The 43,581-nt window shown below is 38.7% G+C and carries 37 protein-coding genes and 1 tRNA gene (1 of these 38 cut by a window edge); 15 read left to right on the plus strand and 23 right to left on the minus strand.

Translation table 11 applies throughout. From position 1 onward, the window contains the following. From ABIB30_RS14825 to recA, 3 genes are all read left to right on the plus strand, one after another. Positions 1-90: the 3' end of a hypothetical protein gene (locus ABIB30_RS14825; RefSeq protein ID WP_183868473.1), read on the plus strand. Its footprint begins 108 nt before the window's first position; 90 of the gene's 198 nt are visible here — the last part of the coding sequence; its start codon lies off the left edge, out of view; its stop codon occupies positions 88-90. A gap of 59 nt (positions 91-149) precedes the next feature. Then, a complete protein-coding gene (gene nth, locus ABIB30_RS14830; RefSeq protein WP_354303278.1) occupies positions 150-818 on the plus strand; it encodes an endonuclease III in 669 nt (222 codons plus the stop codon). Between the two features lie 124 nt (positions 819-942). After that, positions 943-1,956, plus strand: a complete 1,014-nt coding sequence (gene recA, locus ABIB30_RS14835) for a recombinase RecA (protein ID WP_183868471.1) — start codon at positions 943-945, stop codon at positions 1,954-1,956. Positions 1,957-2,063: 107 nt separating this feature from the next. On the opposite strand, the gene ABIB30_RS14840 is transcribed toward recA, so the two are convergent. After that, positions 2,064-2,243, minus strand: coding sequence for a hypothetical protein (locus tag ABIB30_RS14840; protein WP_183885638.1), 180 nt, complete (start codon positions 2,241-2,243; stop codon positions 2,064-2,066). A 57-nt stretch (positions 2,244-2,300) separates the two neighbouring features. Next, on the minus strand, positions 2,301-3,302 hold the full coding sequence (tsaD, locus tag ABIB30_RS14845) for a tRNA (adenosine(37)-N6)-threonylcarbamoyltransferase complex transferase subunit TsaD (RefSeq protein WP_354303280.1): 1,002 nt from the start codon (positions 3,300-3,302) through the stop codon (positions 2,301-2,303). A 128-nt stretch (positions 3,303-3,430) separates the two neighbouring features. Between tsaD and ABIB30_RS14850 the strand changes: the two genes are divergently transcribed. Continuing rightward, on the plus strand, positions 3,431-7,822 hold the full coding sequence (locus ABIB30_RS14850) for a translocation/assembly module TamB domain-containing protein (RefSeq protein ID WP_354303282.1): 4,392 nt from the start codon (positions 3,431-3,433) through the stop codon (positions 7,820-7,822). Here ABIB30_RS14850 and ABIB30_RS14855 read toward each other — a convergent pair. From ABIB30_RS14855 to ABIB30_RS14865, 3 genes are all read right to left on the minus strand, one after another. Beyond that, a complete protein-coding gene (locus tag ABIB30_RS14855; RefSeq protein WP_354303284.1) occupies positions 7,806-9,017 on the minus strand; it encodes a bifunctional 3,4-dihydroxy-2-butanone-4-phosphate synthase/GTP cyclohydrolase II in 1,212 nt (403 codons plus the stop codon). The two genes, ABIB30_RS14850 and ABIB30_RS14855, sit on opposite strands and share 17 nt — an antisense overlap. A 147-nt stretch (positions 9,018-9,164) precedes the next feature. Then, entirely contained in the window at positions 9,165-10,601 is a 1,437-nt protein-coding gene (locus tag ABIB30_RS14860) for an LptF/LptG family permease (protein WP_354303286.1), read from the minus strand. A gap of 50 nt (positions 10,602-10,651) precedes the next feature. Next, entirely contained in the window at positions 10,652-11,032 is a 381-nt protein-coding gene (locus ABIB30_RS14865; protein ID WP_041882351.1) for an START-like domain-containing protein, read from the minus strand. Positions 11,033-11,136: 104 nt separating this feature from the next. Here ABIB30_RS14865 and ABIB30_RS14870 point away from each other — a divergent pair. Continuing rightward, positions 11,137-11,210, plus strand: a tRNA-Met gene (locus ABIB30_RS14870). A 203-nt stretch (positions 11,211-11,413) separates the two neighbouring features. On the opposite strand, the gene ABIB30_RS14875 is transcribed toward ABIB30_RS14870, so the two are convergent. The 9 genes from ABIB30_RS14875 to ABIB30_RS14915 form a co-directional block, all read right to left on the minus strand. Then, positions 11,414-13,471: a glycoside hydrolase domain-containing protein gene (locus ABIB30_RS14875; protein WP_354303288.1), complete on the minus strand. Its 2,058-nt coding sequence runs from the start codon at positions 13,469-13,471 to the stop codon at positions 11,414-11,416. A gap of 82 nt (positions 13,472-13,553) precedes the next feature. Then, positions 13,554-15,077 (minus strand): RagB/SusD family nutrient uptake outer membrane protein, encoded by a 1,524-nt coding sequence (locus tag ABIB30_RS14880; RefSeq protein ID WP_354303290.1) that lies wholly within the window; start codon positions 15,075-15,077, stop codon positions 13,554-13,556. A gap of 25 nt (positions 15,078-15,102) precedes the next feature. After that, positions 15,103-18,666, minus strand: coding sequence for a SusC/RagA family TonB-linked outer membrane protein (locus ABIB30_RS14885; RefSeq protein WP_354303292.1), 3,564 nt, complete (start codon positions 18,664-18,666; stop codon positions 15,103-15,105). A gap of 119 nt (positions 18,667-18,785) precedes the next feature. Then, a complete protein-coding gene (locus ABIB30_RS14890) occupies positions 18,786-19,754 on the minus strand; it encodes a FecR family protein (RefSeq protein WP_354303294.1) in 969 nt (322 codons plus the stop codon). Between the two features lie 131 nt (positions 19,755-19,885). Continuing rightward, positions 19,886-20,425 (minus strand): RNA polymerase sigma factor, encoded by a 540-nt coding sequence (locus ABIB30_RS14895; protein WP_354303296.1) that lies wholly within the window; start codon positions 20,423-20,425, stop codon positions 19,886-19,888. Between the two features lie 142 nt (positions 20,426-20,567). Continuing rightward, positions 20,568-21,413, minus strand: a complete 846-nt coding sequence (locus ABIB30_RS14900; protein ID WP_354303298.1) for a metallophosphoesterase family protein — start codon at positions 21,411-21,413, stop codon at positions 20,568-20,570. 53 nt (positions 21,414-21,466) lie between these two features. After that, positions 21,467-24,694, minus strand: a complete 3,228-nt coding sequence (locus ABIB30_RS14905; RefSeq protein WP_354303299.1) for a TonB-dependent receptor — start codon at positions 24,692-24,694, stop codon at positions 21,467-21,469. A gap of 95 nt (positions 24,695-24,789) precedes the next feature. Further along, entirely contained in the window at positions 24,790-25,794 is a 1,005-nt protein-coding gene (locus ABIB30_RS14910; RefSeq protein WP_354303301.1) for a FecR family protein, read from the minus strand. Positions 25,795-25,836: 42 nt separating this feature from the next. Further along, entirely contained in the window at positions 25,837-26,421 is a 585-nt protein-coding gene (locus tag ABIB30_RS14915) for a sigma-70 family RNA polymerase sigma factor (protein ID WP_354303303.1), read from the minus strand. A 188-nt stretch (positions 26,422-26,609) separates the two neighbouring features. On the opposite strand from ABIB30_RS14915, the gene ABIB30_RS14920 reads away from it, so the two are divergent. Genes ABIB30_RS14920 through ABIB30_RS14930 form a run of 3 tightly spaced genes read left to right on the plus strand, consistent with a single transcriptional unit; the run spans position 26,610 to position 28,775 of the window. After that, a complete protein-coding gene (locus ABIB30_RS14920; protein WP_354303305.1) occupies positions 26,610-27,173 on the plus strand; it encodes a methylated-DNA--[protein]-cysteine S-methyltransferase in 564 nt (187 codons plus the stop codon). Between the two features lie 4 nt (positions 27,174-27,177). Then, complete coding sequence (locus ABIB30_RS14925) at positions 27,178-27,819, plus strand: hypothetical protein (protein ID WP_354303307.1); 642 nt, start codon at positions 27,178-27,180, stop codon at positions 27,817-27,819. An 11-nt stretch (positions 27,820-27,830) separates the two neighbouring features. Next, on the plus strand, positions 27,831-28,775 hold the full coding sequence (locus ABIB30_RS14930) for an alpha/beta hydrolase (protein WP_354303309.1): 945 nt from the start codon (positions 27,831-27,833) through the stop codon (positions 28,773-28,775). Positions 28,776-28,929: 154 nt separating this feature from the next. Here the strand turns inward: ABIB30_RS14930 and ABIB30_RS14935 are convergent, their stop codons facing one another. From ABIB30_RS14935 to ABIB30_RS14950, 4 genes are all read right to left on the minus strand, one after another. After that, on the minus strand, positions 28,930-29,646 hold the full coding sequence (locus ABIB30_RS14935; protein ID WP_354303311.1) for a thioesterase II family protein: 717 nt from the start codon (positions 29,644-29,646) through the stop codon (positions 28,930-28,932). A 197-nt stretch (positions 29,647-29,843) separates the two neighbouring features. Then, entirely contained in the window at positions 29,844-30,005 is a 162-nt protein-coding gene (locus ABIB30_RS14940) for a transcription termination/antitermination NusG family protein (protein WP_354303312.1), read from the minus strand. A 71-nt stretch (positions 30,006-30,076) separates the two neighbouring features. Next, complete coding sequence (locus tag ABIB30_RS14945) at positions 30,077-31,672, minus strand: thioredoxin domain-containing protein (RefSeq protein WP_354303314.1); 1,596 nt, start codon at positions 31,670-31,672, stop codon at positions 30,077-30,079. A 117-nt stretch (positions 31,673-31,789) separates the two neighbouring features. Next, positions 31,790-32,872 (minus strand): calcium:cation antiporter, encoded by a 1,083-nt coding sequence (locus ABIB30_RS14950; RefSeq protein ID WP_354303316.1) that lies wholly within the window; start codon positions 32,870-32,872, stop codon positions 31,790-31,792. 164 nt (positions 32,873-33,036) lie between these two features. Here ABIB30_RS14950 and ABIB30_RS14955 point away from each other — a divergent pair, with 164 nt between their 5' ends. The 4 genes from ABIB30_RS14955 to ABIB30_RS14970 all read left to right on the plus strand — a co-directional run bounded on the left by ABIB30_RS14955 (position 33,037) and on the right by ABIB30_RS14970 (position 36,565). After that, the gene (locus ABIB30_RS14955) at positions 33,037-33,930 is read left to right on the plus strand and encodes an alkaline phosphatase family protein (protein ID WP_354303318.1); all 894 of its coding nucleotides are present in this window, start codon (positions 33,037-33,039) and stop codon (positions 33,928-33,930) included. Between the two features lie 94 nt (positions 33,931-34,024). Further along, positions 34,025-34,705: an HAD hydrolase-like protein gene (locus ABIB30_RS14960; protein WP_354303320.1), complete on the plus strand. Its 681-nt coding sequence runs from the start codon at positions 34,025-34,027 to the stop codon at positions 34,703-34,705. Positions 34,706-34,719: 14 nt separating this feature from the next. Further along, entirely contained in the window at positions 34,720-35,883 is a 1,164-nt protein-coding gene (locus ABIB30_RS14965; RefSeq protein WP_354303322.1) for a TIGR03364 family FAD-dependent oxidoreductase, read from the plus strand. 88 nt (positions 35,884-35,971) lie between these two features. Beyond that, complete coding sequence (locus ABIB30_RS14970) at positions 35,972-36,565, plus strand: helix-turn-helix domain-containing protein (RefSeq protein WP_354303324.1); 594 nt, start codon at positions 35,972-35,974, stop codon at positions 36,563-36,565. 39 nt (positions 36,566-36,604) lie between these two features. Here the strand turns inward: ABIB30_RS14970 and ABIB30_RS14975 are convergent, their stop codons facing one another. The 4 genes from ABIB30_RS14975 to ABIB30_RS14990 form a co-directional block, all read right to left on the minus strand. Continuing rightward, positions 36,605-37,495, minus strand: a complete 891-nt coding sequence (locus tag ABIB30_RS14975; RefSeq protein ID WP_354303325.1) for an MBL fold metallo-hydrolase — start codon at positions 37,493-37,495, stop codon at positions 36,605-36,607. A 25-nt stretch (positions 37,496-37,520) separates the two neighbouring features. After that, positions 37,521-38,180, minus strand: a complete 660-nt coding sequence (locus ABIB30_RS14980; protein WP_354303327.1) for a DsbA family protein — start codon at positions 38,178-38,180, stop codon at positions 37,521-37,523. A gap of 1 nt (position 38,181) precedes the next feature. Then, complete coding sequence (locus ABIB30_RS14985; RefSeq protein WP_354303329.1) at positions 38,182-38,637, minus strand: MoaF-related domain-containing protein; 456 nt, start codon at positions 38,635-38,637, stop codon at positions 38,182-38,184. A 91-nt stretch (positions 38,638-38,728) separates the two neighbouring features. Beyond that, positions 38,729-39,310, minus strand: coding sequence for a Crp/Fnr family transcriptional regulator (locus ABIB30_RS14990; protein ID WP_354303331.1), 582 nt, complete (start codon positions 39,308-39,310; stop codon positions 38,729-38,731). 172 nt (positions 39,311-39,482) lie between these two features. Here ABIB30_RS14990 and ABIB30_RS14995 point away from each other — a divergent pair, with 172 nt between their 5' ends. The 3 genes from ABIB30_RS14995 (at position 39,483) to ABIB30_RS15005 (ending at position 42,535) form a co-directional block, all read left to right on the plus strand. After that, positions 39,483-40,664 carry a glycosyltransferase family 87 protein gene (locus ABIB30_RS14995; protein ID WP_354303333.1) on the plus strand — a complete coding sequence of 394 codons (1,182 nt, stop codon included), beginning with the start codon at positions 39,483-39,485 and terminating at the stop codon, positions 40,662-40,664. 136 nt (positions 40,665-40,800) lie between these two features. After that, positions 40,801-41,772 carry a glycosyltransferase family 2 protein gene (locus ABIB30_RS15000; protein WP_354303335.1) on the plus strand — a complete coding sequence of 324 codons (972 nt, stop codon included), beginning with the start codon at positions 40,801-40,803 and terminating at the stop codon, positions 41,770-41,772. After that, positions 41,753-42,535, plus strand: a complete 783-nt coding sequence (locus ABIB30_RS15005) for a polysaccharide deacetylase family protein (protein ID WP_354303336.1) — start codon at positions 41,753-41,755, stop codon at positions 42,533-42,535. Before ABIB30_RS15000 ends, ABIB30_RS15005 begins: the two co-directional genes overlap by 20 nt. A 52-nt stretch (positions 42,536-42,587) precedes the next feature. On the opposite strand, the gene ABIB30_RS15010 is transcribed toward ABIB30_RS15005, so the two are convergent. Beyond that, a complete protein-coding gene (locus ABIB30_RS15010) occupies positions 42,588-43,061 on the minus strand; it encodes a GtrA family protein (protein ID WP_354303338.1) in 474 nt (157 codons plus the stop codon). Between the last annotated feature and the right edge of the window lie 520 nt (positions 43,062-43,581).

The raw sequence follows: 43,581 nt of genomic DNA on the forward strand, positions 1-43,581 counted from the left end.
GAAAGCATTAAATCACAGATGGACCTGTTGAATAAAAACCCTGATGAGGAAACTATTTCCAAAATCCTGGCTTATTCCAAGTCTCTGTAATCAATCTAAAAGACAAAGCTGCCAGTGGGCAGCTTTTTTTGTTTTATCTTTGTCCCACTATGCTTAAAAAAGAAAGGTATAAACAATTTGTAGCCTATTTTTCTGCTAAACAGCCCGATGCTGAAACAGAACTTCATTACAATAACCCTTTTCAGCTGCTGGTCGCAGTAATTTTATCTGCACAATGCACCGATAAAAGAATCAACCAGGTTACTCCCGCTCTATTTCAACGCTTCCCGAATGCGAAAGCACTTGCAGAAGTTACCCCCGATATCGTTTTCGATTATATCAGGAGTGTAAGTTATCCGAACAACAAGGCGAAACACCTGGTAGGTATGGCTAACATTTTGTTAAACGAGTTCAACAATGTAGTCCCCTCAGATATCTATCAATTGCAGAAAATGCCCGGAGTGGGGAGGAAAACTGCCAATGTGATTGCCTCAGTAATTTACAACGCACCTGCAATGGCAGTAGACACGCATGTATTCCGTGTAGCGAACCGTATCGGATTAACCACAGGAAAAACACCACTGGCAGTAGAAAAAGATCTGGTCAAGTATTTACCAGAAGAAACTATCCATGTGGCCCATCACTGGCTGATCCTTCATGGAAGGTACGTATGTGTTGCACGCTCCCCAAAATGCAATATTTGTGAAATCACTTCGATCTGCAAATACTATGAGAAATTAAACAAACCCGCTAAAGCTATTAGCCAGGAAGCGCATTAAATTCAACATTTTTAGAAATTTTATTATTTATTGAAAATAATTACTTATTTTTGCTAAATAAATTAGCATAATTACTACTGTATATAGTTTTAAATATTTTATATTTACGACCTAATTAAATAAGATGATCCCAAACCCAGATAAATTAAAAGCATTACAACTTACATTAGATAAGTTAGAAAAATCTTACGGTAAAGGTGCCGTGATGAAATTAGGTGATACACCTACTGAATCTATTGAGTCTATCTCAACCGGCTCCATTACTTTAGATATCGCTTTAGGTATTGGTGGTGTACCAAAAGGACGTGTGATCGAGATTTACGGTCCTGAATCTTCTGGTAAAACTACTTTGGCAACCCATATCATTGCTGAAGCACAGAAAAAAGGTGGTGTAGCCGCATTTATTGATGCAGAACACGCTTTCGATAAATTCTATGCAAAGAAATTAGGTGTAGATGTAGACAACCTGTTAATTGCACAACCAGATAATGGTGAGCAGGCTTTAGAGATCGCTGACAACCTGATCAGATCAGGAGCTATTGATGTAATCGTGATTGACTCGGTTGCAGCTTTAGTACCAAAAGCAGAGATTGAAGGTGAAATGGGTGACTCTAAAATGGGTCTTCAGGCACGTTTAATGTCTCAGGCCTTAAGAAAACTAACAGGAACAATCGCTAAAACAGGATGCTGCTGTATCTTCATCAACCAGTTACGTGAAAAAATTGGTGTGATGTTCGGTAACCCGGAAACAACAACAGGTGGTAATGCCTTGAAATTCTACGCTTCTGTACGTCTTGATATCAGAAGAACTTCTCAGATTAAAGATGCTGATGAAGTTTCAGGTAACAGAGTAAAAGTAAAAATCGTTAAAAACAAAGTAGCGCCTCCATTCCGAATTGCAGAATTCGATATCATGTTTGGTCAGGGGATCTCTAAAGTTGGTGAGATCATTGACTTAGGTGTAGACTTCAATATTGTTAAAAAAGCAGGTTCATGGTTCTCTTACGGTGAAACTAAATTAGGACAAGGAAGAGATGCCGTTAAACAATTATTATTAGACAACCCAGAATTAGCTGACGAAATCGAAAGAAAAATCAGAGAAGAAGTAACTGGTGAGAAATTAGAAGAATTGTTGTAAGCTCAACATGACTAAATAAAAAAGGGTGTGCCCCTGGTCTGCCTCAGAAAGTGTCTAACTTTTTGGGTAGTCCAGGGGTACACCCTTTTTTTGTGGAATCAAAAAACTTACGGGTTCATAAACTTCATATCTACATTAACTGCAACATAAGCAGCGATAAATATAGCGGCAACCAGTACCACAAGACCGATATAATTCTTATTCTTATCCTGTTTGATCATCCAGATCAGAAGCAAAATAAAAGGAATCAGCATCATGCCGAAAAATAAAAAACTCATTGAATTCATAACAAAAATTTTAGTACGACTAATATTAAATATAATACCGCTCCCCAGGGTAGCAGCTTAAAACTCCATTCTTGATGCAGGGGCAATATCCTGACCAACAAACTCTTGATTTATAAACTTATAATGGCCGGCAATAGCAATCATTGCCGCATTATCAGTACAAAACTGAAAAGCAGGGATAAAGACCTTCCAGCCCAGCTCTTCAGACTTCTCTTCCAGCGCTTTGCGTAACCCCGTATTTGCAGAAACACCACCAGCAATTGCAATCTCTTTAATATTATATTGCTTTGCCGCCTTCTTTACTTTATTTAGTAAAATATGTACAATACTATGTTGTACAGAAGCGCAAATATCATTCAGATTCTCCTGGATAAAATCAGGATTTATCTTTTCCTGCGCTCTGATAAAATATAATATCGCGGTCTTTAAACCACTGAAACTATAATTCAAATCTTTGATCTGAGGCTCTGGAAATTTATAAGCCAGCGGATTACCCTTTGCTGCATGCAAATCAATCAGTGGCCCACCAGGATAAGGAAGATTCAGAATCTTGGCAGTCTTATCAAACGCTTCTCCCGCAGCATCATCCAGTGATTCTCCTACTATTTCCATATCAAAATAGTCTTTCACTAAAACAATTTGTGTATGCCCACCAGATACAGTTAAACATAAAAATGGGAATGACGGCTTCGGATCGTCAATAAAATGCGCAAGAATATGTGCGTGCATATGATTCACAGCGATAAGTGGCAAGTCTAAAGCAAGCGCAAAAGACTTCGCAAAGGACACCCCTACCAATAAAGACCCCAATAATCCCGGCCCCCTGGTAAAAGCTATGGCATTTATATCCTTTTTGCTAACTTTAGCATCGATTAATGCCTGCTGAATTACTGGTACAATGTTCTGTTGGTGAACTCTTGAAGCTAATTCAGGAACTACACCACCATAATTTTCATGAATAGTTTGGTTTGCAATAACATTGGCAGTAATTTTGCCGTTATTACAAATAGCAACAGAAGTTTCATCACAAGAGGATTCGATAGCAAGTATTACTGACACGTTGATTATTATTAAGCTACAAAACTATCAAAAAACTATTAAAAATACTTCTTTGGTTTATTGCATCGATTCTGCTGCTGCTCGCGATTATCTTATTTTCGCTTCAGTTTCGGCCTGTGCAGACATTTGTGGCAAAAAAAGCAGCAGATTACCTCTCTAAAGAATTAAACACGACGATTTCTTTACACAGCATTTACGTTAAACCCTTCAAATATTTGGTGATTGAAGACCTTTTGGTCCTTGATCAGCAAAAAGATACGCTGCTAAGTACTCCTAAATTCATTGTAGACCTCAACATGCTGTCCTTCGACAAGCGGATCATTGACGTCAATACAGTACAATTGAACAACGGCTCTTTCTTCCTGAAAAAATATAAAGGAAAAGATAAGGGAACAAATCTTGACTTTATCATTGATTATTTTGATTCAGGTCCCTCAACCACTGTTAAAAAGAAAAAGCAGCCGTACAAAATTACATTCAACAGAGTGATTCTGAATAACCTGCAATTAAAATATAAAAACCTGAATGTCGATACCGTAATGAACGGGGTAAACTTTGAGGATGTAGAACTGACCAGCCTGAATGGTATTTTCGAAAAGCTGAATACAACCGACCACCTGATGCAGGCGGATATAAAAAATCTGACCTTTAAAGAAAAAAGTGGTTTTTACCTGAAGAACCTATCCGCATTTACTACGGTAGATACAAACCGTATTGAACTTAAAAAGTTAACCCTGGTGACCAATAAAAGTCATTTGTCGGACTACTTCGAAATGAGGTTCCATGATTACGAAGACTTTAATGACTATGTCAATAAAGTGAGGATGAAAGCCCGTTTCAAAAACAGTCACCTGGAATCAAAAGATGTGGCCTACTTCACTTCAGAAGTTGCCAGGATGAATCTGAACATTGACATCGATGGACAAATTACCGGTCTGGTGAATAACCTGAAGGCCAAAAAACTCTCCGTAAAATCTGGTAAAGCAACCTATATCAAAGGCGACTTCAACCTAAAAGGCCTGCCTGAACTCGATGAAACTTTTATGGAAATGAAAGTTGAAATGGCTTCCACTAATAAAAAGGATTTAGATGAACTGCTGACTAATATAACAGGGAACCGCAAAACAGTTATTCCTGTAATTGTTCAGAAATTTGGCGATATCTATTTCAATGGGAATTTCACGGGCTTTCAAAATGACTTTATTGCTTTTGGTGAGTTCAAAACTAAATTAGGAAGAATTGTTTCCGATGTTAACATGAAAATCAGTAAGAAAGGCATTCCTTCTTATTCTGGAAATGTAAAAACATACGACTTCAATTTGGGAAATCTGATTGACGAAGAGAGTCTTGGAAAGATAACCGCTTCTGTTTATGTAAAAGGTAAAGGTACTGAATTGAACAGCCTGACTGAACAGATCAATGGCGATGTAAAATATATCGACTTCAATAATTACCGTTATACAAATGTTAAGGTTGATGGAGTTTTTGACAAAAAATACTTCGACGGAAAACTGAGCATTGATGATAAAAACATAAAACTTGACTTTGATGGTGGAGTAAACTTGAACCCTAAGCTTCCTGTATTTGACTTTAAAGCATCTATCAAAAATGCCAAGCTTCGTAACCTCCATTTGTTTAAAGACTCTTTGATGGTAGATGCGAACTTCCGCACTAACTTCTCAGGGACTAACCTCAACAATATCCAGGGAGATTTACTGATAGAGAAAATAAGACTTAACAATGTAAAAGGAATCTACAATATTGATTCCGTTCAATTGCAAGCGAAAGGAATTGGAGCAGATAGAACACTAAGAGTCAATTCAGACGTATTAGAAGCTAGTATTCAAGGCCAGTATGACCTGAACACCCTGCCTTCTTATTACAAGTCACTCGCAAAAACTTATATCCCATCTCTTAAGGCAGACATTGTAAATTTCAAAAACCAGATCTTTAAGTTCCAGCTTAAAATCAAACGTTTTGAACCTGTTGCTGAATTAATTGCTCCCGGGCTGGAAATAGAAGATCAGGCAGAATTAATCGGAAACTTTGATTCTGAGAAGAAAATAGCCACGCTGAATGGGTTCATCAAAAAACTGAAATACAAAGGCGTGATCGCGAATAATATTATTCTGGATGAAAACACGACTAAAGATCAGCTGCAGGCCATTATCACTTCCGACCGCGTAGACCTGAACGATAGTTTATATATCAAGAACGTCAACATTTCAAATGTACTTCGTAATGATAGCCTCGCGCTTAACGTTAAACTATCCAATGCGGATGATGCGAATCAGCTGGATTTAAACGGCCTGGTAGAGTTCGGGAAAGATACAACTCGTATTAGTGTGCTTCCCTCTTTACTTAAAATTAACAGCCAGGACTGGGCGATACAGGATAAAGTGCGGATCGGATTCAAAAATGGCAAAACAGAGATTAGTAATTTTGATCTGCGAAACGGTAATCAACTGTTAACTGTCGATGGGATTTTATCCGAAGATGTGAACGATGTCCTTAAAGTAGGTTTCAAAGACTTCAGTTTGAAAACGCTGAACCCTTTCCTTAAAACAGTCGGCATACAATTATCAGGTAACGTGAACGGTAAAACGAAACTTTATGGACTCCTGAAATCGCCAAAGATCAATGACGATATTAAAATTGATTCCCTGCACTTCAATGATACTTATATAGGTGCTTTGACAGATACTTCTTCGTATAATCAGGAGAATAGCATTGCCAATATATTTACACGCATCAACAGGGATGGAAAAGAAACGCTTAAAGTGAACGGTCATCTCGATATGAAGGAGAAAAACATAGACCTGACCGTGAAAATGGATGAAAGTGAGCTAACCGTATTGTCACCATTTGTAAGCGATCTTGTTTCTAACCTTAAAGGACACATCTCTACCGACCTGACTATCAGAGGAGCATTTAATGCGCCGCAGATTGATGGAGATATTACGCTCGATAAAGCAGAACTAACCGTAAACTACTTAAAAACTGCCTATACCATATCACATAAAGTCAGTGTAGACAAAAGTGTGATCGACATTGATGATCTTGAATTAACAGACGCCGGCGGTAATATTGCGACCGCTCACGGTTCGGTAGATATGAACAATATCAATACACCAACGCTGGATATTAACATTAAAGCCAAAAACTTCATGGCTTTAAATACGACCATCAAAGATAACGAACTCTATTTCGGACAAGCTTTTGCTACAGGTACCTTCATCTTCAAAGGCCCGACAAACAAATTATTCATTGGAATTGATGCCAAAACAGAAAAAGGAACAGTATTCAATCTTCCATTAAATAGTTCAGAAACCGTTTCCAGTAAAGACTTCATTACCTTTTTAAGCAGGGATACCACTGCAAACGTTAAGAAAGCAATAAGTTTTGACGGGATCACGATGAGCTTTAAACTACAGGTTGACCCTAACAGTACAGCGAACCTGTTTACCAACCTGGGGAACTTAAGTGGAAAAGGAAATGCCGATCTTAACCTGGAAATCAATAGTCTAGGAGACTTTGAGATGTCAGGAGATTATATTATTGAATCGGGTAGTTTTGATTTTACCGCTCAGGAGATCATTAATAAGAAATTCAACATCAGGCAAGGAGGCACAATCAGGTGGACTGGAAATCCGACACAAGCTCAAATACAGCTTAAGGCCATCTATGAGCTTAGAGCAGGTCTTTCTGATCTGTATGCTGCTGCCAACAGAGATAATAGCAGTAACTCTCTGTTAAGGGTGCCTGTAGAAGTAGAAATGGGATTAAGTGGTCTGTTATTGAAACCAGATATCAAGCTGGATATTTTCTTCCCTTCTAACCCATCAATCAAAGAAGAACTCCAAGCTTACTTTAGTGATCCGAATAACCTGAATCTTCAGGCATTCAGTTTAATTATCAGAAGAAGTTTTGCGCCTGGAGGAGGTAAAGAAGACTTAGGTAAACAAGTAACCTCAGGCGTGGCCAGTACCGCAACAGAACTGCTCTTTAACCAGTTTAACAATGTATTATCTTCACTTAATCTTGATTTCGTGGATATCAATATCCGTTCACTGAGTGAAGCCAGTGCATCGTTTAAATTTTTCAATAACCGGGTCATTGTCAATGCAGGTGTCATAGACAATAGAAGTACGAGTGACCTCTCGCCTATCGGATTTTCAAGAAACAGTGTGGGTAGTGAGGTTGAAGTCCTGGCACTCATCCGCAAGGATGGTACGCTGATCGGTAAGCTGGCCAACAAGCCACCTACACAACAAAGTATTTTCGTCAATACTGGAATAAATCAGAACGTGAATGTAACTTCATTCGGACTGATTTATTCACAGCAATTTGATAATTTCAGAGAGTTTGTTCAAAAAGTTACGGGAAAATACCGTAAGAACTTAAAGAACAAACAAGACGACACGCATCAGCATAAAAAACAATCAGTTAATAAAGATGCGGTCACCGAAGAACAAAAGAGGTTGTTAAAAGAAGCGGTTTTGTCTACCCCTTCATTATAGTATGCCCCATTTTATCTCTTTTGGTTTTAAGGTAAGTCTCGTTATGTAAATTGCTCACAATTTCAATCGGAATATTTTCTACGACCTCTAAACCATAACCAATCAGTCCAGCTCTTTTAGTAGGATTATTAGACATCAGACGCATTTTACGAACACCCTGCGCTCTTAAAATCTGTGCGCCTACACCATAATCACGTTCGTCGCCTTTAAAGCCTAATTTAATATTCGCTTCTACAGTATCAAAACCAGCATCCTGAAGATTATAAGACAACAATTTATTGACCAGACCAATGCCACGGCCTTCCTGGTTCATATAAACTACAATTCCTTTACCTTCTTTTTCGATCATCTGTAATGCCTTATGCAGCTGAGGGCCGCAATCGCATCTGCAGGAGCCAAAAATATCACCAGTAACACAAGAACTGTGCACTCTGACTAATATAGCTTCATCTGCTGTCCACTCGCCTTTACTTAGAGCCAGATGTGTAGCATTGTTTTCCAGTTGTGTGTAAGCAGTCATCTTGAAATCTCCCCATTCTGTAGGCAGATTAATCGTAACCTCTTCTTTAATCAGGCTATCGTTTTTCAGGCGATAAGCAATCAAATCTTTAATAGAGATTATTTTCAAATTGTGCTGTGCTGCTATTTTGATCAGATCAGGCAATCTTGCCATCTCCCCGTCTTCTTTCATAATCTCTACCAAAACTCCGGCAGGTACCATTCCAGCTAATCTCGCTAAATCTACAGCTGCTTCGGTATGGCCTGCACGTCTCAGTACGCCACCATCTTTAGCCCGTAAAGGGAATATATGTCCGGGCCTGCCCAGCTCATCAGGATTCGTATCAGGATTAATTAATGCCTGGATTGTCTTAGAACGATCAGACGCAGAAATACCAGTGGTACAACCATGTCCTATCAGATCTACAGAAACCGTGAAATTAGTTTCATAAGCTGCAGTGTTTTTACCGACCATCAGCTCCAGGTTTAATTCATCACATCTTTCTTCAGTAATTGCGGCACAGATCAGGCCTCTTCCGTGCGTTGCCATGAAGTTAATAACTTCAGGTGTTGCATTACCAGCAGCAGTAAGGAAGTCGCCTTCATTTTCACGATCCTCATCGTCTACAACAATAACAACTTTACCGGCTTTTATATCTGCAACAGCATCTTCTATTGCGTTCAGTTTAATTTCCATTTTATGATCAGACCTTCAACAAAGGATATATAATTAAATCCAATTTAAGATTCATAAACAAAGTTACAACCTTACACGGATAATATATATTTAAAATATCATCGTTAAGTAAGACTCTGATTAAAGACTTATGAATTCTATAAACTGTTATTTACCGGAACTCTTGTTCTTCTTAAAAAGCCTCATGAACAGCGTCTTATAGTAAGTAAGATCAAAGAGTGCAGAATCGACTGTTGCTTTATAAGTTAAAAATGCCCCAACGGGTGATAAGACAATAATTGCCATCCAAATACCAACCACGGGATGTATATTACCCTGATTGGCAGACTTTTCTGCTACCGTAGAAATGATATGGTAAAAAAGAAAGAAGATAATGGCCATGACTACAGGTAAACCCAGACCGCCTTTGCGGATAATGGCCCCTAACGGAGCACCAATAAAGAATAACATCAAACAGGAAACCGCCAATGTAAATTTCCGCTGGTACTCTATTCTGATTCTGATCAGGTTTGCCACTTTATCGTCATGATCAGGAATCTTGCCTTCTACAGTCTGTTTAATTGAATTAGCCTGATCTAATGCGGCCTGAACGGTATTCATCCTTTTAGCCTCGGGAAATCCGGTCAGGATATCTGCATTAATTTTTGCCGGCGCAACTTTAGCCTTGGTATAACCTTTAGTATAATTGTTCTGTTTATAATAGTTGCCAATATTAACCCTTGCATACCGGTTTACACTGTCCAGTTCTTTGGTCAGGGAATCTGATTTATGTGTCAGCCCCTTGAGATTGAGCATCTGGTTATTTGACCTGAAACTATTCTCGTCTGTCCTGTTCATTTTAAAACTGGAAAGATCAAACTTCTGTTCCGTTTGCCCAAAGCGCATCCTGGTTAATTGCTGCCTGGGATCATAACCTTTATTCTGTCCGCTGGATTCTTCGTACCTGACCCCGTCATTCAGCTTTAAAATCAGGTATTGTTTATCTTTAGTCGTATTCATTGTGCCATCCTTAGCCACAATGATTTTTGCTACGCCCTGATTTCCGGTATGGTCATAAATCATGATACCTTTTAAAGAAGTACCATCTGCTCCCTTTTCATCTACGCGAATTGAATAGCCAGGAATACTATTATTGAATACCCCTTCTTTAATCAGAAAAGACAATTTCTTATTCCTGACATCCCATAGCAGGGAGCCAAACTTAAGATTAGCCTTTGGGAGCATATATTCAGAAAACAGGAAAGAAGAAAAAGCTATACCAATGATCAGTACCAATAATGGCCGCATAGCCTTTTGTAAGGAGATCCCTGCCGACTTAATTGCTACAAGCTCATAGTTCTCCCCTAGTGTCCCGAAAGTCATAATAGAGGACAGTAATATCGCTAATGGCAAAGCCATCGACACATTTGCAGCAGAAGCATAAAACATAAGCTCCACAATGGTATACCATTCAAATCCCTTTCCGATCAGATCATCAACATATTTGAACAGGAAAAACATCAGCAAAATAAACATCACTATAAAAAAAGTGACGATAAATGGTCTTATGAATGCTTTAAGAAGTAGTATATGTATCTTTTTCAATGTTACAAATGTAGGCAATGCAACTCAAATACTATACACCAATAATAATACTACGCTCCGATTACACTGTGGAGGTAAGTAATCTGGTTATCCCAAATCTGTGTTCTTTCTTTAAGTGTTTCTTCAGTTGCAAAATCAGTAATAGACAAGGCAACATCATTCGTTAATTCATCCTGTACAATTTCCATCTCAAAATAACAGTGAGGTTCATCATCGATCCATTTGAACTTAACCATTTTATTCTCTTTAAAACTTAACATTTTTGCTTTCTGTACTTCATCATCCCAGGTGAAGGTATAAACCTGATCACGGAAAACTACATCATCAGCAAACCATTGAGACAAGCCATTTGGCTCACTTATGAAGCTAAACAAAATACGCGGAGACGACTTCAACTCATATTCCAGGGTAAATTTTTTCTTTTCTGACATCTTAAATCGCTTATATCTTGTTATTTGTAAATTATTTTTATTTTTTTTCCTAAAGAAAAGTATTTTATTCTATATTTGCAACTCTTAAAAAATAAGAAGCCCACGGCGGGGTAGCTCAGATGGTTAGAGCGCAGGATTCATAACCCTGAGGTCGGCAGTTCGATCCTGCTCCCCGCTACTTGTAAATCAACCCTTTAGTCTAAAAAACTAGAGGGTTTTTTATGTCTTAAGGTATTCAAACACACCTTTTCCGTGCGCCATTTACCACCATGTGCCTATTTCAAATATAGTATAATAACTCAGAAACAAGCAGAATAAACATATTTTGAGCAGGAAAACGGGACTTACAATAAGAATACATCCCGAAATTCCTGATCTGTTTTACTTATTTAAATCTGAAATCCATCTATTCTTCATACCAAATGATTCAGCAGGCTGATCAGTCGCAGTAATCACTAAAGTCCCTCCCTTCATGATTTCCTCCTGAGTGATCCAGTTTCTGTCCAGTATTTTGCCGTTCAGCGTTACCTTTTCCACATATTTTCGGTTTTCCACATAGTTATCCACACTAATGTTAAGAACTTTTCCATCGGGCCATTTAAAGGAAACCGTTTTAAACAAAGGAACATTTAAATAGTAAACAGGTGACCCCACACAGGCAGGAGAAAATCCGCAAGCTGCAAATACGTACCAGCCAGACATCGCTCCTGCATCATCATCCATTGTACGGATATAAGCATCAGGCTGGTTCTTATAAATCCTGTCAATAAAAGGATCGATCCCCCTGCTGTTATCATTAAAATAGTACTGAATAACAGTATCTACGGCCAGATGGTGCACCAAAGCCTGCGATTTCCACGGTTCAGAAGAAGCATTGTACATAAACGGGGCCTGAATATCGGGTTCATTCGCATGATTATACTGATCATTATCAAAAAAACGATCTAGTTGTTTAATATAAGTTGCATCTCCACCCATCAATTCAATCAATCCTTTCAAATCAAAAGGAGCAAACCAGCGGTATTGCAAAATCGTTCCCTGGTATAATCCTCTCGCAGACACCCGGTCAACATCCCTTTTAGTCACATCTTCAAAATCCTTCTTCCAGTATTTCTTATATTCAGCAGCTTGATCAAGATACTTTTTACTCAATTCGTCTTTTTTCAACACTTTCAGGATCTGTGACAAGGCCCAGGCATCATAACTTGATTCCAGTGCTTTATCAGGATGACTGTAATCCAGCCGGTCCACATCTTTAACCAACGAATCGCAAATCCCTGCAAAATCAACTTTATACCCTTTGCGGTAAGCATCCAGTAAAACCACAATAGCGTGTTCAGTTCTTACCGTGTTGGAAGGTTCATGCTGCGTTGAATAATCCTTTTTACCAAAAGCATAAAGGTTCGAGATCGAATTAACCATTCCGCTATATTTTTCAGGTACTACAATAGACAATAATGGCAATTGTGTACGGTAATTATCCCAGATTGCCCAGCCGTTATACATCGTTTCTTTGGAATGCTGTAAACTACCATCAGTAGCACGGTAGCTACCATCTTTCTCAGAGATTACATAGGGTGACTGCATCGTGCGGTATAACAAAGAATAGAACAGCCTGGCTCTTTGCTGATCTCCTTCAACCTGAATACGTCCCAATACGTCATTCCAGCCTTGAGCTCCTAAAGATTTCATCCGGGCAAAGGACAACTCATTCAGTCCTGCCTTTGCATGTGCGACATCCACAGCAGAAAAAGAAACCCTGATTTCTGCGCTGCTTTCAGCCGCATTCAGTACAGCAGTTAATTTATGATTTGCGCTATCTGTCCATTTCACAGGCTTATCAATAGTAATCACATAATAGATCTTATACGTTCCTGCATTACAAGTAGTCCTTGCTTCTACATAACCACTGATATTTTGTCCGTTAACTTCATGCTGCTCACTAACAAAATGGTTAGCCAGCGTATGGCTCAGATCAAAATAAAAGCCCTTTGCTCCTTCCGGGAAATCATAATGTTCTAGTCCTTGCTTTTCCACAACTGCAAAGGCTGCTTTAATTCCATTAGAAAAACCAACTGTGTAATTACCTGGCGCAGCAGATTCAGACGTCTTCATCAGCGTAGAGGCTAAAGGCTGATCTCCCAGGTAAGGTTTGATTAAAATATTTCCACCACTTCCTTCACAACCTACACCTTCAAAACGATTATGCGTAAAACCAAGAAATTTCTTAGCCTTGTGCTCATATCCACCATGTAACTTAGGATAGGTTTGCGGCCCGATACTTAACATACTAAATGGATAACTGGCAGCCGGTGACAGTTGACCATGATCTCCCGATGAACCTAAAAATGTATTGACCAATGCAGCCGGATCTTTCACAGTATTGGTTTGAGCTTTTAAACAAAAAGGAAAAAGCAGCAGCATAAAAAAGCACTTCATGACAGGTAAAATTAAAAGGTGGATTAAAAAAAAAGCCAACCCTCTATTTGAAATAAAGGGTTGGCTTGAAAAAGTAGTCAGATTAATATCCAGGATTCTGGTACATTTTCTGAGGATCAAGCTTGTACTCATCAAACGGAATCGGGAAAAATCTATCCTTCGTACCAAAATTAGCCAGCTTTGCATTTCCAAAAGCAGCTTGTGATTTTGCCTGGAAAAAAGCAACCAGTTCAGGAGTAGTAAAGAACCTGATCAGATCAAACCAGCGCTGATGCTCAAAAGCAAGTTCCACTCTGCGCTCATGTAAAATCGCAAGTTTCAGCGTAGGATATTTAGCCGAATAATTTGGATCCATAGTAGCAACAGCATATAAAGGCACACCTGCCCTTGCACGTACCATATCAAGATATTGGATAGCTGCACCAGTATTACCCAGATCCATGTTCACTTCGGCAAGCATCAGGATGATGTCTGCATAACGCATCAGCGGTGTATCATTTCCTCCATAGCCATTTATACCAGCCGCAGCACTGGCATCACGATATTTGGTTACAAACCAATCCTGTACCTGTGGATTTGCAGCATATTTGACAGAGAAGGCTTTCCTTGGATCATTCGCTTCATAATCATTGATCAAATCTGGTGTAACATTTCCTCCAACACCCAGGCCAGTTTTAAGAGAATTGATCGTTTCTCCTAAAGGCTGGTTATTAGCCGCAATGCTCGAGCTGTAAGTAATATCACCTTGTTTATTTACAATGGACAAGATCATTTCAGGATTAGTCATCTTTTTAGCTACATCAAACACATCTGCATAAGGAATATCCTTCAGGCTACTGAACGGACGCATCGCATAAGCAGCAGTCAGATAGGTATTGGCATTGGTCAGGTTCTCTGCTTTATTGTTATCCAGTGTAGCGGCCATAGTTAAATATACTTGTCCCAGCAATCCATTGATCGCTGCTTTAGATACGCGGCCCACATTAGCACCCGTTTGCAAATTAGGCAGGTTACTGGCCAGTGCATCCTTCAGATCGGCTACGATCTGTGTATATACAGCCGCCTGTGGCTGACGGTAAGTATTTGCCGTGATTTCAGTAGTCGTCGTTAAAGTTTTAGTAACTAAAGGAACATCACCCCACTTTCTCACTAAATGGAAGTACATTAATGCCCTGATGAATTTAGCCTCCGCCAAATACTGTGTTTTAGCATCACTGTTAGCAAAAGTTACTTTATCAATATTAGTTGTAATACTATTACACTGAGCTACTGTTGCATATAAACTTGACCAGTGAGATTTTAAATAAGTATTACTTGGTAAAATACTAAAATTACCAAACTGGAAAGGCTCCCCTGAATTGGACTGTGAATCATTCGTACCGGTATCATCAGAACGCTCATCTGTAAATAAACCACTGGTCTCGCCGATATTATTACCACTTCTTAATGAAGTATAGGCACCGTTTACAGCCAATAAAACGCTATTTTCAGACTTAAAGAAATTGTCTACTGTTGTCGCATTGGGATTGTTCTGTTCCACAAAGCTCTTTTTACAAGAAGTGAGTACTGCTAACCCCAGGAAAAATATGACCGTATATCTTTTCATTACTATATTTTTATATTAATTATACTTAGAATGTTAATTTGATACCTAAATTATATGCTCTGGCTATCGGATAATTTCCATAATCTACACCAGGGGCTAAGTTTGCACCATTGGTACCAATGTTATAATCTACATCAGGGTTATATCCTTTATACTTGGTTAATGTAAACGCGTTATCTACACTGGCAAAAACCCTGATATTTTCAACTTTCAGACGTTTACTCAATAGCTTAGGAACGTTATAGCCTATCGTCGCATTGGTCATTCTCAGGTAAGATCCATCCTGTAAATAGAATGAAGACAAACGTGTGCTGTTACTTTGTGTTCCTGCACGGGACGGACGATAATTTAAACCACTTCCTGGCTGATCCGGAGATACATATCTGTCTGCAACCTGCGCATACTGATTACCTGAACCCTCAAAATTGTACAGGTAATAATCCTGCCCGTCTAATATTTTGTTCCCATAAGAACCATTAAATGAAGCGCGGAAGTCAAAAGCTTTATAAGTAGCAGTTAAAGCGAATCCATAAGTAAATTTAGCATAAGGGCTACCGATAACCGTCTTGTCATTATCGTTGATCACCCCATCATGATTCACATCTTCAAAATAAAGGTCACCGATTTTAGCAGGGTTAGAAGAAGAAGCCGAAGGCGCAACTTTACCTATATTTTCTGCAGTTATTCTTCCCAATGCTTTAAAACCGTAGAACATACCTACTGGTTGTCCCATCTCTGTGATATGGGTTTTATAAGAACGTTCTGCTCCGGCAGTAATAATTGTACTTGCTCCACCAAGATCCAGTACTTTATTTCTGTTTAAGGAGATATTTCCACTCACACCAAAAGTAAAGTCCTTATTCTGGATGATCCGTCCATCTATCTGGAAGTCGAATCCTTTATTCTGAACTTTGCTGTCTTTTAAATTCGTAAGAATCGATGTCGCACCTGAGACCGCTGAAATTGGTTGATTGAACAATAAATTATAAGACCTGCTCAGGTAATAATTCACAATAAAAGACAAACGGTTTTTAAGAATCGTCACATCTGTACCCACATTATATTGCGAAGTAGATTCCCAGCCAAGATTCTGATCCTTAACATTTCCTACTAAAACAGCCGAAGAAATAGCCCCAGCTCCGAATACAGCTCCAGTGGGAGAATTTACAGTTTGTACCGCATTATAATTACCGATGTTATTGTTTCCACTCAGTCCCCAGCTCGCTCTCATTTTAACAGAAGACTGCTCTCCTAAAAAGTCATGGTACCAGTCTTCTTGCGACAGGCTCCATCCAGCAGATACCGAAGGGAATGTTCCCCATTTATTTAAAGGGCCGAACCTTGATGAACCATCCGTACGGATCGATCCTGTCAGGAAATACTTTCCATTATAATTGTAACTCAAACGACCGAAATAAGACAAAAGCGTATTGGTAGATTTACCAGTTAAAGGATCAAGCGTAAATAAACTTGGATCCGCTCCCTTATCGGTAATTTCACCTATAGCATCGCTCGTAAAACCTTTGGCATTCAGCCTGATCAGATCAGTGTTAGTTTGCTGTGCAGAATAACCACCTAATAAATTGAAGTTGTGTTTACCGATTTTCTTGTCGTAGTTTAAGGTAAACTCTGCCAATTTATCTACCTGTGTAAGCGTTTGGGCAATCGCATTTGCAGCTGCAATAGACGATGGAGAATAAGGTGGATTTCCGCCTCCGTTACTCAAACTGGTAGGCAGGTAATAATCGTATTTTTCATTGTAAGACTGTGTACCCAGGTTCGCTTTGAAAGCAAGTCCGTCAAGAATCTGATAAGTCGCGTTTGCGTTGATCGTAGTTCTGTAACCTAACCTGTTACTTTTAGTTTCTTCAACTGACGCCAGTGGATTTTCTATTCCCTGGAAACCATACTGGTTGGCCAGTGCATTCATTCCATATTTTACAGGAGCACCATTTGCATCTCTTGCAGGCAAGTAGGGAATATAAAGCAATGCAGCCATCATTGGACTAAAACGCCCTTCTCCTACTTCTTTACTCGTAGTCTGCGTATAAGCTATATTAGCGCCAACTTTCAATCTTTTACTCACATCTGCTTCGATATTAGACCGGAAGTTCAGCGTTTTCATAGAAGTATTGTCTACAATACCATCCTGATCCTGATAACCACCACTCATAAAATACCTGATATTTGTGCTACCTCCCGAGAAGGCAAGATTATGACGCTGAAAGAATGCATTCTTATATAATTCGTCTTGCCAGTCCGTATTGTATTTAGGCGCAATCTTTTGCTGGGTAGCGAAATTATAGATGTCCTCAGGGATACTCACAGAAGAGCCGTTACCTACATTAGCAGTCCTGGTGGCATTATTATCAGAATACATGGCATCGTTCCAGGTTTTACCTGCATTTACCCAAAGATCTTTGTAAGAGTTATTACGTGCATTGATCACCAGGTCTTCAAACTGATCTGCATTTAACAGTTTTATCTTTTTACCTAATTGAGTAACACCGGCTTGTACATCATACTCAAATCTACCCTTGCCATCTTTACCTTTTTTGGTGGTGATCATCACGACACCACCCGAAGCCCTTGATCCGTAGATCGCTGCCGATGCCGCATCTTTCAAGATGTCGATCGTTTCGATATCTTCAGGATTGACGAAAACATTATTTCCTGCTGGATATCCATCAATCACATATAAAGGATCTGAACTTGCATTCAGTGATCCGATACCACGAACACGGATTTTTGTACCGGCATAAGGTGCGCCACTTGTCTGTGAAACCTGTACACCAGCCACTTTACCTACCAATGCCTGCCCTATAGTTGGTGCTGATAAATTTAATTCTGATGCTTTTACACTGCTGATTGCACCTGTAACATCAGATTTACGTATTTTCTGATAGCCAATGGCCACAACTTCCTGCAATGAATTGCTTGATTCTTTCAGTTTGATATTCACTACGGTCTGGTTAGTGATCAGTACTTCTTGTTTGTCATAACCGATATAGTTAAAGCTCAACTTTGATCCTGAAGCTACATTCATGAAATACCTTCCGTCAGCATCTGTACCTGTTTTTTTACCCGAAACCAGGTCCATGACAGTTACGCCCGGCAAAGGAAGGCCGCTCATATCAGTAACTACACCTCTTACCTCCACCTGCACTGCCGATACAACAGGCTTAACAGGTACCGCAGCAATTACCTCTTCCTGTTTCTCTACCTTGATCAGGACATGGTTATTATCTACCTGCGTTACACTGCCTTTATAGTCTTTCAAGAGCTCCTTTAATATAAAATAAACCGATTTAGCATTTACAGTTAAAGAAACCCTTTTTTTAGTATCGATCACATTATCATAGCCGATCAGGAAGTTCGATTTATGCTCAATGATCTTGAACACTTCTTTCAAAGTGAGATTATTAGCAGTAAATGAAATATGAGTATTATTCATTGTTTGTGCATCGGCTGCAAGCGCAGGGAGACTAAACTGGATGAAAAACGTAATGGCCAACATTAATTTCACCATTCCGGAATTCACACCTGATTTAGCGGATTTTAAGAATGGGATAAGATAAAATTTTTGCATTTTTGAGTTAAATAAATAATTTGAACGATTATTGAATTTTTGTGCCTTTCAGGCAAAACATCAATGGGGTCTGGTTGCACAGTCCCCATTTTTTAAACTGCTCTCTTTTTACATTTTTCTTAAGATTTCTTAGGGTTAATAATGACTATCCTTCCATTCATACTATAGGTCATACCAGTTAAGTTTGATAAAACATTAAGGACATTATCTGCCCGTTCATTGTAAAAGCTAAGTGTGTATCTTTTTATATCATGATGTGCTGTCAGCGTAACATCCAGGTTATACCAGCGGCTCAGTGAGCGGGCTATTTCCTCATACGAAGCATTCTCGAAGATCAAATGATTTGTGCGCCATGAACTGACAGAGTCCGAATTTACAGCAGTGACCCGGTGGCTGTCTTTCACCCTATTGTAAACCAGGGCCTGGTTATGTGTTAAAGCTTTAGCATATAATGCTGGTTTTGAAGATGTTCCTTTGCCTTCTACTTTCACTTTTCCAGTAGTTACACTAATCTTCATCTGCTCATCTTCAGGATAGGCCCTGATATCGAAAGACGTTCCAAGAACAGTAGTCTGTAATTTCCCTGAATGGATAACAAATGGTTTGCTTGCATCATGATGTACCTGGAAAAAGGCCTCCCCTGTTAACTTCACCTCTCTGTTCTTCTCTCCGAACCGCGAAGAAATAAAAATGCTGGAGCCTGAATTTAAGAAGACGGTAGTTCCGTCTTTCAGTGTGATCTCTTTTTTCACTCCCCGGACTGAACTGATTTCAGTAAAAGTTTCTGGCTTTATAGCTTTTTTCGCAAACCTGTTCCTCATGAAAAGACCTGAAACCAGCAGCGTAAAAAATACCGCAGCGATCTGTAACCAACGGAAATTCATTTTACGTACTGGTACCTCTTCTTTTAAAAAAGAGTTTATTCTTGAATCAAGATCTTCAAAAACTGATATTTCTTCCTCACGGCTCAGTTTGCTACCTTGCTGCTTGCCATGACTCTCAAACCAGGTTTCTACCAGACTGCGCTCTTCGGCTGTAACTGTACCTTCCTGGTACCGCTTAAATAATACTTGTATCTTTTCGTCCAAAACTGTGCTTTAATAGAGCTCGCGCTCAAGCACAGAATGTCCTTTAAGAAATTGTTAACTTTACATTAGGTTTTTACCCGGCCTGAATAAGGCCCGGGACAGCAAGATCTTGCGGTGTCGAATAGATTTAATTATTTGATAAAAAACAAGAACAGCATAAAGATCTCAGGATGATTCTCTCTTAAAGTTATTCTCAACCGCTTTAGTGCTTCAGAAATATTATTACGGACAGTTTTCTCCGAAATATTCAGGATATCCGCAATTTCCCTGTTCTTTTTTCCCTCATTCTTACTGAGCTGATAGCACTGGCGTGTAGTTTCAGGAAGTTTTTCTACAATTACATTGATCTGCTGATGCAATTCCCTTGCCATCGTATTTTCCTCCGCAGAGTAATCAAGCGTATTCAAGCTTTCCAATAAAAGACCTTCATTCTTTAGCTGGATATTCTTTCTTCTGAACGCAGAGATGACCTGATTTCTTGCAACAACATACAAGTAAGGCTGAATATCACGGATATCTGCTAGCGTATCCCTTTTAAGCCAAAGTTCCAGAAAGATCTCCTGTACCACATCTTTCGCATCTTCCAGATCAGGAAGCCGCAGGTTTACGATAGCAAAAACACTTTTCTTATGCTGTTGATAAAATTCTTGAAATAAGTATTTATCCATCATGATTATTCTTCAAGCCCACATCTGCGTCAAAAGTAGACTTATCGTATATGCACGAGATTAAACTACTGTTAAGAATAGGTTAACCGGATGAAGTACAGCAATTTACTTAACCAAGACTTATTCGCTACTTAACTTCACCGCCTTAAAATTTGGTTTCGTTTAAAGTGGGGGTTTTACTTGCATTGACCTGATAGGTTGTAATCTTCCCGTCTTCATTGACCTCTACAATCCTATAGCCCCTGTAACTTGTCCCCCAGCTGCCACCAATATGTGCATCAAAAAAATGAGGTAATTTTCCAGTATAAAAAACGCCGTCCAAACTATGGTCATGGCCATGGAAAACAGCTTTTACATTTTCGTAACTATGCAATAAATCAACAGTTTCGGTACAAGTCACAAAAGGATTTTGAGGGACCCAGATGTGCGGTGGAATGTGCAGGATCACAAAAACCGTTTGCAGCGTTTTGAATTTGTCCAGTTCTGTTTGCAAGAAAGCATTATCCGGACAGCGGTAAGTCCCCTTTGTATCAGAGGTATTGGCCAATATAAAACCTATACCATTTTTTTGCATGGAGAAATTGTCTTCATATCCAAAAACAGATTTCCATAAAGCAGTATCCGCATGGTCATGGTTACCAGGTACCGCATAAAATGGAACGGGTAACTGATCATAGTACTTGTTCTTTACCTCAATCAGCAGATCCGGACGATCATGAACCAGATCTCCATTGATAATTACAAAATCCAGTGGCGTTTTATGGTGCGCATCCGTCAGCCAGCCAATCATATGCTGGTGATCTTCCTGATAAGGTGTGCCTGGCTGACCATAATGTCCATCAGATGCAATAGCAAACCGCAATTTGGGTCTTTGAATTGAATCTGGCAGGGCATTTTGTTCAACACCCGCAAAGACTTCGATAACTGATGCCAGCTGGGCAATGATTAATCCTGCTACGCTGCTTTTAATAAATGATCTTCTGTTTGCCATATTGATGTGGTTTATAAAAGGGCTGCAACTATCGGCAGCCCTCGTCTTATTATTTAAAAACTATATCTGACGCCAACCTGGCCTCTCCATCTTGATTCAAAAGGAGCATTCACAAATGAACTGCTAACCGGAGTATAGCTATAGGCAGGTCTTGATCTTCCATCAGCTGTTGCAGGATTTTCAAAACCTCTGAAGGTTAAAATTGCCCCGCTCAACGTGGCTGGTAACTGTGCTGTTGTGATAGAAGGCAGTTTGACCAGCCCCCAATTTTTATTGATCAGGTTTCCTATGTTAAAAATATCAAGAGTAATTTGTAAACTATGCCTGGTTTTTCCGGCAGTGATAGAAAAATCCTGGGCAAGGTGCATGTCAAAGATATGCGACCATGGAGTTCTCGCTCCATTTCTTTCCGCATATTGTCCCCTGTGCTTCTTTAGGTAAGGATCTTGTTCTATAAAGGCATTTAGCTGTTCATAAATCTGGGCAGGAGTACGCGTATCCTGTGCATTTGTTGGCAATAAAACAATGTCATTAGCCGATTTCGGTATGTACATCGCGTCATTTTGTGTCTGCCCGTCATTGTTGATATCAGAATTTAAGCGGTAAGTATAAGGAAGTCCGGACTGGCCATTGTAAACCAAACCAATTGTGGTCGCCATTCCTTTTAAATACGTTATACGGTAAGAAACAGTACCAATGATCCGGTGATCCAGATTCCAGTCAGAAAACGTTAACCCAGGATTATTCGGATTATTGACAATGGTATTGTTTCGGAAATTGGTTGAAGCAATAGTGGAGTTCATACTCGATATATCTTTTGAGTGCGCATAGGTATAAGCAATTGATCCTGATACACCACTAGCTACATTTCGCTGTAATTGTGCTGTCAAACTATACTGATACCCTTTATTTGTATTGGTTAGCAAAAATACATTGGTGTATTGTGGAAATCTTAACCTGCTGTTTCCCGAAGGATACAGATCGCGGCCATCACCATCTAGTTTTGCTGTCGGTTCCACCAGGTTTAAATCCTTAATATATGGAGCATTCAGCTCTTTTCCATAAATCCCCTCTAGTGTGGCTACAAATCCTAAAGGAAGTTTTTGGTCAATCGCAAGATTGGAACGCCAAACCTGTGGCATTTTAAAGTTTTTGTCTGTCAGATCAATTTCTGAAGTGGCTACTGTTGGTGTCTTCGGTTGATTATTCACATCTCCCGAAAAGCGAATTGGCGCAGTAGCAGTTCCTGTTGCATTGATCCTGCCAAGATCCACACCCGAATTATTATAGGCGTTTCCTAACCAAACATAAGGAAGTCTGCCTGTAAAAATCCCGCTTCCTCCCCTCAAAATAGTTTGCCCATCATTGTTAATATCCCAATTGAACCCGATTCTTGGAGAATATAATAGCTGCGATTTAGGCTTACTGTCAGTTTGTAGTCCCATAGCTGCAAAGGATTCAGCAAACGCAGTATTTTGTAATGGCTTATCTAAAAACACAGGAACATCAACTCTTAAACCACCGGTCACCTTTAATCCCTCTTTAACGGTGAATTCATCTTGCGCATAAAAGCCCAGCTGCATAGCTCTGAATACAGAGGTCGGAATAGCCACAGCAGGGATTTTTGAATAAGTGAGCTGATAAACAGAAGGCGCCTGGTTGGTTAAAAAAGAAGAAAGGCTGCTGTAGGTGTAATTCCCCCAGATATTCTGGATAAAGAGATTGTTAAAACGGAAAAACTCATTTTGAGTTCCAAAGGTGAAATGGTGATTATTGTGAATAATATCCAGGTTATCTGTTAGCTGAAATAAATTTTGCGTCTGTTTAGCCGATGGAGAATAACCCTCTGTCCCCGCAGTGATACTGCCTGCGGCTCCCAGCTGAATCAACACCTGTGGAAAAGGACTTCCTGGAATCTCTCTGTTATCCCTTACATTAGAATAACCGACAATCAGATTGTTTACGATTTCGTTGGAGAAATAAGTGTTTAGCTCGGCAACCGTGATGTTAGTCGTACTGGTCTGGATATATTTATTGTTCTCAAACCGGAGTGCGTTGATACCATTTCCAATATCATCGCGTCTTCCATGTACATAATTATGCCTTAAGGTCAGCCTGTTTTTAGAATTGATCATATAGTCTAAACGGGCAAATATCTTTTCACTATTCGTCTGTTTGCTAATGTCATCAAACTTGCCCGGGTCATAATTATAAGCACTCTTCAGATAATCTGATATTTGTTGTGCCGTTGCTGCCGGAATCAGTGATTCATCAGTTGCACCGGTTCCTCTGTTCGCTTTATAAAGAAGCGGTTCATTTCTTCTGCTGATTTCTGCATTGGTAAAGAAGAAAAGTTTGTCTTTGATAATTGGCCCGCCCAAACGAAAACCATATTGAGCGTCGCTAAACTTATTAAACTTTGTTCTGCTGGCATCAGGACTTTTTCCTACCAGATTTTCATTTTTGCCATAGGTATAAAAAGATCCGCTGAATGTATTGCTGCCCCGCTTGGTTACTGCATTAATTCCGGCACCTGTAAAACTGCCTTGCTTCACATCAAATGGTGCTAAAACAACCTGTATTTCATCAATGGCGTCTAAACTGATAGGTTGGGTACCTGCTTGTCCACCAGGTGCACCTGTGGTCGTACCACCACCTACGCCATATCCCATAATGTCGTTATTTTGAGATCCATCTATCTGAATATTATTATAACGGTTATTTCTGCCACCGAAAGATAAACCAGAAGACTGAGGGGTGAAACGGGTAAAGTCTGATAAAGATCTGTTTAACGAAGGATATCTTTCCATATCGGTCCGGCTGATATTATTTGAAGCACCCGTTTTGACCAGGTTTCTTGAAGAGCCTGTTCTGGAGGTTTTAATCTCCACCGTATTCAGGCCGGTATTTTCTGAGGCAAGAAATACCTTTAGTGAATATACCTGACCTAAGGCAAGCAATACATTTTGCTCTGTATATTTATGTGTACCAATATGTGTGATCTCTATAGTATAAGGGCCACCGACAGGAAGATTTTGTAAGACAAATGCACCTTTTTCGTTGGCCTTCGCTATAAACTTCATATTTGAAGGCACATAAGTTACACTAATGCTTGCCCCTGGCAGCAAGTGATCTGCATTGTCATATACATACCCCCTGATTCCGGAGGATGTTGAGCCCTGCGCATGCGAGACCAAATGGCAAAAAAAAGCCAGGCAAAAAATCAGCATGGATATACGTATTCGCAATCCGAAATTGAAAAATGTAATTGTTTTTTTCATATTTTTATTTTTTTAAACATTTTGGCCATTCAGACCTTTCTTGATGGTAATCCCCAGGAGTGTTCCACCATTCCTGGGGTTTTTATTGATTAGATTTATTGGGGTTTGATGTGAATACTGACAGCATCGATCTCATAAGTTACGGGTACTTGATTTTTAATCTCTTCCATAACCGTTGCTATCGATTTGCCCCTGGTGTTTAGGCTTAGTTTCAATGCGGGGTTAATACCTGTTTCGAACGTTATCTTAACCTGGTACTGCTTTTCAAGTTCACTGATCACACTTGTAATTGAGGTCTCATTAAAAGAAAGTGCAGTTGCAGGCTGTTCTGCTTTCAGTGGGTGCAGCGTATGTTTTTCAGGCCTGATTTTACTTAAGCGTCCGGATATTTGGTTATAGATTGCTGATTCGCCCGGCAACAGAAATATTGCTGGTTCTGTTAGATGTTGTACGCCGACCTTTCCTGTTTTTACTTTTACTGTTGTTTTTTTGGTGTCAGTTGAAGCATTTATCCAAAAGGAAGTGCCCAGTACAGTTGTTTTTACGTAGCCAGAACGCACGACAAATGATCTGGCCGTTTCATGTTTTACATCAAAAAAAGCTTTACCGATCAGGTTCAATTCTCTTTTTGTTGCCGCAAATCTTTCCGGGTAAGACAGCACCGCACCTGCTGAGAGTGTAACCTTACTGGAATCTTCAAGCAGGATGATTTTTGCATAAATGCCCGGATTAGTTACCCGTAACATCCTGACTGGCATTCTGCTTGCGCTACGCACAGCAGGCTGATCATTGTTTTTCCAGTTCATACTCCCCAGATAAATTGCAAAAGGGATCAATACTGCAGCAACTCTTCCGAGCCATAATCTTACTGTTTTCCTGGAGGTATCCTGCTCGATTTTATTCCGGAGCAGGTCAAAACCTTCCGAAGGTGTTTTCAAAGCTGCAGGGGGCAAACTTTGGATATGTTCGTTCAAAAAAGACTGTTGCTCGTTCGGGCTTAGGGAAGAAAGCCATTGCATCAGTGCTTCATATTCTGGCTCCGACAATTTATTGTCAGCAAACCGACTTAAAAATTCTTTGCTAAATTCTTGTTCTTTCATGGGATATGTGGTCTATACGAACAGACCATACGCCAACCCTACCTACAGGTTAAAAAATGTTGTAAAAAAAATAAAGCAGGAAATCTGGTGATTTTTCAAGAAGACGCGTAAATGGGAAAGGGTTTTACTAATATGTTTTTCCACAGCTTTTACAGAGATGTTGAGCTGTAAAGAAATATCCTTATTGCTTAAGTGTTCCTTTCTGCTGAGGTTAAACACTTCAAGATTCCGGCTCGGCAAATGATCCAATACAGTTCCGAGTACTCTCTGGTAATCTGTAAAGATAATTTCATCAAAAGTGCTGAAAGATCTGTCTTTACTCAATTCCAGGAAATTCAATTTAGCCTCATGGTTTTTAAATTTCCGGATTTCATCAAGTGCTTTATGCTTTGCTATGGTAAATAGCAGGTTTTTAAGATTTTGGTCTGGATTGATCCGCTTACGCATTTCCCAGAGCTTTAAAAATGTATCTTGTGTAATTTCGTCTGCATCCGCAGTTAATCTGCAATAAGGATTTAAAAAGGACTTTACACCTTGGAAGTAGAGGTTGTAGAAATACTCAAGCCCATACATATCGCTCCTGATTAAAGCATTGATCGCCTCTGTATCACAAGTAAACCTCTGCATATTTATTCGAATTGATTTTCGGACTAAAATTAGCCCCTCCACATAAAACTGATGTTTACCCGGTGTTACCAAATTGTTGGTTTGCAAATAAGTTATTTAAATAATCATAAGAGCTTCTCTTATTTTGAGCAAGAAATGGGTTCCTATTGAGGAATACATTCCGTAATTTCGGATCTGATGTTTATCTTATGAAAACACAACAAGACCTATCAAACAAAACCAGTATAATCACTACTCAAGAAATCTCCACACCACTAGGCCCAATGCTGGCAGGAGCTACTGCAGAAGGCGTTTGCATACTGGAATTTATTAACCGTATCAGATTAGAAAAAGAGATCCTTGATTTACAGAAACTGCTCAATGCAGTGATGCAACCTGGACAAAATCCACACTTGGATCAATTAGAGAACGAACTGGCCGAATATTTTGAAGGAAAGAGGAAAGCATTTTCAGTTCCCCTGCATGCACCGGGCAATGAATTTGCACAAACGGTATGGAAAACATTGCGGGAAATCCCGTACGGACAAACTTGTTCTTATAAACAGCAAGCCGATAGAATGAACAATCCAAAAGCCATTCGTGCAATTGCCTCTACAAACGGCAGGAACCGTTTAGCTATTATCATTCCTTGTCACCGCGTAATTGGCAGTGATGGAAGCATGACCGGATATGCCGCCGGAGTAGAAAAGAAAAAATGGTTGCTTAAATTCGAAAGAGATAATTCTGAAAAACCAGCAGGTACCTTATTTTAACAAGATGCAGACTTACAAAAACTTTAGAACAGGTCAGTGGGTAAAATCATATGGCAAAGGCATCCATAGAATAGAAAAATTCATTCCAGTTGAATATGAAGAGTATCACTTTTTTATAATGGGAGATTGGGAAACAGGGGCAATTAAAGAAAGTCAGATCGGAAGTTTGCAAGAAGAACCGCTTGTTGAATTAAAACGTCTTTTCAATTCAAAATTTAAGAAGCAAATAGGTGCAGATTATTGCTCAGGTCATTATTTAAAAGATTTAACTGCAGAAGAAGAAGCAAATGTAGAAGAGCAAATAAAATCCAATCCAAAATACACCATTGATCTGGACAAATATGTGCTTCCAAAGTTCGAAACCCGCTACGGATTAAATTTTTCACTAACAGACGACACCATTCAACTGGTTAAAGAACTGGCACAATTTATCAGACAGGATGATGGCAGGACTTTCACAGAAATCTTTGAATGGCTGGGTCATAAAAACTATAAGCAATTACTTTACAAACAAAACTCACCAAGCGATAGAAAAGGGTATTATCTGCAATTCATTAACTGGAATTACCAGGTCAGAAACAATCGGTTATTGTTGACAGATCTACTTGCTTTTACGCCAGATTTCGCAAAAATAGACACCATTTAATATAACGTACTATGAGAAAAATGATATTGATTGCAGGATTTCTGATCGCAGGAATTACTGTATCCGCCCAGCGCAAACATTCTTCCGGCAATACTATTTTTCAAATACAGCCTGATTTAAAACAAATTCCTCTTTGGGAAAGTACGATGCCTGATGGACCAGGTCCGCAGGGTGCTGAAAAAATAACAGCTAAGGGATCTGTAACCAATGTATCAAATCCGCGGTTAATCATTCATAAACCAGTTAAGCCTAATGGAACAGCGATTCTGATTATTAGTGGCGGCGGTTATGCGCATATTGAGCTAGGAAAAGAAAGTACACCCGTAGCCAGCTGGCTTCAGTCGCAAGGTATAACTGTCTTTGAACTAATCTACAGATTACCACAAGAAGGTTGGAAAACAACACATGTACCTTTTCAGGATGCACAACGTGCAATGAAACTTATCCGTAGCCTGGCTGTTCCCTATAAAATAGATCCTGCTAAAATTGGTATATTGGGTTTCTCCGCAGGCGGACACCTGGCAGGAATGACAGCAGCCCAGCCTGATAAAAAGCACTATAAACCTATTGATGCTATAGATGCTTTATCTGCAAAACCCAATTTTGCAGGGTTGATTTATCCGGTGATTACAATGCTGCCTCCTTTCAATAAGACGCATGCTAAAAAGAGTATTCTTGGAGAAAATCCGACAGTCGCACAGGAAGAAGCTTATTCAGTAGAATTGCAGGTCAGCGGTAATATGCCAGCTACTTTTCTGGCACAAGCCATTGATGATCCTATATCTCCAATCAACAATTCTTATTTAATGAATAGTGCCTTAGAAAAAGCCGGCGTGCCAGTTGAAATGCACATTTTTCAAACAGGAGGACATGGCTGGGGAATGGGCAAAAAGAACTCACCCGTTTCAGTATGGCCTGATCTTTTCCAAACCTGGTTAAAAGCTAAAGGATTTTAATTTAATTATAGCTGAGAAATTTCAAAAAAAATGGGATCTAAGTTTTAAACTTAAATCCCATTTATGCATTTTTTTATACATTGCTCCATACAGCAAATCCCTGTTACTATTCTAATTATTCATAGTACATTTTATTATTCATAGTACATTTTAATTATTCATAGACCCTATCCAGTAAGACATTGTTAATTATTTTGGTAATCTGTTTTGTTTCATCATGCAAAAAGAAATGTCCGCCATTGAAATAATGGATATTACAAAGTTTATTAGTGTGTTTCTTCCAGCTATCACACTGCTCAGGTGTTAAATCTTCATCTTTTCCCAAAAAAACTGTAAGATTTTGATCAAATGGTTTAAGGTCTGCGTGAACATCATCTGATTCAGATAATTTGAAATCATTTTTTAATAAAGGCAGGAACAAGTTCATTAATTCAGGATGTTCAAAAAATTCCGGGGGGGTCCCGCCCAGCTTAACTATTGCCTCTTTAAATTCTTCCTCATTCATTAAATGATATTTCTTTTTATCATCTCTTTTGATGCCCGGCGCTCCGCGCCCCGAAAGAAATATATGCACCGGTTCTATATAACCGGCATCTCTGATTCTTTGAACAAGCTTATAAGATAACATAGCACCCATGCTATGTCCAAATATTGCATAAGGAGTCTGATGAATATCTTTGCTGATGAATTTAAAAATATCTTCCACAGCTTCAGATATATTCTGATACAATCCTTCCTGCATTCTGCTTCCCCGGCTAGCAAGCTCAATCGCATTCAGCTCAATAGATGGACTTAGATGACCCTTCCATTTATTATAAATTGTAGCTGATCCTCCAGCATAAGGGATACAGAAAAGTTTTATCTTCTTCATTTTTTTAAGGTTAAAATTAAATTTACTACAATGATTCTTCTATTTATTTAACAATAAGTCCCTCTTCGATCTGATCAAAAAATCGAAAATAAACTGTTCTTATTTTCTCCCACGAAAAATCCTCATTCATGGCCCCTTTAGCAAGCTGGCTCCATTCCTCAGGCTGCAATTTACAGAGCTGCACCAGTTGTTTAAAGTCATGGTTTATTGATGATCTTTTTCCTGTCATTCCATTGCCTGACATCCTTAATAGCCGGAAAGAAAAATTCAATTCCCTTTTGCGATAAATAATCAGATATTTTATTTTCTAGCTGTGGCCGCGTATAAATTACATACCAGCGCCGATGAAATATACCCATGAGATCTCAGTAAGTGAAAAATTAACTATCAGCATTTGCTCTTTCTCCTGCTTTGACGAAGTATAATAGCCTTAATTAATCAAATACTTAACATCTTCTAAAGTATAAGGCTCTGGTAACCTATAACCATTAACGAAAATGGTTGGTGTGAAAGTAATATCTACCATATTGCACCAATCCCGCTGCTTTTTACTTACTTCACGCATTTCACTATTAAAACTTACAGGATATTTTAAGGCCCAGTTATCGTAATTTCGATTATTTTCAGCATACCATTCGTTCAGCGCATCTTTCACTATTGCTTTATTATCCAATAATTGTAAGGCCGTCATATGTCTTGCAATTTTAGTCCGCATGTCATTATCCTCATTCACAGTAGAGAAAACTACTTTTAACTGCACATCGTTACGTCGCTCTATCCAATCTTCCATTACCTGGTGCGCTTTAGCACAAGGTTCACAATATGGATTACTAACAATAGTGATTACATTATCCGCCTCAGGATTACCTAATAATACTGGCATCAATTCATCTGTTACGGCATAACGAGGCTGGCTGGTTAGTACCTGGTTAAATAATTCAATATTGTATTTAAATTTCTTCAACTGCTCCTGCAAAGGGATCAGCTGTGCAGCATTGGAAAAGAATGGCTTGAGAAACCCCCAGACAACAATTGGAAATAAAAAGGCCAGTGGTAATAAATAAAACAAGGAAGAGGAAATATTGGAAAGGTTGTAAACTGTACTAATACCGCCCCCACTCAAAAAAATTAATATAAAGAATTCTAACCAGAGCACAGCCTGAACCAGGCAACAAAGAATACACCAGTTCTGCTTGCGGTATTGATAGGATAGTGAATAAATAGTGTAAGGCATTGCAAATAAGTTAAGCCAAGCCAATATGCCGATGGTCTGCGGACTCAGTAATAACAACAGTAATGAGCCTCCAAAGTAGAAGAACCCTACTTCGCTCCAGCTTAACCAAGAAGTTAAATTTGCCGCATCAGTTTTGAGAATTGCGTTGCATCCATCCTTGCCGCCCAGTTTACAAAGATTTTGTATAAAGGGATTATTTGAATTAATACTTTGAACCAGTAAGAGTATACTTACCCCCAACCCGGTCAATTTCACCAGGCTTAAAAGAAAATGAAATAGATTAAAGGACTTTTGAAAAAAAACAAGATATATACTTCCTAATAAAACTACTAATGAAGCCGGCAATAATAAATCTTTAATAAAAGAGCTTAGCCGGTTTTGCTGATAATTTTTTTCTCCGCTTTTTATCGTAGTTTCTGCAGTTAAAGTAATACCACTCCAGCGGTCCAAAAATATCTTTTCGTCCATTGTTCCTTTATAGTTGTCTTCATCAGAAAACAGGACCGTCTGATTGATGAGCTGATGCACCAGTACAAAATATCCACCCTTTTCTGGAAAATGTGCAATAAATGGAAAGCGCATACCAGCCGCATTAAATTCCCCCTTATCCATCCGGTAAGCTTCATTTTCAATTCCCCAGTCCGTTAAACAATCACTGATAGCTAAAAGACTTGGGTATTCCGGATGATCAATAACACATTGATTGCTGGTTTCACGTGTTACTTTGGCATCAATGCTTTTGATCAATAAATGCAGAACAGCTTGTGGATTTGTTTGTTGGCTACCGGACATGCTCATAAATATTTAGGCATTAAAATTAATCAATATTAATTATTAATATATAAAAATATTCAGAATAGTAAAAACAAAGCAGGTTTCCTGAAGAAACCTGCTTATGATCAACTCAAATTAAGGAGCAATGATGGTGAAAAGGTATACCGCAAAAATGACCAGCAGTACTATACCCTGTAAGATATTTGTCCGGCCGGTAGCCAGCGAAAGCATAATTGTAAACTGAGCGAGCAACAATAATACGGTTGCTTTCATATCAATTCCTAAAGTAATACTCATACCGGTTACAATAGAAACAATTGCAACCGCAGGAATCGTTAAGCCGATACTCGCAAGCGCAGAGCCCAGTGCCAGATTAAGACTGGTCTGTAAACGGTTCTTTTTGGCAGCGCGATAAGCAGCAAGTCCTTCGGGCAATAAAACTACAGCTGCGATAATTACACCAACTAAAGATTTTGGTGCACCCATATTTACGACAGTGTTTTCAATATCCGGCGCTAAGGCTTTTGCCAGTAATACAACAATCCCCAAGCACAGTACCAATAAAAAAGCACTCATTAATGCCACTTTTTTTGTAGGTGGTTCAGCATGTGCATCCTCATTTCCATCAGCTTCGGGAGGCAAAAAATAATCACGGTGCCTAACCGCCTGAACCATGACAAAAGATCCATACAAAACCAAACAAATTACGGCTACAAAAATCAGCTGAACCTGGGTATATTGTGGCCCGGCTTTACTTGTGGTGTAATTTGGAAGAATTAAAGTAAGTACCATGATCGCTGTAAGCGTAACCAGCGCAGCACTAACTCCTGGCAAACTGAATACTTGCTCTTTAAATTTAGCGCCACCGACAAGCAGGCTTAACCCAACAATTCCAGTTAAAATAATCATAACGGCCGCAAGTACTGTGTCTCTGGCAAGTTCAGCTACGTCAGGCCCTCCGGTCAACATCAAAGAAACAATTAATGCAACTTCTATAATGGTAATCGCTAATGCGAGTAATAAAGTACCAAATGGTTCACCGACCCGGTGCGCTACAACTTCAGCATGGTGTACAGCAGCAAGTACTCCACCAATTAGTACAGCTGCAAGAAAAAAGGTATAAAGTATACCAAGATCCAGAGAAATCCCGAAATAAGCCAGCCAGGCTATAACAGGTGTTACTATTGTCCATAATGGCAGTGGTAATTTTTGTTTCATAAAGATTCTTGTTGATTAGGTAATAGTGAAAAGTAGTATTAAGCAATTATGGTGCTAAAGAAACAAAATGACGATTGTTTACATATACTTAACAAAAGTTAACATCATTATTTATAAACTAAGTTTAGTTTTGCTATACTTACATATAAACCAAAACTCATTGTATGAAAAAACTTTTATTCTTGCTTACGGTATTGTGTATAAGTTTTCAACTTAAAGCACAACCGAAAAACATTAAACACATTATTTTGATTGGCTGTGACGGATTTGGAGCTTACGCTATACCCGATGCGAAAATGCCAAACCTGAAACAGTTAATGAATACCGGATCCTGGTCTTTAAAGGCCCGCACAGTGTTACCCTCATCAAGTGCAGTAAACTGGGCCTCCATGCTCATGGGAGCCGGTCCCACCGAACATGGCTATACCGAATGGGATAGCGCGGTTCCTGAAATACCTTCTGTTGTCAAATCACCTTACGGCTTATTTCCCGGAATCTTTACTTTAATTAAGCAGCAGAAACCCAAAGCAAAAACTGCCGTTATTTACAGCTGGCAAGGTATAGGTCCATTGATTGAAAAAGATGCCATTAGCTTTGTTGTTCCAGGGCCGGATGGGGATAATGATAATTTCTGTGCAGATACTACGGCTGCACTTATTATCAAAGAAAAGCCCTTATTAACTTTCGTGCATTTTTCAGAGCCTGACAATACAGGACACAAAATTGGTCACCGAACTCCGGCTTACTATGCAGAATTAGAAAACCTGGACAAAAGAATAGGAAAAATTGTTGACGCTGTAAAAAAAGCAGGTATTGCCAATGAAACTATTATTATCCTGTCGGCCGATCATGGCGGTACTGGTAAAGGACATGGTGGTAAATCACTGGACGAAGTACAAATTCCGTGGATTGCCAACGGTACAGGTGTATTAAAAGGACATGAAATTAAAGATGTAATTATTACTTACGATACCGCTTCTACCATTGCGTGGTTGTTAGGCTTAAAAGAGCCACAGAGCTGGCGTGGAAAACCTGTTACCGAAGCTTTCAATAAATAAGAATTACTGAAAACTTAACAATTAAATAACATCACATTGTTTACTTATATTAAACAATAGCCCTATAATTGTAAACAATAAAAAATTATAAGTAATGTCAATAAAATTAGTAGTGTTTGATATGGCGGGTACAACCGTAAGCGATGAAAATTACGTAGCCCTATCATTTCAGCAGGCGATGAAAAAGCAGGGATATAACGTGGAATTGAAAGATGTAAATCCACTGATGGGTTATGAAAAGCCTCTTGCTATTCAAATGATGCTGGACAAATATGAAACTGATACTCAAAAAATCAATGCAGATTTAATAGCCCGGATACATACTGATTTTGTAAATATAATGCTGGAATTTTACACCCATTCTCATGAAATCAAACCACTTCCAAATGTTGAAAGCACTTTTGAACAGCTTAGAAATATGGGTATTAAAATTGGCCTGGATACAGGTTTTTCCAGGAACATTGCAGAACTAATTATCAGCCGTCTGAACTGGGAAATTCAGATAGACATTATGGTTGCCAGTGACGATGTGAAAAATGGCCGTCCATATCCGGACATGATCCATAAAATGAAAGCTGACCTGGACCTGCTTCCAACAGATGATGTAGTTAAAATCGGAGATACAGAAGTCGATATAAATGAAGGTATCAACGCAAATTGTAAATACGTAGTCGGAATTACTACCGGCGCTTTTACAAGAGCAGAACTTGAACCACATCACCCAACACATATCATTGATGATATTTCAGAGTTGCTTGCAATTATCAAAGCATAAAATACAGGAATAAAATGAATAATGTTCCATATGATTTAATCGTTATTGGCGGAGGTATCCTAGGTACATTCCATGCCTACCATGCCTTAAAAAAAGGAAAAAAAGTACTCCAACTGGAAAAAGATAATTTTCCGGTTGGTGCTACTGTTAGAAACTTTGGCCAGGTAATTCCTTCTGGAATGACAGGTGAATGGTTCAATTACGGACTACGGTCTGTAGAAATTTATCAGGAAATACAGCGTGAATTTGATATCTCCGTTAGGAAAAACGGCAGCGTATATATCGCATCTGATCCTGATGAACAAACCCTGATCCACGAATTAAAAACCTATTACGATACCTTAGGTTATTCACATTCCTTATTGAATAAACACCAAATACTGAAGAAATACCCATCTATTCAAGAATCTTACGCCAAAGAAGCATTATTTTTCGATCAGGAAATCAGTGTCGAACCAAATTTGATGATCCACCGTCTTCATGAATATATGCAGACAAAATTTGAGCACTTTACGCTTTTATATGATTCTCCCGTTGTAGATTGTTACTCAGCATCGAATGACGTAGAAGTACGTTTAACCAATGGAGACAAATTCAAAGCCACAAAAGCCATATTATGCAATGGCTATGAGTTCAAGCTATTATTCAAAGAATTATTCAAAGCGAGCGGACAGGTGATCAGTAAACTTCAAATGATGCGTACTACGCCAGTAAAAAACATTGGGCTTACTGGGAATATACTCACCGGTTTAACAATTCGCAGGTACGAAAGCTTTGAAGAATACTGTCCCTCTTTTAAAACAATCCCACTGCCCGCGCATTATGAAGAGCTAAAGGCCTACGGTATTCACCTGCTGTTCAAAACAGCACCAGACGGCAGTGTCATCATCGGCGACTCCCATGAATATGCTTCAGCTACCAATTTTGACAACCTTGGTTTTAACCTGAATTTATATATTAATGAGTTGATGCTTGAAGAAGCCAGCAGGATTGTAAATTTTGATGTACGGAATATCGCGACTACCTGGGCTGGATTTTACCCTCAGCATCCCGATAAACATATTTTAGAATATGATATTGATAACCGTATCCATATCCGTACTTGTATTGGGGGCAAAGGAATGACCGCAAGTGCCGGATATGCAGAAGCAAGTATAAAACAACTTTACAATATTTAGCTCTCCCATTCGTCATTTAATACAGTTTTAACGATTATTAACTATTAAACTCTGCCGAATTTCTTAAGTTTGAGCAATTGCCCCCTTTATGGAAGAGAATATTATACTTAAGATAAGTACCAGGATAAAAGAAATAAGAAGAGAGCGGAATACAACGGTACAGGAACTTGCTGATCTAGCAGGTGTAAGCAAAGGCCTGATTTCACAGATTGAAAATAACCGTACAGTGCCATCTTTAATGGTATTGATAGATATTATAAGCGCTTTAGATGTTGATTTAAATCAGTTTTTCAAAGATATATCAGCTAGCAGCCAACTTAGTCCCGTCCTCATTAAAAGAAAAAATGAATACGAGCCGTTCGAAAAAGAGCAGGCTCTGGGGTTTTTATATCAGCGCATTTTTACAAAGACCTTTAAAAACTCAACCGTTGATATCGTGTTGCTTGAACTTGAACCCAATGCAACCAGGCCAATGGTGGTTACCGAAGCATTTGAATACAAATATATCTTATCGGGAAAAGTAGATTATATTTTTGAAGATCAAACTTACAGCCTTTCTGATGGCGACTCGATGTTATTTGACGGACGTTTACCACATACGCCTAAAAACACTTCCGATCAGAAAGCCACTATGCTGATTCTATACTTCTTTGAGCAAAATGGAAACAGCTCAACAAAATAAAAGGGCGGGTGCAGTGCACCTACCCCTATAAATAAATACTTAGTGCCACTGCATTTCGCCAGTATTTACTTTCGCACTTAACTCCAATGCCATTAAGAACTTAGCATTGGGATAACGTTTTTTCAAGGCAGCAATTAAACCTGCTGAAGTTTTATCTTTCTTCAATTCCTGTTCATAAACTTCAAGATACTGTTTCGTATAATTTACAGAAGCTAAGTTCATCGCTGCACCGGCAGCAGCATGCGCCGGAACAACGACTTCAGGTTTTAAATCAATGATTTTATTCAAAACAGCAATCCACTCCACCCTTTTCGCTGCAGTGGCATCATCAGCAAGCCAAAGATGGAAGTTATCTCCAAAAACATTAATTCCTCCTATTACTGCTCTGATTGATGGAATCCAGACAAAAGATTTTTCCGGCGAAGCTTCAGTACTTAATATTTCTAATTTCTGACCTTCCAACTCCAGGCTTTTGCCTTTCAGTACTTGTGGTAACACTACATTTTTTGGTGCTGCATCTTTTAACTGCCGTCCCCAGACATCTAATTTCCCCTGCGCTGTTTCTTTGATATGTTCTACTGTTTGCGCAGTAGCATATACAATGACTTCAGGATAGTATTTTTTGATCACTTCAAGACCAAAATAGAAGTCAGGATCACCATGACTAATATAAATAGCTTTTAAGTTTTTGCCAGTTTTTTTTAACTCAGCAACAAGCCGCTCTGCTTCTGGTAAAGTGAATTGCGCATCCACCAGGATCGCATCAATTTTACCACTAACAATTACAGAAGCAACACCCATACTCGTTTCTGGTGCATTATAAACCGTTAGTTTTAACGGACTTGTTTCTATATTTTTTATACTTTGTGCTTCTGTTTTCGAAACGATGAAAGTAAGCACCAATGCTGAAATTAAGAGATTTGTTGTCATCTATTTATTTATTGTTTTTTTTCTGTTAGATGGAGCCTTTGATAAAATCAGTATTCGTTTCTTCTATCAAACGATCAATATTCTCAGTAATTTCTGCTAAAGAGGAATAGCCCTGTTCCAATAAAGTCAACTGCCCCTGCGCTTCAAACAATAAAGTAGGATAGGAAGATGCATATTGAATCGCATCGCTAAAAGCTTCCTGAGTAGCCCGTTTCATAGCATCACTATGGAAATGTAGTAGAAACTCAGTCTGATCTATGCTAAGCCCCTGGCAAATTTCCAAATAAGTTTGATCCATATTCAGATCTTTACCATCTCTATACCTGGCCTGCTGTAAAGCAACCATAAAGGGAACAGTCCTTACATTCCAGAATTTTTGAACTGTAGCTATAGCCCTCGAAGGTATTTCACTATCAAGTTTAACTTCCTGCTGATGAATAAATTGAAAATACGCTTCACCAAATACAGTACCAGTTAGCGTTGCAATCCGCTCATCATGCTTTTGAAAATAGCTTGCCCTTTTTGGAGACTGAACCCTCGAATTTGGTCCCGCCCACATCCCACCCGGGACAATTACAAAATCCAGTACATCCCTATAAGCCTCAAAAAGTGCTAACGTATGCTTACTATTACCGTAACACCAGCCACAAAGCGGGTCCATTACGTAAATCAGTTTCTTTTCCATCTTACTTATTGTTAATATATTCGAATTTGCCACGAAGAAATTCCGTCTTTCTGCCAGAAAGTGCTGTCGTATCCTTATAAGTCAGATAGGCAGTAACTTTCATTTCCTCCGTATCAATCACCTGACTTACAGTAAGCCCACTATCTTCTATCCAGTTCAGAAAATACAAATGATCATTAAGTTTTTGATAAGATACGCGTTCAGATTCCTCAGCAACCGCTCCTTTTGCATCTACCGTTTTCCAATGTAAAGTAGAATCATTGAGATAATTTACTTCAGCCTGAAATTTTTCATAAGTGATTTTTCCAGTTCTGCCAATCAAATCATGTTCAGCATTGCTTACCGAAGGATCGGTGGAGACACCTGGTGAATTGTCCTTCAAGTTACAAGCCGATATTGCTGCAACTGTCAGAAATCCAAAAAGCATAAAGAAAGGGTTAATTTTATAAGCCGGCATAATTATTAATGTTTATACAAAAATATGCTATCCCCGGATAGGAAAAGTTGAACTAGTTCAAAAAAACAAACGCTCTAAAACCAGAGCTAAACTATCTCAGTTTAGCTACTTTTTTCCTGATTTTACTAAGAAATTCGTGGGATATCCCTAAATATGCAGCGACCTGTTGCTGGGAAAGTCTTTGTTCAAGGTGAGGATATTTTGTGATGAATTCCAGGTACCGCTTATCTGCAGTTTTACTCAACGAAGAAATCATTCTGCGCTGCAAAGCTGCGTGTGTCTTTTGTGTCATTATCCTAAATAGTTTCTCCACTTTAGGCAACGTGTCATATAAGATATTTTTATAAGGAAAAGTGATCATTAATATCTCACTATCTTCCAACGCTTCAATATTTAGAATAGAGGCCGATTGATTAGTGAAACTATCTATATCAGTAATCCACCAACCCTCAACAGCGAAATATAATACTTTTTCAAATCCGGATTCATCCAGATAAAAGACCCTGAGGCACCCCTTATTGACGAAGCCTTCAAACTTACAAATCTCTCCCTCGCGCAACAACATCTGCTTCCTTTGCACTTTCTGTAAATAAAAAGGGGCCGAAAACTGCTCAAATTCATCATCCGTCAGATAAATGTGTTTTGCTATATTTTCACGGAGTAAAGTATACATATTGAGGTCAATAGATAAGCAGGAAAATGATAGATATGTCTAAAACAGGCAATATTTCCAAGATGTCTTTTGGTCTTCAATCCCAGGTTCTTCTTTTGCAAGATTACTTTTGTAACTTTACGATTGCAAATCTCTTAATACAATAGAATTAATGCCACTTCTGACTACACAAATGAAATCAAGCTTGGCCGCTAATTTAACTAAGCTTTTTAATAACCGGCTATTTATTCTCAGTATTTTTATTCTGCTCCCTGCTATTACCTCCTACAGACAATATCATTCAGGCACCTCCCATAATAACTATCTGATCTTTATTTATACTTATTTTCATGCCAATGATCATGTATCCTTATTTGGCAGGTATCCTGAATATGCAGATATGAATCATTATGGTCCATTGTTCTCTTTGATCATTGCACCTTTTGCTAAGTTGCCTGAATTTCTGGGGATGTTTTTCTGGGAACTCGCAAACAGTCTTTTCTTGTATTACGCAATAAAGACACTTCCATTGAAAGAGCCCAAAGTAAATGCAGTATATTGGATCATCGCACATGAGTTGCTCACTGCGCTATTTGCCTGTCAGATTAACCCTTCGATTACAGCAATCATTGTTTTAAGCTATACTTTAATTGATAAAAAGCAGAATTTTTGGGCAGCGTGTCTCATTTTGCTTGGTACATTTATCAAACTATACGGTATTGTCGGATTGGCTTTCTTCTTCTTTGTTAAAGAGAAGCCAAAGTTCATCGCCTACTGTATTTTCTGGGCTATCGTATTCTTTGGACTGCCGATGCTATTTTATGGTCATGAATATATCTTGTTACAATATAAAGAATGGTACCTTTCTCTAAGTGCTAAACAGCTTGAAAATGCCACACTTGTTTCCTGGCAAGATATATCATTGATGGGTATAGTCAGAAGAGTGACGGGGAATCCTGATCTTTCCAATTTACCATTTCTGATTACTGGAATTATACTTTTCTGTCTTCCTTATTTAAGAATTAAACAATATCAGTCCCCAGCATTCAGACTGATGTACCTGGCATCAACACTGATTTTCACTGTTATATTTAGCAATTCGTCTGAATCACCTACTTATATTATTGCATTTACCGGGGTGGCAATCTGGTTTATTTTACAGGAAAAACCTATACAACCTATCGTAATTGCTCTCTTCATATTTGCGATATTGCTTACAACCTTAGGTTCTTCCGATTTATATTCCAGATCTTTCAGAGACAATTATATAATCCGCTATTCGTTAAAAGCTCTTCCTTGTGTATTCATATGGTTATACATGACTTATCAAATGATCTTTAAGCAATTTGATTTAAAAACCACTACCATCCAATGAAGCCGTTATGATTTTTCAAACCAAACAACGAAATGATCCGGGCGTGCAAGTCCTTGAACACAAAAATCAAATCAACACTGGTGAAAAATATAAAATCATAATATCTTCATAACCAGTTAAAATAAATAATAAACTAATGAAAAAAACAGTTTCTGTAGTTATCCCGGCTTTTAATGAAGCAGAGAACTTAATCGTCATTATCGACAGACTGGAAGGTATTTTCAAAAATACAGCCTATGATGCTGAATTTATAATTATTGACGATGGCAGTACCGATCACACCCTAACCATCCTTAAAACGATGGCAAGTATCAATAATAAATTATTTTATATAGAGTTCTCCCGGAACTTCGGGCACCAGCTTGCCTTAAAAGCAGGATTAGACCAGGCAAAAGGAGACTGTGTCATTTCTCTTGATGCCGATCTTCAGCATCCGCCAGAACTGATAATTCAGATGCTTGAAAAGTGGGAAGAAGGTAATGATGTGGTTTATACCCGGAGATCAGAAGATAAAAGTCTGCCTTATGGAAAAAGAAAATCATCATCTCTATTTTACAGACTGATCAATGTCTTATCAAGTATCCAAATTGAAGAAGGAACTGCTGACTTCAGGCTGATGGATAAAAAGGTGATAGATGTATTTAGAAACTTTGAAGAGAACGAACCTTTCATCCGTGGCCTGGTGCAATGGATGGGTTATAAACAGATTGCAATTGATTATATTCCACATAAAAGACACGCGGGCACCAGCAAATATAACCTTCGGAAAATGATGCGTTTTGCATTGCAGGGCGTAACCTCGTTTAGTATCAAACCACTTTATACCGCAGTATATCTTGGCTTTGCTTTTTCGATGTTATCCGTCTTATATATTCCTTATGTATTCTACTCAGTCTATATGGGTATAGAAGTAGATGGATGGGCGTCTACAATTATGACAATAGTCTTTTTCGGAGGACTACAGCTTATTATTATGGGGATTATAGGAATCTATATCGGGAAGATGTTTATGCAGACAAAAAACCGCCCTAACTACATCATTAAATCTACAAATTTCGTTCCGGCAACTACAAGCACAAACACAAATTATGATATTGCTCAGCTTTGATATTGAAGAATTTGATATGCCTTTTGAATATGGAAAAAGTATCACTTTTGAAGAACAAATAAGAATCTCTTCTGAAGGTACCCTGACCATATTGGATTTGCTGGCTAAGAACAAACTTAAGGCGACCTTCTTCAGTACAGTTACCTTTGCAAAAAATGCAACTGCAATTATCAAGCGTATACTCGATGAAGGCCACGAGTTGGCTTCTCATGGCGTTTACCATTCAGATTTCAAAAAAGAGCATCTACTGGAATCCCGGTTAGCCTTGGAAGAATTATCAGGTGTAGCGGTAACAGGCTACAGAATGGCCAGAATGATGCCCGTAGATGAACAGGAGATACAAAAAGCAGGTTATCTATATAATAGCTCCATTAATCCAACCTGGCTGCCCGGAAGATATAATAACCGCCATATTTCCAGAACATACTTTTACCAGAGTGGCGTTTTACAATTACCAGCCTCAGTAAGCCCCATTTCGCGGTTTCCACTTTTCTGGTTATCATTTCATAACCTGCCGCTTTGGTTCTATGCGCATCTGGTCAAAAGAACTTATCAGAAAGACAATTATATCAATATCTATTTCCACCCATGGGAATTTACGGACCTTAGAGATAAAGAACGCTTTGGTTTTCCAGGTTATGTCAGTAAAAATTCCGGTCAGGATATGATTGCCAGGATGGATAAGTTTATGGGATGGCTGAATAAGCAAGGTTACCCTTCAGGAACAATCTCACAATTCACAAAGAATATTCCTTTAGCATAGAAAAAAAGCATTGAATTTATTGAAGACCTTAAGTCTCATCTTACAATTAAAGTTATGTCCGTTCCCGGAAAGTTACATACGATTGAAAGATGTAACTGAACGCAGACATCAATACAATAATGAAGGCTTGTGAAGGCGTAGCCCACAAGCCAAAATATCCAACCAGTAAATGCAGCAAACCGTAATTCATCAGCAATGAACTTGCAGTCACGAATGCATATAAACCCAGCTGTTGAATACCTCTTCCCTCCTGTTGAAAAACTAAATATTTATTCAGTAGAAATCCCACTGGAAAACTTACAGAAAGTGCCATCAAATCTGCGCCAATGTAAGAGGTGATTGTATAGCTTCCGATTATCAGGGCTTCTCCCTTCAAGACATAATTGTAACTCAGAAAGAATATAGTCAGATTGAGCAACGCATTACTACCACCAGTTACACCATATCTAAATGTCTTTATGGGTATAAACCGTAAAAAAGGAAAGTAAAAGAAATCTATAAGCTTAATGAGTGGATTCTTGAGCAAGTCTGAGCAGTTATGTAATACAAATAGTATAAATAGCAGGTAAATATAAGACTCTTTTCACACTCACTGCTACAAGCCATACTTAATAATTAATGGATGTACTTTATTTACTTGCAAGCGGTGAATTTAGTTTACAAGAATTGATGAGGTAGTTCCTGGATAACAGCATGAGTTGCATTATCACGAGTTACATTATCACGAGTTGCCTTATCATGAATAGCATTATCATGAGTTGAGTTATTCATAAATAACTGCGGAGCTTATTTTACAAAACCTCTTTGACATATTCAGACTATGCCTATAAAAAGTCTTTAAACATAAAAAGCAATAAACCTTGTCAATAAAAGCTACTGCGCTATTCATCAAAAGCTACTGCGCTTGTTTACAAAAAGATTGTAAACTATAAACAGGATTTACAAAAAACCTCTTTAAACAAGAAAAGCCTGTAGTTTCCTACAGGCTTTCTTTAAGATTTGGCACCGACCTACTCTCCCACGTGTTACCGCAGTACCATCGGCTC

This window comes from Pedobacter sp. UYP1 (genome assembly GCF_040547305.1).
GTDB lineage: Bacteria > Bacteroidota > Bacteroidia > Sphingobacteriales > Sphingobacteriaceae > Pedobacter.

Bases quoted from the DNA above. Each gene is read 5' to 3' on its own strand.
- ABIB30_RS14985 (WP_354303329.1), bottom strand. From the start codon at position 38,637: ATGCCGGCTTATAAAATTAACCCTTTCTTTATGCTTTTTGGATTTCTG.
- ABIB30_RS14945 (WP_354303314.1), bottom strand. From the start codon at position 31,672: ATGTCCGGTAGCCAACAAACAAATCCACAAGCTGTTCTGCATTTATTG.
- ABIB30_RS14950 (WP_354303316.1), bottom strand. From the start codon at position 32,872: ATGAAACAAAAATTACCACTGCCATTATGGACAATAGTAACACCTGTT.
- ABIB30_RS15005 (WP_354303336.1), top strand. From the start codon at position 41,753: ATGATATTGCTCAGCTTTGATATTGAAGAATTTGATATGCCTTTTGAA.
- ABIB30_RS14840 (WP_183885638.1), bottom strand. From the start codon at position 2,243: ATGAATTCAATGAGTTTTTTATTTTTCGGCATGATGCTGATTCCTTTT.
- ABIB30_RS14975 (WP_354303325.1), bottom strand. From the start codon at position 37,495: ATGACAACAAATCTCTTAATTTCAGCATTGGTGCTTACTTTCATCGTT.
- ABIB30_RS14885 (WP_354303292.1), bottom strand. From the start codon at position 18,666: ATGCAAAAATTTTATCTTATCCCATTCTTAAAATCCGCTAAATCAGGT.
- ABIB30_RS14980 (WP_354303327.1), bottom strand. From the start codon at position 38,180: ATGGAAAAGAAACTGATTTACGTAATGGACCCGCTTTGTGGCTGGTGT.
- ABIB30_RS14970 (WP_354303324.1), top strand. From the start codon at position 35,972: ATGGAAGAGAATATTATACTTAAGATAAGTACCAGGATAAAAGAAATA.
- ABIB30_RS14940 (WP_354303312.1), bottom strand. From the start codon at position 30,005: ATGGGTATATTTCATCGGCGCTGGTATGTAATTTATACGCGGCCACAG.
- ABIB30_RS14965 (WP_354303322.1), top strand. From the start codon at position 34,720: ATGAATAATGTTCCATATGATTTAATCGTTATTGGCGGAGGTATCCTA.
- ABIB30_RS14855 (WP_354303284.1), bottom strand. From the start codon at position 9,017: ATGGAAATTAAACTGAACGCAATAGAAGATGCTGTTGCAGATATAAAA.
- ABIB30_RS14910 (WP_354303301.1), bottom strand. From the start codon at position 25,794: ATGAAAGAACAAGAATTTAGCAAAGAATTTTTAAGTCGGTTTGCTGAC.
- ABIB30_RS14925 (WP_354303307.1), top strand. From the start codon at position 27,178: ATGCAGACTTACAAAAACTTTAGAACAGGTCAGTGGGTAAAATCATAT.
- ABIB30_RS14960 (WP_354303320.1), top strand. From the start codon at position 34,025: ATGTCAATAAAATTAGTAGTGTTTGATATGGCGGGTACAACCGTAAGC.
- ABIB30_RS14865 (WP_041882351.1), bottom strand. From the start codon at position 11,032: ATGTCAGAAAAGAAAAAATTTACCCTGGAATATGAGTTGAAGTCGTCT.
- ABIB30_RS14955 (WP_354303318.1), top strand. From the start codon at position 33,037: ATGAAAAAACTTTTATTCTTGCTTACGGTATTGTGTATAAGTTTTCAA.
- nth (WP_354303278.1), top strand. From the start codon at position 150: ATGCTTAAAAAAGAAAGGTATAAACAATTTGTAGCCTATTTTTCTGCT.
- ABIB30_RS14915 (WP_354303303.1), bottom strand. From the start codon at position 26,421: ATGCAGAGGTTTACTTGTGATACAGAGGCGATCAATGCTTTAATCAGG.
- ABIB30_RS15000 (WP_354303335.1), top strand. From the start codon at position 40,801: ATGAAAAAAACAGTTTCTGTAGTTATCCCGGCTTTTAATGAAGCAGAG.
- ABIB30_RS14900 (WP_354303298.1), bottom strand. From the start codon at position 21,413: ATGGCAAACAGAAGATCATTTATTAAAAGCAGCGTAGCAGGATTAATC.
- ABIB30_RS14930 (WP_354303309.1), top strand. From the start codon at position 27,831: ATGAGAAAAATGATATTGATTGCAGGATTTCTGATCGCAGGAATTACT.
- ABIB30_RS14875 (WP_354303288.1), bottom strand. From the start codon at position 13,471: ATGAAGTGCTTTTTTATGCTGCTGCTTTTTCCTTTTTGTTTAAAAGCT.
- ABIB30_RS14895 (WP_354303296.1), bottom strand. From the start codon at position 20,425: ATGATGGATAAATACTTATTTCAAGAATTTTATCAACAGCATAAGAAA.
- ABIB30_RS14920 (WP_354303305.1), top strand. From the start codon at position 26,610: ATGAAAACACAACAAGACCTATCAAACAAAACCAGTATAATCACTACT.
- ABIB30_RS14905 (WP_354303299.1), bottom strand. From the start codon at position 24,694: ATGAAAAAAACAATTACATTTTTCAATTTCGGATTGCGAATACGTATA.
- ABIB30_RS14990 (WP_354303331.1), bottom strand. From the start codon at position 39,310: ATGTATACTTTACTCCGTGAAAATATAGCAAAACACATTTATCTGACG.
- ABIB30_RS14880 (WP_354303290.1), bottom strand. From the start codon at position 15,077: ATGAAAAGATATACGGTCATATTTTTCCTGGGGTTAGCAGTACTCACT.
- ABIB30_RS14935 (WP_354303311.1), bottom strand. From the start codon at position 29,646: ATGAAGAAGATAAAACTTTTCTGTATCCCTTATGCTGGAGGATCAGCT.
- recA (WP_183868471.1), top strand. From the start codon at position 943: ATGATCCCAAACCCAGATAAATTAAAAGCATTACAACTTACATTAGAT.
- ABIB30_RS14995 (WP_354303333.1), top strand. From the start codon at position 39,483: ATGAAATCAAGCTTGGCCGCTAATTTAACTAAGCTTTTTAATAACCGG.